50 protein-coding genes (1 of these 50 only partly in view) are annotated in these 56790 nt (G+C 66.0%); 29 read left to right on the forward strand and 21 right to left on the reverse strand.

The features are described 5' to 3' along the window. Positions 1 to 130: 130 nt before the first annotated feature. The gene (locus tag LZ199_RS44255) at positions 131 to 982 is read right to left on the reverse strand and encodes a hypothetical protein (RefSeq protein ID WP_253999872.1); all 852 of its coding nucleotides are present in this window, start codon (positions 980 to 982) and stop codon (positions 131 to 133) included. 563 nt (positions 983 to 1545) lie between these two features. On the opposite strand from LZ199_RS44255, the gene LZ199_RS44260 reads away from it, so the two are divergent. From LZ199_RS44260 to LZ199_RS44280, 6 genes are all read left to right on the forward strand, one after another. Then, complete coding sequence (locus tag LZ199_RS44260) at positions 1546 to 2352, forward strand: hypothetical protein (protein ID WP_253999873.1); 807 nt, start codon at positions 1546 to 1548, stop codon at positions 2350 to 2352. A gap of 143 nt (positions 2353 to 2495) precedes the next feature. After that, the gene (locus tag LZ199_RS44265) at positions 2496 to 3323 is read left to right on the forward strand and encodes a trypsin-like serine protease (RefSeq protein ID WP_253999874.1); all 828 of its coding nucleotides are present in this window, start codon (positions 2496 to 2498) and stop codon (positions 3321 to 3323) included. Between the two features lie 217 nt (positions 3324 to 3540). Continuing rightward, positions 3541 to 3864 (forward strand): 4-fold beta flower protein, encoded by a 324-nt coding sequence (locus LZ199_RS47080; protein WP_407667347.1) that lies wholly within the window; start codon positions 3541 to 3543, stop codon positions 3862 to 3864. 94 nt (positions 3865 to 3958) lie between these two features. Next, on the forward strand, positions 3959 to 4780 hold the full coding sequence (locus LZ199_RS44270; RefSeq protein ID WP_253999875.1) for a hypothetical protein: 822 nt from the start codon (positions 3959 to 3961) through the stop codon (positions 4778 to 4780). Between the two features lie 172 nt (positions 4781 to 4952). Beyond that, positions 4953 to 5951 (forward strand): DUF4365 domain-containing protein, encoded by a 999-nt coding sequence (locus tag LZ199_RS44275; RefSeq protein ID WP_253999876.1) that lies wholly within the window; start codon positions 4953 to 4955, stop codon positions 5949 to 5951. A gap of 326 nt (positions 5952 to 6277) precedes the next feature. Then, positions 6278 to 7438, forward strand: coding sequence for a hypothetical protein (locus LZ199_RS44280; protein WP_253999877.1), 1161 nt, complete (start codon positions 6278 to 6280; stop codon positions 7436 to 7438). Positions 7439 to 7501: 63 nt separating this feature from the next. Here LZ199_RS44280 and LZ199_RS44285 read toward each other — a convergent pair whose 3' ends face one another. Continuing rightward, complete coding sequence (locus LZ199_RS44285) at positions 7502 to 8179, reverse strand: hypothetical protein (protein WP_253999878.1); 678 nt, start codon at positions 8177 to 8179, stop codon at positions 7502 to 7504. Positions 8180 to 8294: 115 nt separating this feature from the next. Between LZ199_RS44285 and LZ199_RS44290 the strand changes: the two genes are divergently transcribed. Continuing rightward, positions 8295 to 8909, forward strand: a complete 615-nt coding sequence (locus tag LZ199_RS44290) for an RDD family protein (RefSeq protein ID WP_253999879.1) — start codon at positions 8295 to 8297, stop codon at positions 8907 to 8909. 52 nt (positions 8910 to 8961) lie between these two features. Further along, on the forward strand, positions 8962 to 10836 hold the full coding sequence (locus LZ199_RS44295; protein ID WP_253999921.1) for a HEAT repeat domain-containing protein: 1875 nt from the start codon (positions 8962 to 8964) through the stop codon (positions 10834 to 10836). Positions 10837 to 10888: 52 nt separating this feature from the next. On the opposite strand, the gene LZ199_RS44300 is transcribed toward LZ199_RS44295, so the two are convergent. From LZ199_RS44300 to LZ199_RS44345, 10 genes are all read right to left on the reverse strand, one after another. Next, positions 10889 to 11824 (reverse strand): hypothetical protein, encoded by a 936-nt coding sequence (locus LZ199_RS44300; RefSeq protein ID WP_253999880.1) that lies wholly within the window; start codon positions 11822 to 11824, stop codon positions 10889 to 10891. Positions 11825 to 12239: 415 nt separating this feature from the next. Further along, positions 12240 to 13118, reverse strand: a complete 879-nt coding sequence (locus LZ199_RS44305) for a hypothetical protein (protein WP_253999881.1) — start codon at positions 13116 to 13118, stop codon at positions 12240 to 12242. Positions 13119 to 13399: 281 nt separating this feature from the next. Further along, positions 13400 to 14200, reverse strand: a complete 801-nt coding sequence (locus LZ199_RS44310) for a hypothetical protein (protein WP_253999882.1) — start codon at positions 14198 to 14200, stop codon at positions 13400 to 13402. Then, complete coding sequence (locus LZ199_RS44315) at positions 14197 to 15507, reverse strand: DUF4150 domain-containing protein (RefSeq protein ID WP_253999883.1); 1311 nt, start codon at positions 15505 to 15507, stop codon at positions 14197 to 14199. Before LZ199_RS44315 ends, LZ199_RS44310 begins: the two co-directional genes overlap by 4 nt. Next, complete coding sequence (locus LZ199_RS44320; protein WP_253999884.1) at positions 15504 to 16556, reverse strand: 3-oxoacyl-ACP synthase; 1053 nt, start codon at positions 16554 to 16556, stop codon at positions 15504 to 15506. The genes LZ199_RS44315 and LZ199_RS44320 overlap by 4 nt, the downstream gene beginning before the upstream one ends. Further along, the gene (locus LZ199_RS44325; RefSeq protein WP_253999885.1) at positions 16553 to 17575 is read right to left on the reverse strand and encodes a DUF2169 family type VI secretion system accessory protein; all 1023 of its coding nucleotides are present in this window, start codon (positions 17573 to 17575) and stop codon (positions 16553 to 16555) included. The genes LZ199_RS44320 and LZ199_RS44325 overlap by 4 nt, the downstream gene beginning before the upstream one ends. A 7-nt stretch (positions 17576 to 17582) precedes the next feature. Beyond that, a complete protein-coding gene (locus LZ199_RS44330) occupies positions 17583 to 18872 on the reverse strand; it encodes a TIGR02270 family protein (RefSeq protein WP_253999886.1) in 1290 nt (429 codons plus the stop codon). Positions 18873 to 19888: 1016 nt separating this feature from the next. Continuing rightward, positions 19889 to 20506, reverse strand: a complete 618-nt coding sequence (locus LZ199_RS44335; RefSeq protein WP_253999887.1) for a DUF2924 domain-containing protein — start codon at positions 20504 to 20506, stop codon at positions 19889 to 19891. A 113-nt stretch (positions 20507 to 20619) separates the two neighbouring features. Further along, positions 20620 to 20844 (reverse strand): DUF6900 domain-containing protein, encoded by a 225-nt coding sequence (locus LZ199_RS44340; RefSeq protein ID WP_253999888.1) that lies wholly within the window; start codon positions 20842 to 20844, stop codon positions 20620 to 20622. A gap of 70 nt (positions 20845 to 20914) precedes the next feature. Beyond that, a complete protein-coding gene (locus tag LZ199_RS44345; protein WP_253999889.1) occupies positions 20915 to 21211 on the reverse strand; it encodes a hypothetical protein in 297 nt (98 codons plus the stop codon). A 350-nt stretch (positions 21212 to 21561) separates the two neighbouring features. On the opposite strand from LZ199_RS44345, the gene LZ199_RS44350 reads away from it, so the two are divergent. After that, on the forward strand, positions 21562 to 21849 hold the full coding sequence (locus LZ199_RS44350) for a hypothetical protein (RefSeq protein ID WP_253999890.1): 288 nt from the start codon (positions 21562 to 21564) through the stop codon (positions 21847 to 21849). On the opposite strand, the gene LZ199_RS44355 is transcribed toward LZ199_RS44350, so the two are convergent. The 5 genes from LZ199_RS44355 to LZ199_RS44375 form a co-directional block, all read right to left on the reverse strand. Then, positions 21798 to 22115, reverse strand: a complete 318-nt coding sequence (locus tag LZ199_RS44355; RefSeq protein ID WP_253999891.1) for a hypothetical protein — start codon at positions 22113 to 22115, stop codon at positions 21798 to 21800. The genes LZ199_RS44350 and LZ199_RS44355 overlap by 52 nt on opposite strands. 801 nt (positions 22116 to 22916) lie before the next feature. Then, complete coding sequence (locus tag LZ199_RS44360; protein ID WP_253999892.1) at positions 22917 to 23117, reverse strand: hypothetical protein; 201 nt, start codon at positions 23115 to 23117, stop codon at positions 22917 to 22919. Continuing rightward, positions 23114 to 23335, reverse strand: a complete 222-nt coding sequence (locus tag LZ199_RS44365) for a hypothetical protein (RefSeq protein WP_253999893.1) — start codon at positions 23333 to 23335, stop codon at positions 23114 to 23116. Before LZ199_RS44365 ends, LZ199_RS44360 begins: the two co-directional genes overlap by 4 nt. Positions 23336 to 23349: 14 nt before the next feature. Then, a complete protein-coding gene (locus LZ199_RS44370; RefSeq protein WP_253999894.1) occupies positions 23350 to 23619 on the reverse strand; it encodes a hypothetical protein in 270 nt (89 codons plus the stop codon). 12 nt (positions 23620 to 23631) lie between these two features. Beyond that, positions 23632 to 24009, reverse strand: a complete 378-nt coding sequence (locus tag LZ199_RS44375) for a hypothetical protein (RefSeq protein WP_253999895.1) — start codon at positions 24007 to 24009, stop codon at positions 23632 to 23634. 175 nt (positions 24010 to 24184) lie between these two features. Between LZ199_RS44375 and LZ199_RS44380 the strand changes: the two genes are divergently transcribed. From LZ199_RS44380 to LZ199_RS44420, 9 genes are all read left to right on the forward strand, one after another. Beyond that, on the forward strand, positions 24185 to 25693 hold the full coding sequence (locus LZ199_RS44380) for a sigma-54 interaction domain-containing protein (protein WP_253999896.1): 1509 nt from the start codon (positions 24185 to 24187) through the stop codon (positions 25691 to 25693). A gap of 97 nt (positions 25694 to 25790) precedes the next feature. Next, on the forward strand, positions 25791 to 26138 hold the full coding sequence (locus LZ199_RS44385; protein ID WP_253999897.1) for a DUF4258 domain-containing protein: 348 nt from the start codon (positions 25791 to 25793) through the stop codon (positions 26136 to 26138). A 30-nt stretch (positions 26139 to 26168) separates the two neighbouring features. After that, on the forward strand, positions 26169 to 26828 hold the full coding sequence (locus LZ199_RS44390) for a vWA domain-containing protein (protein WP_253999898.1): 660 nt from the start codon (positions 26169 to 26171) through the stop codon (positions 26826 to 26828). A 23-nt stretch (positions 26829 to 26851) separates the two neighbouring features. After that, positions 26852 to 27562 (forward strand): PP2C family serine/threonine-protein phosphatase, encoded by a 711-nt coding sequence (locus LZ199_RS44395; protein ID WP_256569867.1) that lies wholly within the window; start codon positions 26852 to 26854, stop codon positions 27560 to 27562. Then, positions 27559 to 29028, forward strand: coding sequence for a protein kinase family protein (locus tag LZ199_RS44400; protein WP_253999900.1), 1470 nt, complete (start codon positions 27559 to 27561; stop codon positions 29026 to 29028). Before LZ199_RS44395 ends, LZ199_RS44400 begins: the two co-directional genes overlap by 4 nt. Continuing rightward, entirely contained in the window at positions 29025 to 32324 is a 3300-nt protein-coding gene (locus LZ199_RS46875) for a DEAD/DEAH box helicase (RefSeq protein WP_253999901.1), read from the forward strand. Before LZ199_RS44400 ends, LZ199_RS46875 begins: the two co-directional genes overlap by 4 nt. Then, positions 32308 to 34497 (forward strand): hypothetical protein, encoded by a 2190-nt coding sequence (locus tag LZ199_RS44410; RefSeq protein ID WP_253999902.1) that lies wholly within the window; start codon positions 32308 to 32310, stop codon positions 34495 to 34497. Before LZ199_RS46875 ends, LZ199_RS44410 begins: the two co-directional genes overlap by 17 nt. A gap of 18 nt (positions 34498 to 34515) precedes the next feature. Beyond that, complete coding sequence (locus tag LZ199_RS44415) at positions 34516 to 36948, forward strand: hypothetical protein (RefSeq protein WP_253999903.1); 2433 nt, start codon at positions 34516 to 34518, stop codon at positions 36946 to 36948. Then, positions 36945 to 40982, forward strand: a complete 4038-nt coding sequence (locus LZ199_RS44420; RefSeq protein WP_253999904.1) for a cold shock domain-containing protein — start codon at positions 36945 to 36947, stop codon at positions 40980 to 40982. Before LZ199_RS44415 ends, LZ199_RS44420 begins: the two co-directional genes overlap by 4 nt. 60 nt (positions 40983 to 41042) lie before the next feature. Here LZ199_RS44420 and LZ199_RS44425 read toward each other — a convergent pair whose 3' ends face one another. Next, on the reverse strand, positions 41043 to 41354 hold the full coding sequence (locus tag LZ199_RS44425) for a hypothetical protein (protein WP_253999905.1): 312 nt from the start codon (positions 41352 to 41354) through the stop codon (positions 41043 to 41045). 206 nt (positions 41355 to 41560) lie between these two features. Between LZ199_RS44425 and LZ199_RS44430 the strand changes: the two genes are divergently transcribed. From LZ199_RS44430 to LZ199_RS44465, 8 genes are all read left to right on the forward strand, one after another. Next, positions 41561 to 42175 (forward strand): tyrosine-type recombinase/integrase, encoded by a 615-nt coding sequence (locus LZ199_RS44430; RefSeq protein WP_253999906.1) that lies wholly within the window; start codon positions 41561 to 41563, stop codon positions 42173 to 42175. Between the two features lie 2770 nt (positions 42176 to 44945). Further along, positions 44946 to 45719 carry a hypothetical protein gene (locus LZ199_RS44435; RefSeq protein WP_253999907.1) on the forward strand — a complete coding sequence of 258 codons (774 nt, stop codon included), beginning with the start codon at positions 44946 to 44948 and terminating at the stop codon, positions 45717 to 45719. A 266-nt stretch (positions 45720 to 45985) separates the two neighbouring features. After that, the gene (locus tag LZ199_RS44440) at positions 45986 to 48940 is read left to right on the forward strand and encodes a CHC2 zinc finger domain-containing protein (RefSeq protein ID WP_253999908.1); all 2955 of its coding nucleotides are present in this window, start codon (positions 45986 to 45988) and stop codon (positions 48938 to 48940) included. Positions 48941 to 49174: 234 nt separating this feature from the next. Further along, positions 49175 to 49759: a DUF2924 domain-containing protein gene (locus LZ199_RS44445; protein ID WP_253999909.1), complete on the forward strand. Its 585-nt coding sequence runs from the start codon at positions 49175 to 49177 to the stop codon at positions 49757 to 49759. Next, on the forward strand, positions 49756 to 49959 hold the full coding sequence (locus LZ199_RS44450) for a hypothetical protein (RefSeq protein WP_253999910.1): 204 nt from the start codon (positions 49756 to 49758) through the stop codon (positions 49957 to 49959). The genes LZ199_RS44445 and LZ199_RS44450 overlap by 4 nt, the downstream gene beginning before the upstream one ends. Beyond that, positions 49956 to 51503: a recombinase family protein gene (locus LZ199_RS44455; protein WP_253999911.1), complete on the forward strand. Its 1548-nt coding sequence runs from the start codon at positions 49956 to 49958 to the stop codon at positions 51501 to 51503. Before LZ199_RS44450 ends, LZ199_RS44455 begins: the two co-directional genes overlap by 4 nt. Further along, positions 51500 to 51922: a hypothetical protein gene (locus LZ199_RS44460; protein WP_253999912.1), complete on the forward strand. Its 423-nt coding sequence runs from the start codon at positions 51500 to 51502 to the stop codon at positions 51920 to 51922. Before LZ199_RS44455 ends, LZ199_RS44460 begins: the two co-directional genes overlap by 4 nt. A gap of 112 nt (positions 51923 to 52034) precedes the next feature. Then, the gene (locus tag LZ199_RS44465; protein WP_253999913.1) at positions 52035 to 52577 is read left to right on the forward strand and encodes a PspA; all 543 of its coding nucleotides are present in this window, start codon (positions 52035 to 52037) and stop codon (positions 52575 to 52577) included. Between the two features lie 81 nt (positions 52578 to 52658). Here LZ199_RS44465 and LZ199_RS44470 read toward each other — a convergent pair whose 3' ends face one another. After that, positions 52659 to 53039: a DUSAM domain-containing protein gene (locus tag LZ199_RS44470; RefSeq protein ID WP_253999914.1), complete on the reverse strand. Its 381-nt coding sequence runs from the start codon at positions 53037 to 53039 to the stop codon at positions 52659 to 52661. A 257-nt stretch (positions 53040 to 53296) separates the two neighbouring features. On the opposite strand from LZ199_RS44470, the gene LZ199_RS44475 reads away from it, so the two are divergent. Beyond that, positions 53297 to 54469, forward strand: a complete 1173-nt coding sequence (locus LZ199_RS44475; RefSeq protein WP_253999915.1) for a serine/threonine-protein kinase — start codon at positions 53297 to 53299, stop codon at positions 54467 to 54469. 7 nt (positions 54470 to 54476) lie between these two features. After that, positions 54477 to 54860 carry a hypothetical protein gene (locus LZ199_RS44480; protein WP_253999916.1) on the forward strand — a complete coding sequence of 128 codons (384 nt, stop codon included), beginning with the start codon at positions 54477 to 54479 and terminating at the stop codon, positions 54858 to 54860. Between the two features lie 202 nt (positions 54861 to 55062). Here the strand turns inward: LZ199_RS44480 and LZ199_RS44485 are convergent, their stop codons facing one another. After that, on the reverse strand, positions 55063 to 55410 hold the full coding sequence (locus LZ199_RS44485; protein WP_139919023.1) for a helix-turn-helix domain-containing protein: 348 nt from the start codon (positions 55408 to 55410) through the stop codon (positions 55063 to 55065). Between the two features lie 53 nt (positions 55411 to 55463). Beyond that, positions 55464 to 55838: a helix-turn-helix domain-containing protein gene (locus LZ199_RS44490; RefSeq protein WP_253999917.1), complete on the reverse strand. Its 375-nt coding sequence runs from the start codon at positions 55836 to 55838 to the stop codon at positions 55464 to 55466. A gap of 198 nt (positions 55839 to 56036) precedes the next feature. On the opposite strand from LZ199_RS44490, the gene LZ199_RS44495 reads away from it, so the two are divergent. Then, on the forward strand, positions 56037 to 56790 hold the 5' end (the start) of the coding sequence (locus LZ199_RS44495) for a serine/threonine protein kinase (RefSeq protein WP_253999918.1). It continues 1193 nt past the right edge of the window; 754 of the gene's 1947 nt are visible here — the first part of the coding sequence; the start codon lies at positions 56037 to 56039; its stop codon lies off the right edge, out of view.

Here is a 56790-nt window from a genome sequence, read left to right on the forward strand (position 1 = left end):
GATGCCCGCCGCTACCTCGACATGGCCCTGCTGACTTCAAACCCAGACACCGCTGAATGAATCCGCCAAGGAGCCTTCCTCCCTCGTTCCCCCTCCGAACCAACTACACACGATTCGGGACTTGACCGGCCTAACTTGGGTCGCTCCCGTACAGGTTCCCCTTGTGGAGTTCATCGACGAATCCCTGAATGAGCGCCTGGAACTCGGCAGGACTCTGCTTGGCGTGGGCTGCCCGGTCCGCATCGAATCCGTCCCAGAGGTTGTACCGGGACGCCTTTGCCACGATGAGGAAGGAACCCCCAAAGCATCGGTTGATTAGCCGTGCCCCGTCGGGAAGTTTCTGTGGTTCGCCTGCCTCGTCAACGCCGTAGTCGCCCTCATCCCAGTAGAAGCTTTCGACGTACTCACCAGGAGTCAGCTCGAGGACGACCTCGAACGCCTCGTCGGCCTCGTTGGGTCCGCTCTCGTAAACGCCCGACGGTGCGAGTTTGCCGGTCTGGAGCAAGAAATAGGCCCACTCACGCAAAGGGTCCCGCTCTGGCATGACGAACTGCAGAGAGTCGGGGCGGACGATGCGGGTGATGCCGTCGAAGCTGAGTTCAATGCAATCAGCTTCCTGGCTGTGGCTGGCGCCTTCTAAGTCGAGGCCTCCACGAGAGGGGAGGAAGACGTGGTTCAGAGGGGCCTTCTTCCCGATGCCTTCGAGGACGCCGACGATGTCTCTGACGTCCGTCCAGGTGATGCCGGCGCTCTTGCCGGAGAACCCCTCCGTCATGGCACGCCAAGCCGTCAGGCTCTCCTCGCGGAAGCTGCGACGGCGCTCTTGGTGGGCGAGTGGTGCTCCGCCATGGGGATGAGTGGCAGCTCCTGCCCCACGTGCCGCGTCTTCAGCTTCGAGGTTGCGCTTCGCTGTCATGAAACGCTCGCCCGTGCGCTCCATGCGCGCACGCACGCGGGCCTTGAACTTCTTCTCGTCGGTCATCGCAGACTCCACGCCAACGCGGTCTCATCCCCCACCTGAGCCTGTTGGCTAGGAATCGCGACAACCGCCCGAGGTCTGGTGGCCCCTTTGCCTCGCTCTCAGGTCCCGTGGGGGGAGACCAGTGCGGGTCAGGCGGTAGGCGACCGCCTTTCCGGTTCTCTATATCGCCGCGAATACCACTTCGCAATTCGGTCGTGGACGCCGTCCTAAACGGGCGGATTTCCTGGCCTCCACAAGGTGTGGGCCGCGCGCCTGTCGGGCTGTAGTCCGCAAGAGGAAATCGACGGCCACTCTGCAAGCGCGTTCCACCATCAGTAAGTTCGGGCGGGCGGCTTGCGAGCTGTGGAGGAACTGATGGGGTGGTATCCGTGGCCCATGCAGCCCATGAGCTATGTAGGAGATGATGCGGTGCATCCTTAAGCACACGCAGCCGGCTGGGTAAGCAAGGCCAGCCGCTGCGTTCGCGGGGACATAGGCCGGCCTGCTTTGGCATCCTGCACGTGGCAGGAACGTCCATCTGATAGGATCAACCCAGCTCCCCTGGTCCGAAGATGAGGTCGAGGATGACGACGAAGTCAGAAGAGGTGGTGTGCCTACCCACGCTCTATAGAGGCGACTCGCTGCCATCTCGGGTCACGCAAGATGCCAACGCAACGCATCGGGGTCGAACCTTTGCTGAATACTACGTTACAGAGGGACTCCTCTCCAAATCCACCGACCAGGGTCTCTCGCGCCACTTGAACTGGCCTCTGGAGAAGCTTGTGGCTGTCCACGTGGGCTACCGGAAAGATATTCAGGATGAGGAGTACGCGGCCTATCACAGCCCTTTGATATCGTTTTCTACCGATGCAAATGCGGCGTGGCATTTCCTTGACCGCACGGCGAAGAAGTCATTCGAGCCGTCCCCAATCGGAGCTGCCACGCACTTCATGTGGAAGCTCACGGATGTTCGAGTGCGGCCGATCTCTCCTGGGAGATACCGCTTCGAGTATCGAAAGAGCACGAAGAACGTAGATAGGTTCCGCGAGCAGTTCGTTGCAGCGGTCAACGAAGGTGACCTGTCCCAGCTTACTGCCGCCCTGGCCACTCAGATCGTCCACCAGCACATTCAGGCGGATACGGGGCTACACGTCGCAGACTTCATCGACGTCAACACGTTCCTCGCGACGGTCGACCCTGCTACGCACAATGTCGACGAGGAACTCCTCGCGCGAGCTCGAAAGTTCGGAGAGAAGTGGTCCGAGTGGCTTCTCTACCCAATGGAAGTCGAAGCGTCACTCGGTGGGTTGTCGGGCCGATTCAGCGTGAATGAGGCTCTCGACTTTCACCTGTTCGCTCGGAAAGTTCCGCCGCAGGTCGCGCCCCCGTGAAGCCCTCATAGTGCAGGGAGCGCGCTTCGCGCTTCGTGGGCCAAAGTAGGACGATGACCGTGCGCACCAGGCCCCCTTGCCGCGAAGCTCTGTCCGGGGGCCTCGGTGCGCTCCCAGGGGAGTGACTGAACTTAGGGAGTGACATGAAGAAGCTAGTGGGTGCTGACGAGCATCTTGAACTGTTGAGAAGCGTTGAGGGGGAACTCAAGCAGCTTGGGGACGACTACTCCGTTCCATTGGTTGCCCGACAGCCTGAAGGCTTCCCTCGGCCTGTTGGGACCGGCTGGTTCTTTCGATGCGAACTTGAGTGGTTCTTGGTTACGGCTGCGCACGTTGTGGAGGAGTTTTTCCCTGTAGGAGATAGGAAGAAAACGAAGCCCTCTGACTCCATGCTGTTGGTTCCGGGGGTTGATGCGGCGATGGTGCCTTTGGGTGGTAAATGGAGTTTGTCGGACGATTACGACGTGGCGATTCTCAGGCTGGAATCGCCGAGCGTCGTCAGGGATCGTTGGAAGCCAGTCACGATGGCCGACTTGGCGCCTGATGAGCCAGAGGACCAGTATCCTTGGTACCACGTGACTGGCTGGCCTACTGAGTACAGCAAGCGAGTGGAGGGTGGATTGGCCGGCGACAAGTTTCGCTTCAATGCTCAAGCTGAGCCGGTGCCGGCGGGTGATGAATTCGACAGAAAGATGCGAATTCGCTTTCCGCTCTATCGGAACGATTTTGGCACAATTGATGGAAATGAAGCCTCTCATCCGCAGTTGCGCGGAATCAGTGGGGCTCCTGTGTGGCGAATTTTTGAAGACGGCAACCGCTATCGCCCGCTGCTTGCTGGCGTGCAGGTGTCGTACTGGGACCGCCACACTGTTTGGTACATTGATGCAGTTCGGTGGGGCTGCGTGCGCATGTTGATCGAGCACTCGGTTCCGGGGCTCTTCAAGTCCGCAGAGAAACTCGTGTTGCGATAACGCTTCGGTGTCTTCTCGTGGCGTGCGCTTGGCGATCCGTCGCGCCTTGCTGTATCGCCTTGCCGCGCTTACGGCGAGGTGACCGTGTAATAGGCCGGTACCAGAGAGTTGAACGCGGCCACTCCGGTCCTTGGGCCCTCAGTATCCATTGGTGATTGATGGAAAGGAACGTCGGATGACCCCGCTCTTTTCGAAGAACAGCGAGCTTGTCGGTTGGATGAAGGATGGTGAGCATATTTTCGATACGGGTGTGCGATGGGTTGCCTTCATCAGAAATGGGCATGCTTGGTCCGCCCAGGGTGTTCGTTGGCTCGGTCCGGTCGACGGGAAGACCTGCCTTGACACATCTGGCCAGCCTGTTGTGTGGAGCCCAGGTCATCCAATCCGTGGACGGGTGACTCCTCCAACGCCTCCGACTCCACCCACGCCACCTACGCCGCCAACACCATCCACTCCTCCAACTCCGCCCACTCCTCCAACACCTCCGACTCCGGCAGGGGGGTGGTCTTGGCGAGCTTTCCAGGCATGGCTTGATGGCTGATTTTGTGTCCACCGCATTCACCGCCGACGCATACCTCCCTTGGGGGATTGCCCCGCCCACGCGTCCGACGCCTACTGCTGACGGAGGCGCCCCCATGCGGATGCGGTTGACGCGGGATGTGGAGCTGGAGGACGACGGCCAGCGGGAGCTGATGGTGGAGGTCTTCGTCCACGAGCGGCGGGGCGGCGTCGCTGAGCTCCAGCCCGCAGGCGCTGAGTGGCGCGTGCGGAGGCTGCGTGGGACGGCGGACCTCAACCGCCAGGGCAGGGGCACGGCCACGGTGCGGGTGGCGGCGCCGGGGCTTTACCGCGTGCGGGGCGTCGCGAGTGCCCGGCGTGCCCGGGTCGCCTACGTCGAGGTGACAGACTCGGGTGGCGCCCTCCACGCCACCGTCTTCGGGGTGGATGAGCAGGTGCCGCGCACGACAGGGCCTACGCTCCAGGTACTGGAAGAGCGATTCGGCATCACCTCGGCCCGGGCCGCACGCGCGTCCCAGCGGCGTGATGCAACTGACGCGCTTGCGGACCAGCTCGAGGCGGGCTGTGTCCACGTCATCCTGCCGCACGTGGTCCTCACAGTGGAGGGGCCGGGGGTGCCGCCCCTCCAGGCCGTCAGCGACAAGCAACTCGCCTACGCGCGCGCCGTCCGCGCGAGTGCCGTCCATGGCTTCCTCAGCGTGATGCTGGCGCGCGGCGCGAAGCTGCCACGTTCCAACGTTGAGGAGCAGATGCCGATGCTCGCCGGTTGGGTACAGAGCCACCTGCGTGCGGAGACGGAGAGCCGCTACTGGCTGGACGGCCAGGCGCGCGCGGCCCCAGACATCGGCGTGTTGGGCGAGGCCTTCCGCGCGGCACGAGCCGCGAAGGTGGAGATGCCCGCAGACCCGCTTCTCCACATTGACCTGGCGTGGCCGTGAGCCTGAAGATGATTTCGGACCTCCTGGCGGCGCGGAGGAGTGCGAAGCCCGCGCCCTGCTCATTCGCCTTGACGTACGCATGATGCAGCGACCGAATTTTGGGTAGGCACACCAGGTGGGGGCGCCAAGCTGTATAGAGGCCGAGTCGATTTACTCCCCTGCGAGGAACCGGATGAGCCTCCCGAAAGCAGGTAGCACCTACGCACAAGAGCGCCGCGGCGTGGTAGCGGTTCAGAGTTACGCCGCCAGTCGCGCACAGATTTTCCGCGAGACTCCGACGGGCGACGTTGGCATCGACGCCCAGTTGGAGTTCGTGAATCCTGATGGGCAGGTGACTGGGCAAACAATAGGATTGCAGATCAAATCGGGCCCGTCGTTTTTCGCTCACTCGACAAGGAACGGCTGGAAATTTTATCCGGAGGAAAAGCACCGAACCTACTGGGAGCGTTACCCACTGCCAGTCATCTTGGTGCTGCATGACCCCGAGGCGAAACGATCATACTGGGTGGACGTGCGGCAGGCGCTGCGGAGCCCTTCGACAGCTACACAAGCCTGGATCGAGATCCCGAGTACCAATCTTCTCGAAGAGACAGTGGTGACCCGACTGTTCGAGAACGCCGGCGTCCAGGATGAGGCATTCATCGAAGACCTCGACATGGTCATCGAAGCCATGTTGGAACGGCGAACGACCAATCCTGCGTTCGTGCTCTCATATCTAGACCTGTTCTGTGCTGGTCTCACGAACATCTGCAGGTCCATCTACTTCGGAACAGATGTAGCACTTGAAGTTGTTGAGTCGAATCTGAGCAACGCTGGATGGGAATTCGGCTTAGGCATGGGACAGCGTGAGCAAAACTTCCTATTCGGGTTCGTGCGCTTCTTGGTCGCGCAGCACTTGGCTGATGTGAATTTTGCCGATTGCCTGATCGATGTCATCGACCGCCATATGACACCCACGTTCATGGCGCCCCTGACGGGGCGAGGCCGAGCGGTCGTCAATGCGTTGCATGAGCGTGAAGCGGAACTCGTTCGCAAGGGACAGATGCCTGATGGCAGGGGCGAACTGATCGCGCAGGAAGCTTTTGTCACCATGGATAGGGGGAGCTACGGCTCCCGCCTAGACCGGCTCTTCCAATTCCAGGCCGTCTTCACCCCGAAGAAGGATCCGTGACGCTGCCAAGGGTCTTAATTCCCAGGTAGGTCGATGGCCGTGCGCGCCCGCTCACTCGCCTTTGACGTACGCATGACGCAGCGACCGAGTTTTAGGGTAGGCACGGGTCTCAAGTCGGAGATGCCTCGAGCCCTACAGGGAGAGGGAGAAACTCCGGAGTTATTCTCTTGAGCCCGGGTACACGACAGACCCATCAGGCCCCGTGTCCAACTCGACCTACGGTTCTCCCCCTTGTTCGTAGGGCGATGCTGCGGACAGGGGATGCAGGAGTCGCAAGCTTAGCTATTCGGTGTACGGTAGACCCAACTGCGTTGGGGGAGGATACGATGGGGACCCTTTCGTTTATGCCGTGGACGACGGTGTACGAACCCGTGAAGGTTGGCGCCTTCACCTTGCGGCCGGTGATTCTGGATAAGAGTGGGGCCTACGAGTGCAATCCAGCCGCAGCTTGGGTCGATCCGCCTGCGGACGTGCTGGATATCCTGAAGGTGTACCGGAATCGCCCGAACATGAGGGCCGACTCGGACCCTTCCACTGGCATCATTAGCAGTGCGACTGTGATTCAGTTTGGGGAGCGCCCAGTCACAGATGATCTTTCCGATGAGGATATTGAGAACCTCTTCTCGTTTCGCGAGGCATTCACTTTTTCCGGCTTGGCGGAACGTGAATTCTTTGCACATAACGGGTACTGCAACAAAGATTCGTTTACGATGATCGGCCAGCGTTTTTCGGCGGCCGCTAAGGGCGTGAGCCTCGTGTCGAGGCGTCTCGACGGGACCACGACGGCCTATTGGCCGCTTGAATACGTGGAGTTCCGTAAGGATGCGCACATTCCTGAGTTGCGTAGCTACCATACAGACGGGGGACTCGCTGGGCTACTGCTCGACCGAATGACGGACGACGAACCGCTTGCTCTAGCAGTTGCGCACTTCAACAGTGCCAACACAGATAGGTCGAATGAGAACGCGGCGAGTGATCTCATCTGGCTCGTCAGTGCTTACCAGCAGCTGCTTGGGTCTAATGGAAAGTGTGACGATCTCCGTTCCAAGCTTGCTGAACTCATGTTGTGTGTTCCTGTCTGTGAGGGTCGCCCTGCACGAGCCTCGCTTCTTGGGTGGCTCCAGCGTCAGAAACGCCAGCCATCGGCGAGAGAGGCCTGGATTCTTGACCTATGTACGTCCCGAGGGAATGTGGCTCACGGACATCGGCCGAGCGCTTTCAAGACTGCCGTCTGGTCGCTTCAGGAGCATCTGCTCTTGGGGTCGTATCTCTTCCCGCTGTTGGTGAAACTCAAGCTTTGTAAGGATGGGGCACGTTCGCTCCGCGACAATGAGCGGCGCGACCTAGCCTTGTTCGACGTGATGTGTACTAGCGAGAATCTTATGGGCAGCGTCGATAAGATGCGCGGTGTTCCGAGTGCCTATCGTTGGAATGAAGTCCGAAGGACAGCGTTGTTCCGGGTAGATACGAATTGGTCTTGCGGTTGAATGGTGCAGGTTTGGAGGTCGCTGTAATTTGGGGCATCTGGGCGGCTGGGCTGGTGAATTGCGTCACGGCCCATGGTAGTCCTCGATGAAGTCGGGATGGTACCACTCCTCGACAGGCATGAATTTGAACCCCTCTGCCTCCCAGCCTCGCAGTTGGTCCACCAGGGACGAGTGGAGGAGGATGGTGTAAAGGAGTTCGCCCAGTCGGAAGATGAGCCGTCTTTCCAGGGGAATGGCTGCGAGCGCATGCTCATCGAGCACAAGCTTGCCAATCGCCAACATCTCCCGAGGGGAGTAGAACAGGCCCTTCGCGCGCTTCTTGTCGACGCAATAGATCGAGCGACAGGTGTGGAGCCACCAGAACCTCTGGACTTCCCCGCTCTCGAAGGAGACGTCAGCCGGGAGAAGCTGAAGGTGGCTGATGGCAAGAGGCTCAAGGAGGGACTTGGCCTGGGCAGAGAGCAGGGGCTCACAGGAGCCTTCATAGGCAGGGAAGGGTTCTTTCGGGAGCACTCCCGTACGGGTGCGCAGGTTGATGGGGTTCGCCACGAAGACAGGGCGCTGTCGCCAGTTTACTCCTACGAGTTGCTTCTCGGGGGGCGGGCCTTCGCGCGTCATCCATTGGTTGAGCGAATCGCCCATGAGCATGAAGTAGTCGTTCTGCATATCGGCCTGTGGCTCGTCGAATCCATCGAGCTTGCGGTCGAGGCGAACGTCAAGCAATTCCGAGGTGCGGAGCATGACGTGATGGTCTAGTGGACTAGGCCTAATGGGTTGTGTTTGTCGGTGCAGGCGGGAGATTTTCCCTCAAGGAACTTGCCGCCTTGGGGCGGCCGTAGCTGTGCTGCGGCCCTTCATGTCCGACTTCCGCGAGGCTGTTGAATCGATTTTGGAAGCCCAGTGCTTCGAGCACCCAGGCTTCTCCGCCGCCATCGCCTGTGCTCGTTGCGGCACCTTCACGTGTGCCTTCTGTGCCTCGTCCGGGGCGGGCCTGTGCCTTCGGTGCCTTCATGCGGCTCCAGAGCTGGCGACGCGCAGGGCCCGGCTCGCGGCATGCCTTGTCGATAGTGCCGCGCTCCTGCTCCCGTGCCTACTCCTGGGCGCCCTCCGGTGTCTGGCCATTCCGGACGAGGCGGCGATGAATGCCCCAGTGGTCTACGCACCGGCACTCCTCGTGCTGTTCGTGCAGGCGAGCCTGATTCGGGGCACGGGGGCGAGCCTCGGCAAGAGGCTCCTGGGGATCCGCGTCGTCCGAAGAGATGGCCGTCCGGCGGAGGTGTGGCGGATCGCCCTGCTGAGGAACGTGCTCCCGCTGGCGCTCTGCGGCTACTTCGGCTGGCTCGGCCTCGTGGACGCGCTCTTCATCGTTGGAGAGGAGCGGCGATGCCTCCACGACTGGGTGGCCGGCACTCGCGTCGTGAAGGCACCTCGAGCGCAGCGCTCCTTCATCGCGCGGCTCGTGACTGGCTGAAGCACTGGGTTCGGAGTCCCTTCACAGCGAAGGGAGAATGAGAGGCGATGACATGGAGGGAGAGGTGCAGTCCGGGCGCCCCCGCTGGCTGGCTGGGCTCGTGTGCGCGGTGGTGGCGCTGTCGCTAGGGTGTCCCCGGCAGACGTGGCGGCGGGACGAAGTCATGACGTGGGAGGGCTGCTGTAAGGGGGCCGACGCGTGCCTTGCGCTCCTACAGGACGTCCATGGCCCAGACAGTGGGGAGCGATGGCTGCCGCCGGAGCAGCAGTGTGCTGCGTGGAAGCTGGGGCGAGAGGGGGAGGGCGTCGTCCCCCGGCTGATTCCGCTTCTTCGCCATGGGGATCGTCGGGTCCGCGGAGGTGCAGCACTTGCGCTGGCGTCGATGGAAGAGAAGGCCAGGCAGGCCGTGCCAGCGCTCCTCGATGCTTATGAACGCGAGCCCGGTGGAATGGCCCTGCACGCGCTCTCCTCACTCGATGACGCGCGAGCAGCTCCCGCCATCGTGCGACACCTCATGGAGTCTCCCACGTCGACGCTGGAGCAACTCGGGCCGACATTGGTTCCGGTGCTGCTGGACGTGCTGGAGAACCCGGAATCGAGCTGGGAGGCGCTGGTGCGGGTGCGCTACGTGCTCGCCCGGCGCGCCTCCATGCTCACTGAGAATTTCGTCCCGCGCCTGCGGACGCTCCTCGCGCGGGAGTTGGAGGAGTCCACCCTCCGGCGCCCGCCTGGGACGTCCTGCCCGGCAGCACCAGCGCCAAGCTGCGAGGCCATCTTCGACGGGTGCACCCCGCGAGCGGCCTACGTGGCGTCGGTGTTGGCGGCCTACGAGCGCCAGGGGGCGAAGGCCGCGCCCGAGGTATCCCAGGGGCTACAACGGGCGGACGTGCGCCTCACACCCGTGGCGCTGCAGGCGCTGGTGGCCTTTGAGAGTCCTACTGCGGTGCCCGAGGTCCTCCAGCAACTGGCGGCGCCTGAATGCCGCGCCCGGGCCCTCACGAGCCTCGCATCCCTGGGGCCGGTGGCGCGGCCAGTCGCAACGGAGCCGCTGCTGCGCCTGCTGGCCACGGGGAAAGAGGGGTGGGAGCGCGCGCGGGCGGCGGAGGCCCTTGGGCGTGTGGGAGACGCAGCCGCCCTCAAGGCGCTGCGCCAGGCGGTGTATGAGCCACACAGCGAAGTTCAGGCTGCGGCGGTCCGGGCGTTGGGCAGCTATGCCTTCCGGGCCCATGCGGAAGAGTTGGAGCCGCTGTTCCAACAGGTGCTGACGACGCATGCTTCCCCCGTGGCGCGGAGCTACGCGAGGTGGGCCCTGCAGGCTCTCTCTGGGGAGGAGGTGCGGCCTGCGTCGCCTTCCGAGCCCGCCAGTGTCCTTCCAGGGCGCGGCCCGGATTGGCGGATGTGCCAGGGCCCCACGTCCATCCATTTGCACTGGGAGAAGCCGAAGGCGCCCTCACACGAGGGGCCATGTGTGGATGTCCCAGAAGCGGACTCAGCATCCGTCCTCGAGGCCATGGGGGAGGCCTGCCTCGTCGGACGGGATTCCGGGGAGTTTGGCGGCACGCTGGAAGTGCACGAGGCCGGGCGTGTGACGGTGCTGGAGGAGCCACATGCCAACCCCCTTCTGGCCGTGCGGGTGCACGGCACGCTCGTGGTGGTGGAGGGCCTCGCGCACCTGTTTGGCGGAGACGGGCGTCTGGTGCGTGTCGAGGCGTCCGAGGGGCGGTGGCGCGCCACGCCTTGGGTGGAACTCCCAGGCGCGCCGCTGGCACACGGCCTGGATAAGGAGGGGAACCTCATCGTGGGGACGACGGAGCAGCGACTCGATGAAATCTTCTGTGGCCGGGCGGGTGCGTCTGCGCCCGTCCACGTGCTGCGCGTCACGGGGGATGGGCGCCTAATTGCGGTGAGCCGGGTGGCCCGACCCTGAGCGCGCTTGATACTCTGAAGAACAGCTTGAGCGGAGTATGCCCCCTCAGCGGTCAGTCAACTCGGTTCAACTGTGCGGATTGGCTTGGCGGCGTGCCGGTTGTTGATGGCAATTCGCATAGGCGTGAGTCGAAGGAAATCTCGCCTGAGGCGTCCGTTGCTGCGACGCTAATACGGTTCTCTGTGAGAAATGCGACGAGCTCGCCGTTCTTGTGGTTTATGCACTGGCTGAAGCGGGAGTATTGGGACCAGACGATAAGTGGTTTCAGTAGCGGCTTTCGCCACGTGCCACCAGCAAAAATGCCTAGCCAGAGAACTGTCATTCCCAAGAAAGCCAGACCAAAGCCCCTGACGCCTACCGTCGAAGAGGACGGTGCGGTCCACTTGCTTCTCGAGCGAGCGAACAGAATACGGAAGGCGGTGCTGTTGCGAATCAAAAGAGCTGTAGTGAGAAGCCCAGAGCGCTCTAGTATGAGCAGCCAGATGGCCAATGCAATGGAAAGAATTCCTCCAAGGCCGAGGGTGGTGCCAACGAGAGTGAGCCAGACGCTTGGTAGCAGCGTCCCGGCCAATGCGCTTACGGCGTATGGAAGTGCCGATGGGTCGGTTCTGACAAGCTCGTTCACTTCGCTGCGGGCGAAGATAGTGGCGATTGCTCCTACGGCAAGTACCCCGATGCTCACTAGCGTTGGGCTGATAGACTTTGCAAGATTGCTTTTCAGGAGTGCGACTGTTTCCAGCGTTGCTGCGACTGCAAATAGGCAAGCTGAGAGATAGAGAATACCCATGGCGTATGTGGGAGCATTGCCTCCGCGCCAGGATGCAATCCATTGAATGGGGAAGTACGCGAAGAGGAGTGCGATTGCGGGATTTCGCCAGTTGCTGGCTGTGAGAGGATCCGGCTTTCGTCCACCAAGGAGCTTGAGGAACCTTTTGCGCCAAGGAAGCAGCTTGCGTACAGCCAGGGTGTTGATTTGGCGCTGCGTCATCCTGATTGCCTCCAAGGCATGAACCCCGTTCGTTCGAAGTACTAGGTGAGCATCGTCAGGAAGGAAAGCACATCCCGGAAAATGGTGCGGTCGACGCTCTCGATGTGTCTCGCTGGCGTGGCGCCGGGGACGCGGAAGTAGAACAGGCGCAGGCGTGCGTGGTTGCGGGGACGTACTCCGGGTTGCACTGGCGCGACCGTGCCGGGGGACGGGGGAAGGATGGGCAGATAGGTGATCATTGAGGTCCCAGGACGTTGGCGCTTCAATCTTGCCGTCTCCGCACGCGGATCTCGCTGGCCCAGCACTGGGCGGTGGCTGTGGCGCGCTCGTGGCCCCAAGAAGGGCCGCTCATCTTCGTACGCCAGGAGGCGGAACCCTCGGAGGGCTCGAGGCTCGTCGCCCGCCGCCCCCCCCCTCATTGACTGCGAGGCTGAGAGACTGGTGCCCCGTCCATCTCGGATGGACGCGTGCCCTTCCGTGCCACCGGTCCGCATCGCGTGAGGATGCGCTTCCACCCATTCCGCGCTGCCGCGGCTTCACGGACGAGTTCCACCATCTCGCTGACCGAGACACGCTCATCGGATGGGGCAGCGCAGGCCGCGTACTCCTCGGCGAGCGCTATGCGCGCCTGGCGGTTGCTGCCGGCATCGAGGACGCGGCTATATGCCTCGCAGGCGTATGCGAACGTCTCACGCTTCCGGAAGTCGATGTCGAGGAGCCACTCGCGTCGGCGCGTCTCGGGCAGTCCCACCGTGCGGCGCTTGCAGTTGTGGAAGACGTGGGCCGCCTCGTGCACGAGGTAGTCGGCGAAGGGGGACGCCTCGTCGAAATAGGCGAGGGAGACGTAGCACGTGGTGTGCTCGCTGAGGCCCAGGAGTTGGGGCGCCTCCGGCCCCAGCAACTCGGCACCGACGCTGAGGAGGTAGAGGTTGGCCAAGTCCCAGGCCGTGCTCAGCCAGGAGGACTCCAGCAGGACTTGGGCGATGTTGGCTGGCGTGAGGAAGACGACGGACTTCTCCAGGAGGGAGAGGACTGCGCCCTGCTCCGAGGCGGGGAAGAGGCCGCGCACCATCGGCTCCACCTTGCGGCGGGTGAGGCTGACGACGTCGAGGTCTTGCAACTGCTCGGAGAGGGACAGTCCCTCGGCGCGCCTCTGCACCTCGGCGACAAGTGCCTGGCGAAGCTCGTCGTGCGCCCGCCTCTCCCTTTCGAGGATGTCGCCCGGCCAAGCCCCGTTATGGGCGTCGTAATCGCCGGTGCGGAGGAAGCGCTCAACCTCGTCGGGAATTCCCATGGAGGGCCTACTCCAACCTGTCGCGACGCGGCCAGCAAGAGACTGTGTGGCTGAGGCAGAGAGGGGGCGAGGCCACCGAGGGATGGCACGTCTTCTACTCCTCGCGGCCCAAATGCAGGAGAAGTGCCTTTCTGCCTCATGGGGATGCACGAGGCACAGGGCAAGCGGGCCATGCCAGCCTGCATCTCCTTCGTCGTCAGGCCCCGTGTACAGCATCAGCATCTCCTCCACCAGCGAAGCGGCGTTGATGAACCCTCGCAGGCATGTGAACGGTGCCCTCATTAGCCACCGCTCAACTCCTCCCTGTGGTCCTGGATTACCTCGTTGAAAATCTCCTGTTGGACCTTGTCGCGTGCGCGCAATTCGACACGCGTGCTTGGAATGGATGTTGAGGGCGCACTGATAAGGGCGAGCACGCCGCGCTCTGGGTGCTCGAGAGGAATAGTCGCCGACGAGGCCCCGAGTTCGGTGTGCGAGAATCCCAAGCGTGTGAAGAACTCGTAGGTCTTGGCTGGAGCTTCGGGATTTGGCCCAAGTCTGTAGTACTGCGTTTGCTGCCGTGGAACGGCCTCCAAGCAGACTCTGGATACGATTATCGCTCGTAGCCAGTCGGAGAAGGACGGGAAGGGCTGTTCGCCTGCAACCTCGCCGCTCATTAGCTCCTCTTCATAAGCGCGGATGATTGCCGCGTCACGTCCGTCAGGTGTCGGATGGGAGAGGTCAAAGAAATTGTCCGGGTGGCGGCCGTTGTAGTCGTCCTCGCCAATGGCGAACTTGAGGTAGCGGCGAGAATCGGGCCGCTCTCGCTGATGGTCCTCGAGATCCTCGAGCAGCACCGAGATCGAGGTTGTGCCAAACGTCAGTCGCAATTCGCCGGTCGATGCGCCCATGGTCGCAAGGAAATCGTGATACACGCGAGGCAGCGAGCCGAGCCCTCCATGTGGCTTGGCAAGGGCATCAATCTGGTCGGCCGTGGCCGGTTCGAAGCCATGGGTGCTCCCGAGCTTCCATCGCTCCATGAACGCGAGCAAACCCGTCATCGACAAGGGAGGGGGAGATCTGAGAAGCTTTGACCAAGTCATTCGCAACTCTGCTTTTCGAGGTCGCACCGGGCCATGAACAGCGTGTCCTGACACGACTGGCAGGAAAGCACGGTGACCTCCGTCTTGCGTCGCATGTTGACGCGGTTCTCGACACGCGTGCCGCCCTTTCCATCCTCGATGTCGGCGGCGCTCGGAGGCGTCCAAGGCCCCTCTCCCTTGAATGGAGCGTAGTCGCTGGGGCCACGATAGGCCACGTCGAAGCTCAGCGCCTTCTTGTCACGAGAGAAAGAGAAGTAAATCTCGGTCATGGAGTGCGCGACATGACCGCTCTTGCCGATGAGTTTGGCGCCTGCGCAGGTTCCAGGGCGGTTATTGTATCCGCTTTCAAATCTGTCAGACCTCTCCTTTGTGCCTTCCCACTGTTTGGCCATTTTGTCGATGGCTTCGGTGTCTCCTGCGGCGCATCTTGGGTTGATGGTCATGAAGTCCTCCAGTGTGGCGGCCTTCTCAATGACCGTGCAACCGTGAGCCTCGGCGATGGCCTTGAACCCGGGAGGCACCTCGTTGCCCGATACTGCGGCGAATCTCTTCCCGGTGAGGCACACCATGACTCCGAACATGTACCCGCCAGACTTACTGCGACGATGATTCTCCAGCCCATCGCGTGTCCGCTCAAGTGCCTTGATATACGCCATCCGCTCATCCAAGGTCGTCTGTTTGGGCGGGGGAGATTGGCGCCCGAGGCGCTCAATTTCGGCGACCTTCATTGTGATTTCCTGGTTGACCTTGGCCCATTCGGTCTCGCGCGCCTTGAGGTCCTTGAGAATCTTGTTGGCGACGTCGAGGCTCCCTTCCGGACGCTCGAGCGCTGCGTGGCTGTCCGCATCCTTCTGGCAGATGATGCAAAGCCCCTCGAAGTCGTCCCCGTACGCGAATCCAGTCCCCCCACGCCCATTCGACATGAAGGTGGTGTTGAACGAGTTGCCGTTGTGGAGGGTGACGTCGAGGTAGCGCACGACGCCCTTCCCCTCGATTCTCACGTCCACACTGCCGGTGCCCCAGGCCATCTTCCCCTTGAACTTGGAGGAGATGAGGCCGCCCGCCGTGCCCGGCTCATCGCCCGAACTGATGCTCAACTCGGAGTCCGCCAACGCCACAGGGTGGCCATTGATGGTGACGCTCGTGCTTCCATGGGTGAGCATGGAGTCCTGAGCGGAGTTGACGAAGGGGGTGGGCACCGGCCCTCCCGGCGTCGGCACCTTGCAGACGTCGGGTGCGGCCGAGGTGTGCGTGTTGCCGCTCCCCTTGTGCAGGATGGAGCGGCCGTTGGCGAAGACCTTGCTCATGCTTCCTCCTTGGCGTTGCGAATCATATCCACGACGCATGCGCCAATGCGCCCACAGTCGGCACTGCCGTAGACGAGCGTCCTGTGTGCGTTGGGCTGACGCCAGCGCGCCCGGTGCAGGGCCATGCCCAGCATGACGGGGCCAGCGCCGGCCCCCGCATCCCCCAGTCCCTCTCCCGCGACATGTACGCGCAAGGGCTCGGGCATGAGGGAGGCGTTGCGCAGGTAGGCGCGGGAGAATTCAGTCCCCCAGAAGGAGTCTCCGGGCTGGCAGGCCAGGACTTCGTCCACGCGCCGCGCGCCCATTGCCGCGTCTCGCCGCAGGGCGTGGAGGGCTTCCGTCAACCCTTCTGCCAGGCTGGGGCCTCGCTGCGAGAAAGGCTGGGCTTCAACGGCGAGAGCCGTGCCCAGCAGCACACCCGTGGCCTCGAGCTTCAGCGACTTGGGGGCGCCCGGACGCGCCAGGGCGACGAAGCCCGCCGCCTCCCCTGGAATTCTCCCGTCTAGATTCTGGCGCCCCAGGTGCAGCCGTGCCCTTACCAGTGCCTCCAGTGACGCGCCGTCCGCCAGAGAGTCCACCGCGCCCACCAGCGCCAGGGCGCCGGCCCGGCCCGAGTGCAAATCCCTCTGGGCCGAGTCCAGGGCTTCGAAGAAGGCGGCCCGTCCGGACTCGTGCACCTTCACTACTTCCAGCCGTTCCTCTGTCTCGGCCAGCAGTGCCGCAATCAGCGCTTTCTGTTCCACCGGGGCCCCCAGCCCCGCCTCGGGAAACCCGAGGTACAGCGGCACTCGTCGCCCAGGCGGGAGGGACTCCAGCCGCGGCCACACTCCGGCGAGGGCCTGCCGTGCCAGGGCCGCCATGCGTTGGGTACGAGACAGGGAGGACTCGAGGAGACTCAGCCGCGAGGCCCTCACGGGCTCCGCCACCTCGTCCAGCACCTCCGTGCGGGTGAAGCGCACGAGGCGGGCGCGCAGCGACGCCAGCGTCATGTGCGTCGAGGTGCCAATGGGCGTGCACAGGCCCAGCCCCACCACCTGTGCTCCACTCATGGCGCGTCCTCCCCGGGCAAGAGCAGCCGCACGGTGCTCACCTTGTGCGTGGCCAACTGTCGGTGCGCCGGAAACGTCGCCCGCCAGGTGAGGACGAGTCGGCCCTCGTCCGGCTCCACCAGCACCGTGTCCAGCACCATGCGTCGCTTCTCCCGCCGTCCCCCGAAAGTGCAGCGGGCCAGCAGTCGGTACGTGGGAATGGTGAAGGCCAGTGGGCCGTCGGGAGAGAGGCCCTCCAGCACCACCGGCTCTCCGCCCCGCAGGTGAGTGGCGGCCCGCAGTCCGTCGGGCGCGGCGTGGAAGAAGCGCTCGTCGAAGTCCCGGGGCCAGAGGGGGGCGCGCTTCTCCACCCACGCCGCGTCGTACGTCCCCGCCCAGCCCTGGCGCGGTTGCCAGTGCCGCGCTACCGGGCCGAAGCCGCAGGGGGGTGGCCTGTCCGCCCAGCCACGCACGCGGGCCTCAGGGGCTTCAATGGACGGCAGGGGCTTGTCCAGCGCCTCCTTCGCGCTGGCGTAGAGGCCTCGGCCCACCGGGTTGCGCGCCTCGTGGCCCGAGGCCGTGGTGCCGCCAAAGGCATACTCGTAGCGCAGCGGCAGGGACGCGAAGGGCAGCGCGTCCGACGGGCTCAGTCCCATGAGGCTCCGGTACCAGACGCGCGTGCCAGTAATCGTGGCCCGCTTCTCCAGCGAGCCCACTCGCACCGCCACCTGCATCCGCGTCACCTTGTGGCCCCGAGGCGCCCAGGCCTGACCGTGCAGCAGCACGTCGGTACCGGGCCGCGTGTAGGCGGACTGCGACTCGTGGCGAAGGCTCGACGTTTCCGGCTCGCCCCAATACATGTCCGTGGTGGCAGGCTGCTGTTGCTCCTCGCACACCGCCAGCGGTGCGGCCGAGGCGCGCCCGGCCGGAGGCAGGACGAAGCTGCCGGCGACGACGAGGACGAGGCACTCGTCGGCCTCCTTCGTCAGTGACAAGAAGTCGGTGGCCGCGAAGGGCGTGAGGTTTTCGAGGGCGGGCATGGGGACGTCAGCGCAGGGTGGAGGCAAGGGGCGTGCTCTTCATTCGGGCGCAGGAGTCGCGGGCCCGCGCGATGGCCGTGCGTTGGCGGTGGGTGAAGGCCCGCGTGGGAATGACGTGCTGCCCGCCAGTCCGAATGGCCAGCTCTCGCGCCAGCACGTGCCGACGCCGCATGGGGCTGGACTCCAGGGCCTCCAGCAGCATCGGGCCGCTGAAGGGCTGGCCCAGGAGGTAGCGCTGGCCCTTCACGAAACGGCCGCGTGCCGTTTCCCACCACGTGCGCACGGAAGCCACTTCCGGCCAGGGAAGGTCATCCTCGGGATGGAGCGTGAGGTCCGCGTCCGGCTCATCCGATTCCCCTGGTGGCGGAGACGCACCTTCAGGCCTCTCTCCGGGAGGCAAGCAGTAGGGCCCCTCCAGGCGGAGGCCCGTCATGGCCGAGAAGGCTTCCCCGGCGAGCCGTGCCGCCGAGGCGTCCTCCATGAGCGCCAGGCAGGCCTCCATGGCTACCACCCGCCCGCTGAAGCCCAGTGCCCAGAGCGTCCGCGGCTGAAGCTCGGGTGTCTTCAGCCGCGTCACCAGCAGCGCCGCGTCCTCCTCGTCGCCGCCCATGGCCAGCAACTCCAGGGACTCCGGGGCATGTGCGCTCGGGCGCCGCACCGCCTCGCGGCACGCCTCCCAGGCCCTGCGCAGTCCTGAGGCCAGTCCCGCCTCCATGGCCGCCACGCGGATGCCGGGGTGCGCGGAGTCCAGTAGCGCGGACAGCCACCTTCGCGCGGACTCCTCCGGCAGCGGCTGGGCTCCATGCAGGGCCGCCATCCGCGCGCGTGGCTCGTCATGAAGAAAGAAGCGCTCCAACACCTCGACAGCGGCGTCTCTTCGGAAGGCCAGCACCCCCAAGGCGTGGGTCTGGAGGTCAGTGTCGCCCAGCTTCAGCAACGCGATGAGCGCCGGGCCCAACCCAGGCGCCTCACTGACTTCCAAGGCGCGGCTCATCGCGGTGCGTGTCTCGGTGTTGCCCTCGCGCAGACGCACCAACACCTCGTCCACCTTCCCGAGGGACAGCAGCGCATACGTAGCGGCGGAGATGCGTTCCTGCTCCTCCGAGTCGAAGGCGGGCCGCACCACGGGGTCGAGCGCGGCCTCTTCCCCCAGTCCTTCCAGGTGGGCCAGCAAGCGCTCCTCGCGCTTCACCATCCCCTCCAATGTGCAGTCAGGAGCCAGCAGCGCTCGCTCCCGCTGCGTCCACCGGAAGGCCGCCTCGTCGAGGTGCTCCTCCCACACATCCACCAACACCATGGTCTTCCCCTCCCTCTCGCGTCGTCGAACCGTAGCGCTATGGCCTGACATGGCTTGGCGTTGCCTGTCCCGTGGAGGGCTCGCCCCTGCGAGTCATTGCCGCCCCGGTGGGCGCGCCTTGTCGTGGGTTGTTGGCTGCGGCAACAAACTTCTCGGACAGCCAGTGATTGGGGCGACGAGTGAGGCACCTCGCAGCGCTTGTTTCTGTCCACTTCCGGGCAAATGCTGTTGGCCATGCCGTCCCGGCGAGGCAGGGCCGACGTCAGCGCCAGCCCTGTGGGGAGATTCAAGTCGCAGGCCAACGTCGGCGGGTGTGTCCAACGGAGCCTTCCCGTCCGAACGAACGCGCGCTTGTCGCGGTCGGGGGATAGCGTACGAAGAGTCAGCCCAGGGAGCGCGGGCCGAAGGTGTGGCTGCGCGGGTGTGGCACGCCCCCTGCTCCGCGCCGGCGCTATGGACATGAAGAGGCGGTGGGCGCTCTCGCAGCGATTGGGACGGGCGGAGATGGCACTTCAGGGGGCGCGCGCGATGATGGACGGGAGTCTCGAATCCCGGATGATGCTGGCCAAGCGAAGCAGGAGTATGGGGCGGCCGAGGCCGCCGTGCTGGTGGCACTGGGCGCCCGAGCGGCCCTCTCGCTCGTGGAGGAGTGCCATGGTTCAGGCGAGGGGCCTCCTCAGGTGGCGCACGTGCTTGATGGCTTCTCGGCTGGTGGACACGGCGCCACTTCACACGGTACCCATCGTGCCCATGACGGACGAGGAACTCACAGCCCTCGAAAGGCACTACCTGCGGCTGCGGAGCGACGACCCTGCGGAGCAGGGGACGCCGCTGCAGCGCGCGGCTCAAGATGCTCTTCGCCTCCTGGGGGAAGGCGACCTCGACTTCCGGCTGTAACTCGCAGCCGCTGCTGTGCAGCGCCAGCTTCACATCCACACGGGCGCCCGCGAGCGCCTTGCGAAGTGCCTCCGCCACGAGGGCTTCGATGGCCTGTTGCTTCGTCGCTATGGCGGGCCTCACCCCACTTTCGGCGCGAAGAGCGCGGCGGCCTCGGTGGCGCCCATGGCCGTGAGTTCTCGGTGGACCGCGCGTCGGAAGAACTCCGTCCGGCTCGGGATGCCCGCGTCGCGCCAGGTCTTGTCGAGGCCTTCCAGGGCCTCCGCATCGAAGGAGAGGGGCATGACGCGCTTGCCGTCCTCGCGCACCTTCGCCTCGCGCTCTGGACGGGGACCCACCGGCACGCGGCCGGCCTCCACCTCCCGAATCTTCCACTTGAGGTAGGGGATGTCGCTGCTGCCCGTCGGGCGCCCGACGACTTCGCGGTACTTCGCCTGCAACCCCTCCAGCGACATGTCGGCGAAGCGCCCGCGCCTGCCGGAATGTTGCGTGCCCTCGGCCGTGGGGGTGGCCTGTGCGGCAGGCGCCGGAGGAGGAGCGATGGGGGCGGTAACCGTCACTCGGCGGGTGGGGCTGCGCCGCTTCTGCGCGGCGAGGGCCTCCTCGATGCGACGGATGAGGTGCTTCTTGTTGGGGCTGCGGGTCTCCTCGCCCACCACTTCGTGGTACCGGGCGCGCAGCTCCGTCAGGTTCATGGACTCTAGCTTCTTCGTCTTCGGTGCGGTGTTACGGGGCATGGAGGTGCTTTCCTTCTCGGGCCGTGGGTACACGTCTGCCGTCCACGAGGGCGGCAGAGGGGCCCTCGTGCGGCGCTGCCCCGTTGGGCGGGGCGTCGGTGGTGGGTGGGGGACTACGTGCTGCGGGGGCTGTTGGCGGCACGCACGCCGGCTTGGTAGGCCGCTTCGAGGGCATCCCTCAGTTGCCACACCGCCACCTCGTGGATGTCGAGGCTGTCGCTGTTGCGTGTCTTCAGCGTTTCGATGTTCATCTCCTCGCGCACAATGCGCTCGAGGGTCTCTGCAGGCGCCTGGGCGGGCTTCGAGGCGTTGGCGGGGCGGGGCTTGCGGGGTGTCATTGTTTGTTCTTCCGTGCGCCTTGGGCGGCGCGCGTGAGGCATACGCGCTCTGCTTCTGGTGTATGACAAGTCATTGTGCGCTGGGCTTTTGCAGATTCGCGAAGCACTCCAGGTCGATGGGGCGCGCGTCGAAATGGACGAAGCTGCTGGAGCCGTCCGGGAGAATGGGGGCGATGTCGAGGCAGTCAACCTCCGTGACACCACCGAGGCGCTCCAACGTCTCGTTGAGCCGGACGTAGAAGCCGGCATCGTCGGGGTCCGCGTCCGGGCTGAGCCCGCCGTGTAGCACCGCGAAGATGCGGACCTGCTGTCCCTTGAGGCCGGGAATCTCGTCGCCGATATAGGTGGTGGAGCTGCCGATAACCATAGGTGTCTCCCTGGCGCGCAGTGGGGTGCGCGCGAAGACATACACGCTCTGTCTTCGAGACATAGCAAGTCGAGGAGAGAGGGATTCGGGCCGCCCGGGGCATGGTGGACGCGGGAGGGCTCTGCTTCGCTGGCAGCGTATGTCTATCGACTGGACTCCCAGGGCGCGTGGCTGCTCGTCGGGCGGCCCCTCGATTCGGAGGCCCCGCGGAAACCAGCGCTCGCGAGCCTCCTGCGACAGGGGACGCACCATCACCGTGCTGGCGCCGCCCCCTTGGGCTTGAGCGCGGTGTACAAGCGCCCGCGCTGGACGAGCTCCGCGTGTAGGTGGCCGACGAGGAGTTGGTGCAGGTGTCCGAAGCTGCCGGGCGCCGGTTGGTCCGGCTCGTCCTCATCCTCGCGGATGAGGAACTCGGTGGAGCGGCAGGTGGGGTAGGGCGGAAGCTGAATGAGGCTGTCGTCTACGTCCTCCCGGCGGGCGACGCCTACCTCCAGGGAGTCGAGGAAGAGGCGATTGCTACTGCCGCACCGGGCTCAGCGCTGAAGCACGTCCTCAGCGGTGACTTCGTGAATGGCCCTGGGAGTCCTCACGCGACAGCGGTGTACGAGCCGAACCAGTACGTCGCGGTGAGAGGTTGAAGGTTTTGGTGGCTGTAGAAGGCGATGCCGTCTCTGTCCGGAACCATGACGAAGGGGTTGCCGACGAAGCTGTCGCTGGGGGGCGTAGGGGGTGAGGGGATGGAGGAGGGCGCGCTGGGAAAGCGACTGCGGAACGTCACCGAGCCGCCTCCGGTGAGGTTGTTGTGGGCGACGGTGTCGCTGTTGCTGTACTGGAGGTCAAGCCGACCTACCTCGCGAACGTTGCCCGTCACCTCGAAGGCCGTGTTGTTAGCGGTGCTACTCATGGGGAGCCGCCAGGTGCGCGTCCAGTTGGTGAAGGTGAAGCCAGTGCTGGCGTCATGGAGGAACTCCGCCTCGTTGCGTGAGAGGCGAAAGCCGCCGGAGGCCGTCCCGCTGGTGTCCCGGGCCCAGGCACTTCCATTTCAGTCCCATGGAGGGTGAACCACACCGAGTCGTCGTCGGCGTGGAGGCGCAGGCGCGCGGCGGCGCCCCCCAGCGCCCAGGGCGTCGAGGAGGAGGACGCGGCCAGAGCGCAGCCTGGGCTGGAGGATGGCCATGTGCTGTCCCACCGCCGTCTCGTTGCCGCGGAAGTGCCCCCCGCTGTAGGCGAAGAGGACCCCGGTGAGGGCTGCCTCGATGGTACCTGCCGCGAGGAGGTCGCCCGTGTCCGCGACGGAGCCGGCGGAGGCTGCGTGGGCCTCCGTCCCCTGTGTGATGTGTCCGTTGAGGAAGCCCAGCAGCGCGGCCACTTGCTGCCGCAGGTTGCTGGCGGGGATTGCATGGGGCGTCCCGGCCAGCGCGTTTCCTCCGACGCGGGAAGCGCCGGGACTGCCGGCCGTTGTCTCTCCGAAGCCGGCGTTAAAAAGAGCGGGGTCGCGTTTTCGCGACCCCGCGTGAATGGCTCCGCATGGGGAACTGCCCGCTAACCCGTTCGTGGCGCTCTTGGCGAGACGGGTTCTCGCTGCTCGCACCGTCCCGGAAACGCGAACGCTTGCGAATCCAGATGGTTGAGCAACGCGAGCCGAGACGCTCTCACTGATGAGCACCGTCCCGCGAGGAACGCGGGCACCATTCGTCGCGTGCCCTCAGGCCCGCCCGCGCAGCATCGCGGTGGCGGCCTTCCCGACGACGACAAGCGTCCCGCCGCTCGCGACGATGAGACCCTCGGTTGCGATGGCGTAGGCCAGCGCACCTCCGGTCGCGACGACTGCGATGCCGCCAGCGATCCCCAGGGCAAGCTTCTCCCCATCGGACCGCCGCTCCCACCAGCGCGCGAGGCTGCTCATCGTGCGCCTCCCATGCCGGCCTTCTCACCAACGACGACCCCGACGGCGTCGTCACCGATGGACGCTCCAACCGCCGCACCGATGGGACTACCGAGGACCGAACCCACGACGCCACTGATGGAGGCGCCGACGCTCGCCGAAATGCCGCGACGACGGTGCTCCTCGGGAACCTGCTGCAGCGCCTCTTCCGCGTGTTTCGTCAACTCGTTCTTCTGCATGCGCCCGTTCTCCTTCATCCGAAGATCCACTTGGCGACGCGGTACGCGCCGTACCCGACGCCGGCAGCGACGGCCGCGCCCGCCACGACCGGACCGCCGACGGCGGCGATGCCCACTGACAGCGCGGGCCCGCCGAGGCCGACCGAGCCCGCGACCATCTGCGCCACCGCGTAGCCACCGAGGTTCGCAGCAGGGCCCGAAAGCGCCGCCGTCGCGCCAACGAGGCTCGCGCCCGTTCCGGCGCCAGCGACGACGCCAGTGATCTTTGCCTTGTGCTTGCTCATGGTGTCCTCCGCTCAGGCCGCAGCCCGCTCCTCGCCGAAGTACGCGTCCGCCGCCCAGCCGACCGCCTCCGTCAGTGCGGCCGCCGTCGACGCGTTGATGGCGTTGCCCCAACCCGGCACCCACCCGACGAGCCACTGGCTGATGCCGCGCCCGACGTGCGTCGCCGTGAACGTCAGGAGCAACTCGGCGGCGGCGGCCTTGGTGATCGCCGCCCCGTGCTCGCGGGCGACGGCGATGATCATTGTCGTCTGGATGCCCGCGAGGACCGGCGCGTCCGAGCCGGGGATCTGCGCGAGGCCAGCGCCGACGGCAGCAGCCGCAGTGGCGGCGGTGTGAACGATACCGTGGACCTTCTGGTTCGTCGTCAGGGCGGCGGATTTGGTCGGCATGGTGTGGTCTTCATCTCCTTGGGGACTGCAAGAGGCAGCGAGCGCGTACTCAGCAGGAGATGTGCCACCTTGTTCGAGGACTCGACCAAGTCGAGATCACGAAGGTTACGGAGCGCATCTCAGGCGCGGCGCAAGGTTCGTTGTGCATGTGCAAGAAGTCTTGTACCGTCGTGGCATGCTGCGAGTCCTCATCGCTTGGGTCGGCGTGTCCGACCTCCAGGGCCCTTCGAAGGAGGCGGCTAGCGACGTTGGCCCCGTCGCGCAGGCGCTCAAGGTGCGTGAGTTCGACCGGGTGGTCCTCCTCGAGAACTTCAGCAAGCCCGAGCACCAGAACATGCTCCCGCCGTACATCACGTGGCTCAAGGCGCGGACGAAGGCGGAGGTCGTCGAACGCCCCGAGGAACTCGCCGGCCCGACGGACTGGGGCGGCATCTACAAGGCCGCGCTCCGCGCCTGCCAAGCACAGGAGAAGGATGCGGCGCTGACCTTCCACCTGAGCCCCGGTTCGCCGCCCATGGCAGCCGTGTGGGTGCTTCTCGGTAAGACCGTGTTCTCTGCCGAACTGATCGAGTCGTCGCGCGAGCAGGGCGTGAAGACGGTCACGGTACCCTTCGACATCGCGGCGGAGTTCCTACCCGACCTGCTGCGTGAGTCCGACGAGCGCCTACGCAGCCAGAGCACGGCGGATTCTCCTGCAGCCCCAGAGTTCAAGGACATCATCCATCGAAGCAAGGTGATGGCGCGCCTCATCCAACGAGCGCGGCGGGTGGCGCTTCGGAACGTGCCCGTGCTTATCGAAGGTGAGTCCGGCACAGGGAAGGAGTTGTTCGCGAAGGCCATCCACCGGGCAAGCCCTCGGCGCGACAAACCGTTCATCGCAGTGAACTGCGGCGCTATCCCATCGACCCTGGTCGAGAGCGTGCTGTTCGGCCATGAGAAGGGGTCGTTCACGGGAGCCGATCGACTCCGCAGAGGCGTCTTCGAAGAGGCCCACGGCGGGACCCTGTTCCTCGATGAGCTCGGCGAGTTGCCGCTCGATGCCCAGGTGAAGTTGCTCCGCGTCCTCCAAGACTCAAGGGTCACGAGGGTCGGCGCAACATCCGAGATCGAAGTCGACGTTCGCGTTGTCTCGGCTACCAACCGCAACGTCATCGAAGAGGTCGAAGCCGGACGCTTTCGCGAGGATCTATTCTACCGCCTGGCCGTGGCCGTCTTGAAGCTTCCGCTGCTCCGTGAGCGGGCTGGCGATCTTGGGCTTCTGATCGACGAGCTGCTGAAAAAGGAGAATCTGGACGCGGAGAAAGTCGAGCCCGGATACGTCCACAAGAAAATTTCCACGGGCGCAAGGAATCTTCTCTTGATGCATCCCTGGCCTGGCAACGTTCGCGAGCTTCAGCTCGCCCTGAGGCGTGCTGTTATCTGGAGCGACGGAGTCACCATCTCGACTGAAGATGTCCGCGAATCCCTCCTCGCGGTGCCGCACGCTCAAGGGCGTGACGTGCTCGACCGGCCTCTCGGCGATGGCCTCAACCTACAAGAAATATTGAAGGAAGTGGCGAGGCACTACCTCGGTCGCGCGCTTGATGAAGCGGCTGGCAACAAGACGCGCGCCGCGGAGTTGGTCGGCGCCCCGAGCTACCAGACGCTCTCAAATTGGCTGAAGAAGTACGAGGTCGACGCGTGACCTTCTGCGCGTACCTTGAGCGCTGGCACGACGGCTGCTCATGCGGTCTTCGCCAACGGCAACCACGGGAGGTTGTCGTTGAACCCGGAGACCCAGCATGCCCGCCAACGACAACCGCTTCGAGACGTACCGCACCGAAGGCCGCTTCACCCTCACCAACCACGCCAAGGAGCGCATGGCGACGCGCGGGCTTCGCGCCGACGCCATCGACGCCACGCTGGCCTACGGGCGGGTCGTCTACGTCCGTGGCGCCGACATCTACGCGATCGGCCGGAGGGAGATCGCTCGCTACACGGAGGAAGGCATCGACCTCTCCGCATACAACGGGGTTCAGGTCGTCGTCACCGCCGACGGCGCCATTCTTACCGTGTACCGCAACCGCTCCTTCAACGGGCTCCGCGGCCGCCGCACGGACCGCCGCCGCCCCCTCGCCCTCGTGGCGTAGGCCGCACCACGAGACCAACCGGAGAAGAGCATGACCTCCCAGCTCAAAGAGTTCACCTCGTTGGCCGCGCGCCCGCTCCCCGTCATCCTCCTCGCCGACGTTAGCGGAAGCATGGCGACTGAGGGGAAGATCGACGCTCTCAACCAATCCGTCCGCGAGATGCTCGCTACGTTCGCGTCGACTGACGATCTTCGCGCCGAGATCCACGTCGCCATCATCACCTTCGGTGGCGAGGCGCGACTTCACACCCCGCTTCAGCCAGCGAGCGCGGTGACGTGGAGCGACATGGTGGCCGATGGCGGCACGCCGATGGGGCAGGCGATGACGCTGGCGGCTGACCTCGTCGACGACAACGCCAGGGTCCCCGGGCGCGCCTACCGCCCCACCATCGTCCTCATCTCCGATGGCCAGCCCACCGACTCTTGGCAGACAGGCCTCGACCGCATGACCAAGCAAGGGCGGGCGCAGAAGGCGGACCGCACGGCGCTGGCGATCGGCGGCGATGCCGACACCGACATGCTTCGACGCTTCCTGAACGACGAGAAGAAGCAGGTGTTCGTCGCGGCGGACGCGCGCCGCATCAAGGACTTCTTCCAGTTCATCACGATGTCCGTCGCGGCGCGTTCGCGGAGCGCGAACCCGAATGAAGTTCCGCAAATGCAGAACCCGTTCGATCTCGATAGCGTGTGAGGATCAAGGGAATGTGGAGCGCCATGGGGGCCAGCGTTCGAGGCCCAGAACATCTCAAGGACGGTCGGCCCAACCAGGATGCCTGGTTGAGTCGCCTCGCGCGCGGAGCCGCGCTTGCGGTCGTCTGCGATGGTCTGGGGAGCCGCCCGCACTCTGCGGTCGGCTCGCGAGCGGCATGCCGCGCCGTCGCCGACGCTGTTCGCCACTGGGCCGATGGCCGTGATGCCCCGCCCGAGCTCCTACTGCGGCTGATTCACGCGCTGTGGAACATGCGCGTGCACCAGACGGGCCGCGACGAGAGCGCGACGACTTGCCTGTTCGCGGTCGTGACGAAGGACGGCCGCCTGCTGCTTGCGCAACTCGGTGACGGCCTGGTGATGTTGAAGACGGCGAAGGGGACGATGACGCTCGAGCCCTCTTCCGAGCGCTTCGGAAACGCGACTACGGGCTTGGGCATCGCCTCGGATGTTCGCGAGTGGAGGCTCCACCTCGATCCGAACTTCACGGGGGCTGCGTCGATCCTGCTCGCCACGGACGGCGTGGCCGATGACCTTCTTCCGGAGAAGCGCGCGGACTTTCTGAACTTCCTCGTCACCCAGTACGGGCCCCGCCCAGCTACGGCGAGAGCCCGCGCCATCGCGAAGCAGCTTCGTGACTGGCCGACACCCCGACATCGCGACGACAAGACGGTGGCCGTGCTCTGGACCGACGCCACGACGGAGGCACCCCCATGAGCGACTTCCCCAGCGCCGTCGTTGATGACGACGGCAACGTCCACCACCTGCTGAAGCAGCCACTCGGACGAGGTGGACAAGGAGTCGTGCTCCGCACGCGTAGCCCACACATCGCTGTGAAGCTCATCGGCGCGATTGCCGACTCTCCACCCGCTCCAGAGACCCGCTCGGCGCAGAAGCTCTGGAACCAGCTCACGAAGGCACCAAGTATCGCGCTCGCTTCCGACGCACCGAAGCACGCGGCGCTGCGACGGCGGCTCGAAGATGTCCGCGCGCTTCCGCTGCCCCGACTTCATCTCGCGCAACCGCTGTCGATGCTGCGGGATCACGTCGGCTACACGATGCGCTTGCTTACCGGCATGGTGCCGATGCGAAGTCTCATCGCTGAGCCGGGAGCGTCGAAGCTCGGCGAGTTCTACCGGTCGTCCGGTGGCCTCGGACGGCGCCTCGAACTGCTCGCGAACACGGCGGGCTTGCTTGCGCGACTGCATGCGGTGCCGCTCGTCTACGCCGATGTCTCTCTGAACAACGTGTTCATCTCGGAGACGGCGGACGCGAGTGAGGTGTGGCTGATTGACCTCGACAACCTCGACTACCTCTCCGCCAATGCGCCCGGCATATTCACGCCGGGCTTCGGTTCGCCCGAAGTCGTGACGGGTCGCGCCGGGGTCTCGACCCTCTCTGACTCCTACTCCTTCGCCGTTCTTGCGTTCTGGGTCCTCACGCAGCAGCACCCGTTCCTTGGAGACTACGTCGAGCAGGGCAGCTGGGATGACGACGGCGACGAGGACCGTGAGCAGCTCGCGTTTCGCGGCGAGGTTCCGTGGGTTGAAGACACGAGGGACGGCTCCAACCGCACCAGCAAGGGGATTGCACGGCACCTCGTCCTCTCCAAGCCTGTTCGCGAGCTCTTTCAGAGGACCTTCGAAGCTGGTCGGACGGACCGCACAGCCCGACCGAGTATGTCCGAGTGGGCCGATGTCCTGCGGCGCGCGGCGGACCGGGTCGTCTCCTGCAAGGGCTGCGGCTCCACGTTCGACGTGACCGCGGGCAGTTGTCAATTCTGCACGGCGAGCCCGCGTGCGTCGTTCATCCACATGCAGGTGAACCGCTGGGACCCCGAAATCGACGACGCCGGCGCGTCTGCGGTGAGCACGCGCGCCGTCTGGCACAAGATGCTCGACGTCAGGAAGGACAGCCTCGTCCTCCGACACGTCGTCGAGCCGGTGCTCGCCGACGCCGAGGACGCACCAGTGCTCCGCGTTCGAGTCCTGAAGAGTGGCATCGCCCTCGAAGCCCTCTCGAACAACGAGGTCCACGTCGTCCTTGGAGGGCGCACGCAACGCCTGGCCGCCGAACTCAAGCTTCCGTTGCCCAAGGCCGGGAGCGAAGCGTTCCTGCACTTCGGCCCGCTGGACCGCCCGCACCGCATGGCGGTTCTTCGGCTCTACTCGGAGGGAGCGTGAAGCTCGATCAGGTTCCCTATGGCCAGACTGAGGTCCTTCGCCTCCGGTGGACGTCGTCGAGTGGGGCGCTGCCGAGCGCTGCCGTGCCCGGCACCGAGGGGCTGCTCCAGTTCTCCGAGCGCGAGGCGCAGGCAACGCTACGGGTTGGCCCGGACGTCTTGGGCATCCAGGGCGATGGTCGCAAGCATGAGATCGCACTCTCAGACCTCTGCACGCGGCACCTCCCCCGCATCGCATGGCTCGTGGACGCCGGTCCCCAGGTGCTCACGCTCCAAGTCCACACCTTTCTGCACGCCCTCGCGCTGCCGCCGATCGACCTCGGCGTCGATGAAAAAGTGCTCGAGGCGCTTGAGCGCATCGATCGCAGGCTCGCCGCTCCTGACCGCGCGCTCCAGTGGTTGGACGAGCAGTTCCTCCTTACTGGCGACAACGGCAGGCGAGGATTCGCGACCGCCGAGCTCAACGCCGGGGCGTTCGCACTGTTTGGCCGCACGGCGCGCGCCTTCATTCGAAGGGTAAAGCGACCGGACTCGACCGAGGGTCTGCTCGTTGACCTCGTGGCGCGCGGAAGAGGTCAAGGTGGAGAGCAACTCGCGCTGGTGTCGGGTGTCGTTCGGTTCGTCGACGCTACCGTCGCGGGCAAGCTCCGCGTCGACGCGGCAGCCCAGCTCTCGTCGCTTGTCACCTCCAGGTCGAGCTTCTTGGACCTGTGGAGTCGCTACGGCGCGATGGAGAACGAAGCGGCGCTGCGCAGGGCTCGAAGGGCTCGTTGGCTCAAGTACGACCATGTCGAGTCGCTCCCCGATGGCTGGTACCGCTTCTCCCTGGCGAGCGACTGCACCCTCGACGACGCAGAGCTGTTCAAGCGGACGCTCACCGAGGAGCAAGGACTCGGTATCGAGGCCGTCGGTGAGGTCCCCGAGGTGCTCACGCGCGAGATGTCGTGGGCCGAGTACGAGGCCCAGCCTCGCGCGAAGGATGCGCCGTCGCCCGCGACCTTCGATGGGCGAGTGGAACTCCATCGGCGAGACCGCACCGTCACGCTGGCCCAGCGACGAAACGACGAGGGTAACCCGCCGGACACGGGCGCGCTGATCGTCTCGCTTCACGGAGACAAGACGAGGCTCAAGCGCCGAGCAGAGGCCGAGAGCGCCATTCGTGAGGCGCGCTGCCCGATGCCCCAACTCGGGCTGCTGCTCGAAGAGCGCCCCGTGGAAACGCCTCGTCGCGGAACGATCGCTCCGGTGACGCCCAACGTGAGGCGAAAGGTGTTCGGCATGCGTAGCCCCACGCCAACGCAGGAGCGCGCACTTCACGTCGCGCTGAACACCCCAGACATCGCGCTCATCCAGGGCCCGCCGGGAACCGGGAAGACGACGGTCATCGTCGCCCTCGTAGAGCGTCTGCAAGAGGTCTGGGACACGCAAGACGGCGTACAGGGGCGCCTACTGCTGAGCGGCTTCCAGCACGACGCGGTCGAGAACGCGATCCAGCGGATGAACGTGAATGGGCTCCCGCCCATCAAGTTCGGCGGGCGGTCGAACAGCACTGCGGATGCCGACCGTGTCGACGCCACGATCGACCGGTGGTGCAGCGAGCGCAGCGCGGAGCTCCGCAAGAACCTTCCCCCCCGACCCGCGTCGGCCCAACAGAAGGAACTCTCCGAACTGGTGCATGGCTACCTATTGGCGCCTGGCACGCTGGAACACACCGCGTCCTTGCTCCACCGGGTCGCGAGCCGCGTCCAGGGGACGGTGCCCGCAGCGCTCGTCGACCGCGTTGTCGCGCTGGCTCGCGAGCTTTCCGAGCGGGCTCGTGCTGCACGTGGTGGTGACCCAGACCACGAGCGACTCGTGCGCTGCCTGCGCGCGCTGCGTTGCGACGCACGCTCCTTCGCGGATGATGGGGCGCGCAACGCGGATCGACTCGCGCGCGAACTCGCTCGTGCGGCGCGGCGAGACGAGCAGGCGAGAACACTGCTTGAGGCCACCGCGCGCTGGAGCGGTCACGGGCACCCGCCGTTCCTCGACGACCTCCGAGCACTTCGCAGACGGCTGTTGCTCGAACTGCTCCCTCCAGATCGCACCGAGGACACCATCCCGCGTGTACGGACCGACGTCCTCGACCTGCTGAGCGAGGTTCGCAACCACCTCGAGCAGCGCCAGAACACCTCGCGAGATGCGGCGGATGAGGCGACGTGGAGATTCCTTGCCACGCTCGAAGGAGACCCCGAAGCCGTCAAGCGCGCCGTCATCTCGTACACGTCGGTGTTCGCCGCCACCTGCCAGCAGTCGGCAAGGCAGGAACTCGCAGAGCTGAAGGGCTCGGAGGGCTACGACACCGTCGTCGTTGACGAGGCCGCGCGCGCGATGCCGCTCGATCTGTTCATCCCGATGGCTCGCGCAAAGCGGAGGATTGTGCTCGTGGGCGATCACCGCCAGCTCCCTCACATCCTCGACCAGGAGCTCGAGCGCGAACTCGAGGAGGCGCTGTCGACAGGCAAGAGTGAGGCGGAGCGCACGAGCGAGATGCTGAACGAGAGCCTGTTCGAGCGGCTCTTCAAAGACCTCAAGAAACGAGAGGACCGCGACGGTTTTCCCCGCGTCGTTACCCTCGACGAGCAGTACCGTATGAATCCGGTGCTCGGCCAGTTCGTCAGCGAGCAGTTCTACAAGCCGCACGGCGAGGCCTTCAGGTCGCCCCGTCCGGCATCGGACTTCGTTCACTCGCTGCCGGGCTATAACGGGCCGGCGTCGTGGCTCAGCGTGCCGCGCAAGCTTGGCGCGGAGCGAGAGGGACAAAGCAAGTCGCGTCCCGTCGAGGCGCAAGTACTCGTCGCAGAGCTGAAGCGGCTCATGGACTCAAGGGAGGGACGCGAGTTCACCTTTGGTGTGATCTCTTTCTACAGGCAGCAGGTCAAGACAATCGAGGACGCGCTCGTGGAAGCGGGCATCGTCGCTCGCACCGACGACGCCACGGAAATCGTCGAGCCCTACCGCGAACTGCTGCTCCCCAATGGACGCGCGGCTGAGCGTCTTCGCTTCGGCACCGTCGACGCTTTCCAGGGGATGGAGTTCGACGTCGTGTTCCTCTCGATGGTTCGCAGCAACACGCGCGGCGTCTTTGGCCATGTCACCTCGCCGAACCGCCTCTGCGTGGCGATGAGCCGCCAGAAGCGCTTGCTCATCGTGACGGGTGACGACGGGATGCTCCGCGCGCTCAACGCGCCGAAGGCGATCAATCCCTTGGTCGAGTTTCACAAGCTGAGCGAGGTGCGCGATGCCGCCAGTATTTGATCGCACGACGCCGGTCGTCGATTTCGGCGCGACTTCGTCACCATTCAAGAGGGAGACGCGGCGGTGGTTCCTGTGGCCCGCTTTCGCCTACAGGGTGCTCCTTCCGTCGCGGGGCAAGTCGCCGTTCAACGCATTTCAGGTGGCTGCGTTGGACATGTGTCGTGCGGGCGTCAGGGACGCCGAAGAGATCGCGCGGCGCCTCGCGCTCCCTTTGGATTTGGTCGGCTTCGTTGTGGAGCAACTTCTCGGCATGGGCATGCTCGATGAAGCGCGCGTACCGACGCGCCGAGCTCTGCACCTGATGAACGAGGACGAGGATTCCAGCGAGGTGGAAGACGCCGGCTATGTCTTCGTCGATGGGATCGACGGCAGACGCGTCTGGTCGCGCGTCCACCGAGGCAGCCTGCCGATCGTGGATGCCGAGTTCAAGCAATCGAAGGTCACATTCCAGCGAGGCACGCCGGGCAACCCCGAGACCGTGTTCGCGAACGTGATTTGGCCGGCGCCAGGCGCACGGTCTAGTTCGCCAAGCGCCTACGAGGCGCAGAAGGCTGCGCGACACCACGCTCGCCGCGTTCGTGCTTTCCGACGCGAGGTCTCGCGCTACGGAGATGCGGAGGACGTGCTCGATGGGCTCAAGTCTGGCGGGCTGCGTGTCGTTGAGGTCGAGCCGGAGCCGATCTTCGTCGCGTCGTACCTGTTTCTGCCGAAGGACGCTCGGCAGCGTTCGTGGCTCGTCACTGATCCCATCGGGCTTGGTGTCAGCGACATACTTCGCCCGGGCGTGACCAAGCTCGCCAAGGAAGGAAAGCACGGCCTCGTAGAGTTGCTGGAGAAGGTCGCCGGTCAGGCGTGGCACGTCGACGAGGGTGACCTCGCGCTGTACCTGGCCGAGGCGACGAAGGCCGCCAAGGAGCGCGTCGCGCGGCTTCTCGGCGACGCCGCGAAGTTGCTCCCTCCGGACGTGCTCACGCGGCTCGCGGATGCCGACGTACGACTGGATGGAGCACGGACCGCCAAACCGATCGAGGACTTCCTCGGGAACGCGTACGCGGCCCTTGAGAGCGTGTTCGGTTGGTTGGTGTCGCTGTACCCAGATCCGAGCCTATTCTCAGCGCTGGGGCACAACGCGTCTGAGAATGCACCGCTGCTTCGGCGGGTCGCGGAGCAGGTCGGGTTCAACGCCTCACAGCGTACGGTGCCGCTCCTGAGCGTCACCCGTGGAGTCGTGAAGGGGGCCATCTCCTTCGGCAACAAGACGCTCCCTGGCCGACTGACGGCGGCGCTGCTGGCGGCCCAGCGCAACGGCGACCACCCGCTCGCGACCCTTGGGGCTCGCGAACCTGACGCGCTCGAGTTCTTCGCGGAGATCGGTCGGCTCAGGATCGATGCTTCGCACGATACGGCCTCTGTCCCGAGCGCCGAGGTCGCGGCCGAGATGCGCGACCGCTTGTTCGCGATCCTCCGATCGCTCGTGGGGGCTGGTCCCGCAGACCTGGAGGTAGGATACGCCCAGCCCTCCTGGGGCGCCGACTTGCTCCTCCGCGTTCGAGCGAGGGCCGAGCAAGCTTCTGAGAAATACCCTGGGCTCGCCGAGCGCCCCAACATGCGCACGCGCGTCATTGAGATGCACCACGCTGCGCTGCTCGTGAAGCTCCTCGCGGGGGCGCCAGCCACCCCCGCGGAGACCTTGAACACGCGCGTTCGCGACGCGGTGGTCGCCACTACCATCGCGATGGAGGCGGCCTTTGCCGAACTCGAGCTCGAGGCTCCCACGCCAGCCTCTGTCGCGCAGGCAGTGTCGAATGACCGGGAGAAGAACGCGGCGCAGCTCGCCGCTGTCGCCTCCGCACTGGGCTTCACCGTCGATGCGTCGGGGCAGCTCCCGAAATCCCTCTCGCACGCGAAGGCGAACCGCATCCGCCGCGCAGCCCATGGCCAGGGGGAGACCCTGTCCGCGCGCGTCGCGGCGCAGTTGCTCGCAGCGCAGCAGCAGTCAGGCCATCCGCTCCGCGAGGTCGCTAATCGGATTCCAACCTTGCTCCTCGACGTGGGCCGACTCGTAGAGGCTCGCGGTCACGGAGATGAAGTCGTCGTCACCGCAGCCGAAGTCGCCGAGATCGAGAGCATGGTTGCCAACGACGTCCGGGCAATGCTCGAAGCAATTGATTAAGCAGAGACCGGAGAGACCATGAGCGGCCGAAACGAGGAAGTCACCACTGCCGACGCTAGCCCGACGAGCACGACGACCGCGTTCGTCGTGGACGCGGCGGAACTCCGCAAGCAACTAGACGCGCGTGAGCAGGCCCTGAACGCACGAGAGCGCACACTGAAAGAGCGCGAGCAGAAGGCGCAGAGCCAAGCCGATGCGCTCAAGGAACGCGACGCCGAGGTCGATGCTGCGAAGGCGAAGGTTCAGCGTGACCTCGCCGACGTCGCGAAGCGCCAGAAGCAAGTGGCGGAAACGGAGAGTTCGGTCGAGGCGCGCGCGCGTGACCTGGCTCTACGTGAGATCGAGGCGAGTGAGGGTTTCGCCGCCAAGAACCGTGAAGCACTCGCCGGGCTCACGAAGGCTCACTCGTCGGTGCGCGCGGAGGTGGAGCGCCTTCAGGCCGAGTTGGACGCCGCTCGATTGAAGGGCATAGAAGACCTCGAGAAGCGGCTCGCCGATGAGCGACGAACCCGCACCGCCGCTCTCGACGCAGAGATCGATGCGGACATGAAGCGCCACCAGGGGAAGCTCACGGCCGAAGGTGCCGCGCAGGACGCTGCGCTCGTAGTGCAGCGAGCGCGCTTCGCCAAGGAGCAGCAGAGCGCGCTGGAGGACATCGAGCGGGATCGGACGCGGCTCGAGGAGAAGGAGGCCGAGCTTCACCGTGGGCTCGGTGAGCTGCGGTGGAAGGAGGAGGAACTCGTGGGGCTCCGGGCTGGAATCGAGCGGTCCATCGAGGAGCGGGCCCGCGACCAGGTGGCGTCGTTGGAGCGCCAGTTGGACGCGCTGCGCGAGGACCATCGACGGGACCGCGACTTGGTCATCTCGCTCGAGTCTCAGTTGGCTTCGTCGCGCGACCTCTTGGCGCGGTTCGGCGACGACCCCGCCGAAATCGAGAAGCGCATCGCGCAGCAGGCGAAGAAGATCAGGGACCTTGAGAAGGAACTGCTCCGGCGGCCTAGCGCCAGCGACAAGGAACTCCTGGTCACCCTGCAGGAACAGGAGCGCGTCTGGACCTCTGAGCGAGACAGGCTGGTTCGTGAGGTCACGCAGCTCAAGGCCGAGCAGAGCCGCTGGCTGACCGGCGTTGCCGATCTCGAGCAGCAACGGGAACGTCGCGAGGTCGCGGAGCGCCGACTCGAAGTGCTCGCCGGCGAGATGGAGAAGTACAAGGCCGAGGTCGACAGGATGCGAGCTCTGTATGAGCGCCCCGAGGAGCGAGCCGCGCGCGTCGGAGCCATCGAGGAGCCGTGGCGCACGGACTTCAAGCGCGACGATGGGAGCACGCCGAAGGAGCTCGACTGGCTCAATGGGATCGTGGCCGCGTGTGAGAGCAGCGGCATGCGCTTTCCGAAGCGCTTGGTCCAAGCCTTCCACACCTCGCTGAAGGCTGCTGAGCTCTCGCCGCTCACCGTGCTCGCCGGCGTGAGCGGCACCGGCAAGTCGGAGCTCCCTCGCCTCTACTCGCGCTTCGGCGGGCTCGGCTTCCTCTCGCTGGCCGTCCAGCCGAACTGGGACAGCCCGCAGTCGCTATTGGGGTTCTTCAACTCGGTCGACAACCGCTTCAACGCTACGACGGTCCTGCGCGCGATGGTGCAGGCCCAGCACGCCCCGAACCACGAGACATACGAACACGGGCTCTCGGACCGGCTCCTGCTGGTCTTGCTCGACGAGATGAACCTCGCCCACGTCGAGCAGTACTTCAGCGACCTCCTCAGCCGCCTTGAGCAGCGTCGTGGAGAGAGCCGAGACGTCACGCTCGACATTGACCTCGGTGCCGGCATGCCGCCGTACCCGCTATGCCTTGGGCGGAACGTCCTCTGGGTGGGCACGATGAACGAGGATGAGACGACGAAGGCGCTCTCTGACAAGGTCATCGACCGCTCGAACCTGCTGTACTTCCCACGTCCTCGGACGCTTCACAGCCGTACGGAGGTCACCCTCGGCGCGGAGTCGCCGTTGCTCGCCGAGAGCGCGTGGCGCGAGTGGCTGCAGACTCGATCGCCGTTCACCTCGGACGAGGTCAAGCCGTTCAAAGAGGGACTCCAAGAGATCAACTCGCGGCTCGAATACGTGGGCCGCGCCCTTGGTCACCGCGTCTGGCAGTCGGTCGAGTACTACATGGCCAACCACCCCGACGTGATCGACGCCCGCACGCGCAATGATGAGGACGCGCTACATCGCACGTTGCGACGTGCCTACGAGGATCAACTCGTGCTCAAGGTGATGCCGAAGCTCCGGGGTATCGAGACGACTGGCGACTCGAAGCGCAACTGCATCGACCCCATCCGCAAGCAACTCGACAGCGCCGCCCTCGGGCTCGGGCTGTCCGAGGACTTCGACATCGCGTGCCGCGTTGGACATGGGGCGTTCGTCTGGAACAGCGCGAGGTACCTGGAGAACGCTGAATGAAGAAGGCCCGCGCGGCGCGCGACCGCGCTGCTCCAAAGCTGGCGGCGTTGCCGCCGCCGCTCCCGGAGTTCGACGAGTTGGACGCCATCGCGGCATCCGACATGCCGACGGTGGAGGCGGCTTGGTGGATTACCCATCAGCTCTCGGAGCACATCTTCTCGATGATCGCGCACGGCGACCCGCGCACCGGTGAGCCGCTCCCCAGGCCCCTGACGGAGATCCTGCGCGACGTGCGGGGCGCGACCGCAACGGGATGTCGGCCGTTCCCGCGCGATCGCCTTCTCGGCGCAGCCGAGTTCACCATCGACTCCCTCGAGCATCTACTCGACCGGCATCGGCATCGAATCGTCAGGGTTCACGAGCAGCTCCCGTTCCATCAGCTTCGTGAGGTCGACACCCGCTCGATGGCTTGGCTCGCTCGTCAACCCGGAAGGAACATCCGCGAGAAGCTCTCGGGCCGCACCCACGCGCTGGGCGTGAAGCGCGACGCATCCGCCGACACCACCGAGAATCGACTCCTCCGCTCCTTTGCGAAGCTCCTTGTCCATCGCGCGAGCACCCGGCTGGAGAACAAGAACGCCTACGACGGGACGGCGGAAGATGCTGATCGCGTCCGTCGACTGGAGGACTGCGTTCGCCTCTGTGACGAGCGAATGCGGCGGTCCGGCCTCGCCGACGTTCCGACGCTGACCCGCCTGCAGGCGAACAACGTCCTGCTGAGCGACCCGCACTACTCCCGCGTGTTTCGGGCATGGAAGTGGCTTCGCGACGATGAGGAGGCGCTGCGTGGCTCGTGGCAAGACACCCTCCATCGAACCCGCGTCCTCCTGTGCTGGATGGTCGCGGCGCAGTTCGTGACGCGTGAGCGGGTGGTGGTCACGGAGACGCTTGGACGTGTGCTCACGGGGCGCGGTGACGACCAACTCCTCGGCGTCGAGGTGCTCGGCGCCGAGGCCGTCGGTGCTGACTGGTTTCTGAACCCGCCGCTCCACTTCCTGGTGTTGCCCGCTGGGCACAACGATGCGGCGTTTCGCATCCGCATTTCCTTGGATGGCGAGTTCATCCTCGTGCACGTCGCCACCTTGGGCAGGCGCGGGCTCCTTGCGGAGGAGTCTGTGTCGGCGCTCGCATTCGAGGTGCGTCCCACGTCGGAGCGCCTTCAGCCCCAGCGTGGGATCGGAATCGCCGTGGACGGCCTTGAGAGTGCGCTTCGAGGTGCTGACCGTGCCTACGCTGACCTAGCTGGGCTGACCCCCCTCGCGACACAGATGGCTCGTCAGATCCTCCAGCGCTGCGACGTGAACCCGAACGTTGAGGGGCGCGAACCGACTGCTGTTGGCGTGGCGGACGGCGCACGGCTCGGCATCCAACTCGACACGGCCTCTCTGCATGTCAGCGCGCAGCAAGGACTGCCTCTCGTGTCGTCTCCGTGGGCGCTCGCCCTTGGTCTGCCAGGAAACGTAGGCGGCATCGACTGGCTTGATGGACGCGCCGACCGTGAGCTGGTCATCGGCGCTGCCGGTCGCTCGCTGTGGGCCCTCGGCGACGTTGTGGACGCGGACGAGCAGGCCGACGCAGGGATGCTCGCCTTGGCGGCGGATCGTGTGCTGGGGAACCTCGCGTCAGAACTCAAGGTGCCGGTCGATGCACGCGTTGCCTACGCGGTCCCCGATGCCGTCGACGAGTTCTCGCAGCGCAGCCTGCGGAGCGCGTTCGGCTCCTCGTTCCATCGCCCTGTTCCGGTGTGGAGGAGCGTCGCGGCCGCGATGTCCTGGGCCTCCGTGGCAGGCGATCACGGACCCCGACCGGGCGAGTTGGTCGTCGTTGTTGACACGGAATTCGGCGGCGTCTCGCTGACGGTGCTCATAGCGCGCTACGACGAGAAGCTCGCTCGGACGCATCAGTCGTCGCGAGGAATCTTCTGGGAGCGCAAGCCGCCGCTTCCGCCTGACGAGCAGTTGGAGACGCTCGGCTGGCCGCATGTGCTTCGTGCCTACGCGTGGATGTTGGTGAGACGGGAACTCGGCTTACGGGCGCCCGAACTCCAGGAGCGCGTCGTCGACGACATACTTCGCAGCGGAAAGATCGGTGCGCTCGTGGCGCGCGGTGGCTCGATCTTTGTCCAGGTACCATCGAGCCAGCCGGCGATGCCCGACGTCGTGGAGTTCTTCGAGGACCCCGCGTGGTTCGACGACGAAGTAGCTCGCTGGATCGAACGGCTCGATCGGAGCTTGAAGGACGCGCTCGCGACGCTCGGCAAGGTGCGGGTCGTGCTGGTCGGTGGTCCCTGTGCCTACCCGCGATTCCACTATACCGGGCGGCAGACCGGTCGTATCAAGCTGTTCAACGAAGACAAGGGCTTCGGGTTCGTCGTTCCCGACGAGGGCGGCGCGGATGTGTTCTTCCACATCAGCTCCATCCAGGTCCCCAAGCAGATCGCTCTGAGGCGGGACCTCACCGTCGAGTTCGACGTCGGCAAGAGCCGAAAGGGCCCCGAGGCACTGCGTGTCACCTTGGTCTCGCGTCTCACCGCGTGGCTGCGTCAACGGACCGTCGCCCTCCCGCAAGCGCTGGCCGAAGGCGCACGGGAGTGCTTGCTCCGGTTGGACACGGGTTCGCTCACGTGGCGCGAATGGCTGCCCGAGCTTTCGCTCGAGGTCGTGCGCGACGGTCACTTCGGCGAACTGCCGCTGCTTGCGCGCGGGACGTTCGTCGATCCGTTTCTTGGCGACGCCGTGCAGTTCACGGTGCCCGAGACCCTCACGTTGGGGCGCGGACACCGGTGGTTCTCCTTTCCGCTGCTCGTCGGTCGGCAGGGACGTCGTCCTGTCGCGTGGGAAGCGAGGCTCGACTCGCCGGCGTTCCCTCTCGAGCACGACGTCCGTGCGCGGCTGCGACTGTCCTACCGGTATGGTCTCGACAACAGCTACGAACTCGCCGTGGAGCCCGCGTCACCGGACGATGCTCCGTTCGCCAGGGTGGAAGCGAAGTGGATCAAGGGTGGCGAGGACGCCACGACGTCGCTGGCGCGGGAACCCTTGCCGCTCGAACGTAGGCCGTGGGAGCGCGCAGGCACAGAGTCGTTCCTTGATGCAGCGCGCGCTCTTCATCACCTCAATGACGAACGCAGCGCGAAGCGCCTCTTCGGGCTGACTCGCGCGTGCTGGTCGGAGGGGCGAAGCCTTGCAACAGCTCCGGCTGGCGTGCAGCGCATGTTCCCCGGTTTCCGCGCCCAGTTGCTGGACGCGCTTCCGCCGGAGCTGAGCGTTCATGACATGCCACGTCCGCTCGAAATACTCGCGCTTCTCCACGAGGACGCTCCTACCGAGGTCATTGGCTGGCTGCTCGAACTCGATGCCCTAGGTGGTAATGAGCGGGTGCCGGTGGACGGAGGTGCTCCGGTTCCCCTCTATCGGAAGACGGCGGGTATGCTCGCCATGCTTGTCGGGGATGGAGAGGGTGAGCGCGCGGCGCTGCTCCACCGATTGCTCGATCGCCTCCGGCGACATGGCCAGGGCGACACGTTCGACGCGCAGTTGGCCGGCATCACGATGAGGGCGCTGGGCAACGCTGCGTGGAGGCACCCGGGCTTCATCGGCTCTCTGGCCGCCGCTCCGGGCGGCGCCGCGCTCGTCATCGCTTCGTGTCGACGTTCGCTGCACGCTCTTCTTGGCCGGATTCCGGTCGACGTTTCGTCCGATGAGCATCGCCAAAAGGTCTCGCGACAGTACGGCACTCCGTTCCGGGATGCCTGCGAGTTGCTGCTCGCGCTCATGGCCGTCGCCCCCGCGGACCCCGTGGTTGCGCCGCTACGCACCGGCTCCCCAGCGGCCGACGGCTTCGCGAAGCTCGTTCGCCAGATAGACGCTCGGTTTGCATCTATCGGCGCTACGCCCTACTGGCGAGTGCGCCTCAACGTGAATGTGCCGCCAGAACTCCATCGAATGTCGCCCGTCGCCTTCGCTTTGAACATGTTCTTCGCCGAGGGCGCGGGCGCGAACTTGGTCTACGTCGCCGGCGCCGATCTCGACTGACCCATCTGGGCGCGCGCCAATAGCCGCTTGTCGACCAAAGCAGCCATTCGCTGCAACGCGTCACAGGCGAACGGCGAGGTCCCGGGCTGCGATCATCTCGTGCGCGAACTGCAGCGTCGAGCGCGGCTTCCTGGTCGGCGCGCACCGCGCCAGGAGCACCTTCCAGTCGCTCCTCGCGCTCGCCGCCCCCGCGACGAGGCTCGCCACCTCGGCCGGGTCCACACGCTCCTCCGAGATCCGCCGCTTCGAGCCGTACTCGGCCGCCAGCGCCCGGCGCTCGGCGGGGCTCTTCGTGCGCACGGCGATGCTGGCGTAGGCCTCGCACGAGTAACCGAATCTCAGGCCGGGGCGACCGGCGAAGACGATGTTCATCCACCCGTTGGTATCCGTCGCAGCGAGGCCGACTGCGCCATTCGCGATGTAGTGCTTCTTGGAGGCTTTGCCGTCGTACGCGTTCCGATCTTGGAAACGCCGAGGCCACGCGGGGCCCGGCTCATGAATGCGCAGCGGGGTTAATGACTTGTCTTGTAGGGGCGACAGAGCATGCATGGCCACGTCCGCTTCACGACGGAGTCGCCATGTCTGCCTATGCCGCTGTCGCCCGCCCACCTCGCACCCTCACGGAGAAGGAGGTGACGCTCCTGCTGCGCGCCACGGGGTTGCATAAGGAGGGATTCCGAGACCACTGCCTGTACAGCCTCGCGCTGGCCTCGGGCCTCCGTGAGCACGAACTGGTGGCCCTCAACATCGGCGACATCTTCAACGAGCGCGGACGCGCACGCCGGCACGTGCTGCTGCGCGTCTTCAAGGGCTGCCGCCGGCACCCGGCCCCCCAGGAGGTTGTCCTCTCGGACACGGTGCGCGCGAAGATGGAGAAGCTGCTGCGCGTGAAGCGCGCGCAGGGGCATGACGTGGGGCCCCTGGCGCCGCTCTTCCTGAGTCGCAAGGGCCTGCGCCTGTCCACGCGGCAGGTGCGCCACGGCTTCGCGGTGTGGCAGCAGCGCGCGGGCCTGGAGCGGCACCTGAACTTCCACGCCGTGCGTCACACCGCGTGCACCGGGGTGTACCGGAGGACGAAGGACATCCGCCTCACCCAGCGCTTCGCGCGCCAGCGCAGCATCGACTCCACCGTCATCTACACGCACCCCTCGGACGACGAACTGGTGCGCGTGACGCAGGACCTGCCCTGCTGATGGGGCGTGCCGCCTTCGCGCTGAGCGCCCGCGTGAACCCCTGGTTGGGCCGGGAGGCCACGCGGAGGCGGTGGGGGGCGGCTCTGCGCGGAGGCCGCAGGGGGCTGCACCAGGTACATCCTGCGAAAGTGAACAGCGTGAGGTGTTCACTTACCGAGTGGAAATGAACAGGGCGGGGTGTTCACTTTCTGGGAGGCGACTCTCTCAAAAAGCGCCCTAGGTACACACCCCGGCGAGGCCGTCTCCACGAAAAATCGCACCACCCCCCACCCTAGCGTCAGAGGTAGGCGGGGTAGGCGTGCTGGCGTCATCGGTAGGCATCGTTGCGCCCGGCCGGGGCAAGCAGTGCTGCTGGCTGGGGAGGGGCAGCGGCTCGTGGCGGGCAGCAGGTGGTGCCAACCTGGGGAAAGCGGCCATTGGCCTCGGCGCTATGGCCCTGCACGAGGCCTCGTAAACGCGCGAAACAGCGTGGGGGCAGTGACTCCGAATGGCCGCCTTTACCTGTTTCCGGCCATTCGGCTCGGCCCTGGTAACGGCACGCGCGCCCAGGTGCGCGCGGGGCGAAGGGCCGGTGCTTCGAGGGCGGTCGCGGGGAGTCGTGGGGCTCACGGAGAGCAAAAGCCCTGCGGCCCGAAGCGCTGGAGGACACGCGCGCACGAACGGGGCGCCACGCAGAGGAGGCGTTGGCGCGCGGGGCTGAATCGGGGGCGCGCGCTAGGGGCCAGGGGGCGGCAAGCGGACCCCAGCGGGGAGGGGGCAGGTGAGCCGGGGAAGTGAATGGCGCGATGGAGTCCGGCCCGCTGGACGGAGTGTGCTTCCGGGCGCGAGTTCAGGTTCGGACTCGGACCGCGGTGCTCGAGCACCTGGTGGCTTGGCGCCCCAACCCCGCGAAACTACGAGACCTGCGGCGCCAGGCGTGTGCTTCCGCGCGCCAGGTGAGCTCCACGGCGGAGCCTGGCCTGGTGGGGCTTGGTCCGGTGAAAGTGAACGGGCCTGAAAGTGAACAAGCTCGGGAATGAAGCCCGTTCACTTTCTTGGGATTCGCCCCAAGGGGGGGGCGTGGGGGGAAGAGAGCCTGCTGGAGGGGCATCGTCCCGAGCGCGGGAGTGTCGCTGGCCCTGGGCCCACCTGGACGAACAGCTTCGGGCTTCGCGCAGCCGCCGAGACAGCCGCGCCTTCGAACTGTCATGGGCCGCCCTCTCCTGTGGGGCACCTGCGCGAATCGAAGTCCCGCTCCGCTCAAGCAGCCCGGGTGCTCAGGAGCGTCAATGGGCCGCTTCGCCGAAGCCTGAACGGTTCTCGCCCTTGCCCCGCCTTCCTCGCGCAGGCGAAGGGCAACCGGGCGCAAGTGGCCAGTCCTGCGCGCTCAGGAGTCGCGATCCGTTTGGCCGACCCGGATGCGGTCCGTTGAGCCGGTCCCTGGCATCCAGCAACCAGGGCAGGGAAGCCAGAGGTACCGAGGTCTCCCTCCAGGCACCCTGTACCTCCAGTTGAAGCAGGGCCGGCACCCGACTTCAGCCGCCGGACTTCTCCAAAGTCCGGCAGAAGTCCGGCATGAAGTCCGGCAGCAATTTCCGTAACAACTTCATGGGGTTGAGCCACTCTGCCGGACTTGCCGGACTTCAAAGCCACTTTTACGTACGCGAGGGAAAATACTCTGGGAGGGAAGCGCGCAGAAAATATTTCCCCGTAGAGGGGCGGGACGGGGGAGGAAGTCCGGCAAGTCCGGCAGGATGGTTTAACCCCTCGTAGTTACAGCGATTTTGGGTGCCGGACTTCAGCGGGGGAAGTCCGGCATGAAGTCCGGCAGTCCAGCAGGAATGCGAGAGTCGGAGGGGAGAATGTAGGTGGTGAGGCGACTCACTCTCCTGTTCCCCGCCTTCATCGTCCTATTTGCCCTCGCGTCGTGCTGGGGCCGCCGGCTGCGCGTCACCGGTGAGCACCACCCCGTGCGTCCTGCTGGGGTTGCCCTGGTTCGAGCGAGAGCGGCTTCTGGGGAAGGCGGCTGTCCAGGCCCTTCGGCGCGAAGGTTGCCTCGCCCACGCACTCCTCATTCGTTCCGAGCAGTCGTAAGGCCAGCCCCTCGTGGAGTGCTCGTGGCCTCTTGCCTTGGAGCGCAGCGTGGGCGTCCGAATGGAGGAGGTGGGAACTCCGCCTGTGTTCAAGTGATGCCGAGCACGCTTGTAGATGGACGGGTGAGCCGGCTGGATGATGGACGCCGGAATCCCGAGTCGGTTCAAGGCCCTACGGCCGCCTGGCGGCGGTGCCCTCCGGGCAGCCTTGAGCCGCCTCGTGCTCCGGCTCAAGCTGCAACCGTCGATTCCCCAAGGGGAATCGCCTCAAGAAGAGGCCATCATCGGCGGTGACACCCGGCCGAGCACGTTCGTGATGGACTCCCGTGGTTTCGCGCGCTTGCTGGAAGTGCCCATCAACGAGCCGGTCCGTGGAACGCCGTGGAACCATCAACAAGCGTGCTCGGCAACATCAAGGCAGGGGCATGAGGCCCGCCCAGCAGAGGCCATCGCCGCCCTCATGAAGGAGCGCCCCTCCATGCGGGATGGCCCGCCGCGGCCTCCTCATGGTGCTGCCGGACGCAGGGCAAGCCACCAGGACTCCAGCAAAACCTGAGTACCTGGAGAGTCGGAGGCCCCGGTGGAAATTCGGGCGCGTCAGCATGTCCCCGATTGCGGGCCCCGAGCCTTTGTCCCTGCAGGGACGGAGCGGCTTCTCAGCAGCAGCGGCCACAACCTCCTCCGGCCCCGAGGCACACATGCGTGACGAGAGCGACTCCCCCAGGCCAGTTACCCAGACGCCCAGCCCTGCCCCAGCCCAGTCCTTGAGGGAGGACTGCCGCACGCAGGAGTTGGCGAAGCAGCCCAAGGAGGCCGGGGACGCCTGGCTGAAGCTGGAGAATGACGGAGACAGCGCCGTCGTCGTCTTCCTCGGGGAGCCGCACCCGCGCGACGTGGCTTTCATTGACAACAAGTTCGTCCCCTTCACCCGGAGGCTGAAGGTGGAGGGACACAAGCCCGTGCTGCGATTCACCCACAACGTCGCCCTCTTCGAGACGCGCGAGGTGAAGGTGCTGGAGTACGGGATTGCCTTCTTCAAGGAAGTCCTGCGCATGCGGCACACGTTTGGGCTTGAGACGTGGGCCGTTGAAGTCCAGCGTCACGGGGCCGCGAAGGACTGGTGGCAGACGCGCTACTCCCTGCAGCCCGAGCGCCGCCTGTCCCCGGAGCAGCAGCAGGCCTTCCAGGGGCTGCCGCTTCACGACTTGGCGAGGCTCCGGGTGGACGCGTCGACGCAAGCCGAAGCGGCGCGCCGCGGCGACGCGGGCGCAAGGCCACCCAACGCGCGCCTCGTGCAGTACCTCTCTGACGTACTGAAAACCATGCCGCGCAAGAGGGTGGAGCGCCTCCTCCACCACCACCTCGGAATGCAGCAGGTTGGGGACGTGTCAGCCATGCGCGGCGAGGAGTGGCAAACCTTCGTCGAAGCGGTTGCCGTCGAGTACCGGGCGTTTTGGGAACGAAACTGCTGAGCGCCAGCCCGAGGTGAATTGAGCCTCCAAGCGAGGGCGTGCTGCGAGGCAGCACGTCTACACGTCCCCGGAAAGCAACCCATGCAGGACTCCTTCTCCGCGAGCCGCGGGGACGAGGGGCGCGTTGCCTCTCATGTCCTCGGCCTCCCAACAGTCATTGCGCAGCTGCGGCCCGGCGCCAAGTTGGAGGGGCCGGCACGTCAGCCCGTTGTTCGTCGAGGGCCGTACCCCGTGGCGACGAGGCGCAGCCCCCAGGTTCGGGCCCCATGAGCTTTCGCGCCTTCGTGGAACAGGTGCGGAGCCGCACGGACATCGCCGACCTTGTCGGCGCCTATGTCGAGCTGCGCTCTTCAGGTAGCACCCTCAAGGGACTCTCACCCTTTCACCCCGAGAAGACGCCCTCCTTCGTCGTGTGGCCCACCACGCAGACGTGGCACGACTTCTCCAACGGAGGCCGCCTGGGGGGAGACGTCTTCACCTTCGTCCAGGAGAGGGAGAAGGTTGACTTCAAGGAGGCGGTATTCCGACTGGCAGGGCGCGCCGGTATTTCCCTGCCCGCGCCCCATGACGAGTCCCACGCGCGTGAGCTCGAGGCGCTGGTGGAGCGCCGCGACGTCGAGCGACTCCTCACGGCCGCCGCCGACTACTACCACCGCCACCTGCCCGCGAACATTCGCGAGGAGTCCTTCAAACAGCACTACGGCTTCACCGACGAGGTGGTGAACAGCTTCAAGCTGGGGTGGGCAGACGGCGGCCTCTTCGCGCACCTGAGAGAGGGTATGGGCGCGAGCCGCGAGGCGGCCCTCAAGACGGGACTCTTCGTCCAACTGCCGGGCGGCCACGTCGAGGACTTCTTCCGGGAGCGCCTCGTCTTCCCATATTGGAAGGATGGCCGCGTCGTCTACTTCATCGCCCGCGCGACGCAATATACGGGCGACGAAGAGTGGGAGAAGGCGAAGTACAAGAAGCTCCTCACCCATTCGGAGCGGCACCCCTACGTCTCACCCACCGTCCGCAACGACTACTTCTACAACGAGGACGCGGCACGCAAGGCCGACACGCTGCTGATTACGGAAGGCGTCACCGACTGCATCAGCGCCATGCAGGCGGGCATTCCTTGCCTCTCTCCCGCCACGACGCGCTTTCGCAAGCAGGACATTCCTCGGCTGCTGAAGCTCACGCGCGACGCGAGGCGCGTCGTCATTTGCAATGACGCCGAGGCCAGCGGCGCCGGAGAGGCGGGCGCGCGGGAGACTGCCGCAGCCCTCTGGGCCGAGGGCCGAGAGGCGTGCGTCGCCCTGCTTCCACGTCCGCAGGGCACCGAGAAGGTGGACGTCAACGCGCTTGTCGCGTCGCAGGGCGCCGCGACGCTTCACGAAGTCCTCGGACGCGCGAGGGCATACCCGGAGTACCTGCTGGATGGCATTCCAGAGAGTGCGCCCAAGGCAGACTTGGACAAGGCGCTGGCGCCCCTCCTGGCCTCATTGCAGCAATGCACGGCAGTCCGAGCCGACGTGGTGTTGGACGCCATTTCGGCGAAGTTTGGCCTCCGGAGGCGGGCACTCAACGCCAACCTCAAGGGGGTGGTGGCGGAGAAGGAGGCGGCGGCCACGGCGCAGCGCCGTGCGTCCGCCGCGCGCCCGGAAATCAACGTGGGCAACCACCAACTCTGGGCCATTGTCACCGAGGCGCGCCAAGCGGTGGTGCAGGCGAATGAGCGTCGCATGCGGGCTGCCAGCACGCAGGGCTTCGCCAATGAGGCGGCGCCACTCTTTGTGCGAGGCAACGCCCTCGTGCAACTCGCGCAGCCCGAGAAGGAGGCGCCCATTCTCTCGGAGATGACGGAGGCCGCCGTCTACGGAGTCCTCCTCCGGGAGGCGACGTGGGTAACGGAAGTCGAGGGCAGACCGCACTCCGTCTTCCCGCCGAAGGACGTCGCGCGGGACTTCCTCGCGTACCCGCCCCCGGGCCTTCCCCCAGTGGAGGCCGTCATTACCACGCCGGTATTCGGCCAGGACGGGAAGCTCCTCCTGACGCCCGGGCTGCACCCGGAGGACAGACTCTGGCTGGAGCCCACTCCCGCGCTTCACCTCGGCGCCGTGTCCGAGCGGCCGACACCCGAGGAGGTTGCAGCCGCACGGGCCCTCTTCTTTGACGACGTCTTCGTGGACTTCCCATTTGCCCACCTCAGCGACAAGGCGCATGCCCTCGCCGCCGTCCTCCTCCCCTTCGTCCGGCGGATGATTGAGGGCTGCACCCCCCTCCACGTCGTGGAGGCGCCCGCTGTCGGCTCCGGCAAGGGCCTCTTGTGCGACCTCGTCTCGTGGGTGGCGACGGGCAGGGCGTTCGCCATTGGCACCTTGCCTGAGAATGAAGAGGAGATTCGAAAGACGCTCACCGCCGAACTCGCCCTGGCGCGCCCCCTCATCCTCCTCGACAACGCCAATGAGAAGGCGACGCTCTCCTCCGCGGCCCTCGCCGCCATGCTGACGAGTACCTCCTGGACGGACCGCCTCCTGGGCAAGACGCAGAAGCTGACGCTGCCCAATACCGCCATGTGGATGCTCACCGGCAACAACCCGAAGCTTTCAAAGGACATTGCCCGTCGCTCCGTGCGCATCCGCATCGACCCCAAGCTGGACAGGGCCTGGACGCGAAGTCGCTTCAAGCATGACCCGATTATCCTCTGGGTGAAGGAGCACCGGAGCGAGTTGGTGCGTGCGGCCCTGACGCTCGTGCAGGCGTGGATTGCCGCGGGGAGGCCCCTGGGGCGCGAGCGGCTGGGTTCCTTCGAGCACTGGGCGGCCGTCATGGGCGGCATTCTCAAGGTGGCTGGGGTGGAGGGCTTCCTCGGCAACCTCGACGAGCTTTATGCGAATGCGGACGTCGAAGGGGAGTCCTGGCGCGAATTCGTGCAGGCCTGGTGGGGCGCGCACGGCGCTGGGGAGGTGCTCGTCTCCAGTCTCAACGAGCTCTGCGAGAAGGACGAACTGATGCTGCAGGTGCGAGGCGAGGGCGGCTCCCGCTCGCAGCAGAGCCGGCTGGGCCGAGCGCTGCAAACGGCGAGGGACAGAGTCTTTGGGGACTTGCGGGTGGTGGTGCGGAACCAGGACCGCAAGAAGCGGACGATGTACGCACTCCAGAAGTTGGGAGGCGAGCCGGAGGTGAATGCAGACATGGCTGCCGCAGAGGTAGATGAGGTCGACCCATGGGCGGAGTAGTGACCCGGCGCGCCCCGCAGCAACGGTGCGAGGACGCAGTGGAGATTCTCTCGGAGGGCCTCTGGGAGTTGTTGCTTCGTCGCCATTCGCAGCATGCGCCGCACGTAATGAAGTTGCACCAAGAGGAGAGCGCGCATGGCTGAGCTGCGGACTCTCGACTTGTCTTCTTCTGGGGACAGAGCGTCCATGGCTTTCGCCCGAGGGCGTGCTGCCCCGGACGAAGGAGACACCACCATGGCGAAGAAGGGGATTTCGCGGGTCGCGCGTAAGGAACTGGCGGACGTGCCACAGCAACTGGCCGCGCTGGCCAGCATGTCCGTACCGGATTTGGCGGCGAAGTACCAGGAGCTGTACGGCGAGCCCACGCGCAGCCGCAACCGGGACTACCTGAAGAAGCGCCTGGCCTTCCGGATTCAGGAGCTGGCCGAAGGGGGGCTCTCCGCGCGCGCCGTGGCACGCATTGCGGAGCTGGGCGACAAGCTTCCCGAGCGCTGGCGGATGCGGCAGGTGGAGGAGACGAAGCCCTCCGCGCCGCCTCCTCCAGCCGCTCCGGGCGGGCGCGCAGCCGCTGCGGATGGGAGCGCACCGGCTGCCGACGGGCGCGACGCGCGCCTGCCGCCGCCGGGCACGGTGCTGACGCGCGTGTTCAAGGGGGCGCAGCACCGGGTGACGGTGCGCGAGGGCGGCATTGAATACGAAGGCCAGCTCCACCGCAGCCTCTCCTTCGTGGCCAAGCTGATTACGGGCACGGCCTGGAATGGCTACAGCTTCTTCGGCCTCAAGGACGGCGCCTCGAAGCAGAAGGCGGTGACGCGATGAGCGGCCCCTCCTTCTTCCAGACGCACATGGGGCAGCGCTTCTACGAGGGGACGATGCCGGCGCTCGTCCGTGAGTTGAAGCGCCTCAACGACAACATGGAGCGACTGGTGGCTGCGGCGGAGCGTTTCACTGGGCAACCGACAGCCTCGAGCGCGGAGCCCACGCGGCCGACGACGCCCGGGAATTCGGAGGGGGAATGAGGAAGAGCAAGCCAGCGCCCTCGGACGCGAAGCGCTGCGCCGTGTACACGCGCAAGTCCACGGCGGCGGGCCTGGAGATGGAGTTCAACTCGCTGGACGCCCAGCGCGAGTCTTGTGTCTCCTACGTGCAGCGTCAGCCCAACTGGGCGTTGGTGGACGAGTGCTACGACGATGGCGGCTTCACCGGCGCCAACATGGAGCGGCCCGCCTTCCAGCGGCTGATGCAGGACGTGGACGCAGGCCGGGTGGACGTGGTGGTGGTGTACAAGGTGGACCGCCTCTCCCGCAGCCTCCTCGACTTCGCGAAAGTCATGGAGCGCCTCAACACAGCGGGCGCTTCCTTCGTCTCGGTGACGCAGAACTTCAGCACGGCGGACGCCATGGGGCGGCTGACGCTGAACATGCTGATGTCCTTCGCCGAGTTCGAGAGGGAGATGATTTCGGAGAGGACGCGGGACAAAGTGGCCGCCGCGCGCCGTAAGGGACTGTGGACGGGGGGACGCGCTCCGCTGGGCTACGACGTGAAGGACAAGCGCCTCGTGGTGAATGAGTACGAGGCGACGGTGGTGCGGGAGGCCTTCGAGCTGTACCTCCAGCACCAGCAGGCCTCGACGGTGGCGCGCCTCCTCAACGAGGTGGGGCGCAAGACGAAGCGGCACGAGGCCCGGAGCGGTGCCACGCGCGCGGCTCGAAAATGGACGACGCAGGATGTGCTGCGCCTCTTGAGGAGTCCCCTGTACGCAGGCTTCGTGCCGTATGGCGACGAGATGCACCCGGGAGAGCACTCGCCCATCGTGGGCAGGGCCACCTTCCATCGGGTGCAGGACCTGCTGGAGGGCCCCGGCCTCCAGTACCACGGGCGCAACCCCGACTACGTGCTGCGAGGCCTGTTGCGCTGCGGCCTGTGTGGCGAAGCGATGACGCCCGGCAGCACGCGCAAGGGCACGCGCGAGTACCGCTACTACCGCTGCACCACGCGGGACAAGCAGGGGAAGCAGGGGTGCCGGGCTGCTCCCCTGCCGGCACCTGCCATGGAGGACTTCGTCGTCGCGCAACTGCGGGAAGTCTCCGTCGGCGAGGGCTTCGCGGCGCAGGTACACGCCCGGCTCACTGCGCGGCTGGAGGAGAAGCGCAAGGCCCTGCGTGTGGAGCGCACGCAGTTGCCGAGGGATTTGGCCAAGCGCGCCGGGGAGGCGAGGAAGTGGGTGGACTCCCTCGCCAAACTGGAGGGCCCCGCCCGGCGCCTCCTGGAGGAGAAGCTGACGGCCGCGGAAGAGGAGGTCGCCGGCATGAAGAAGCGGCTGGCGGAGGTGGAGCGCGCCCTGGACACCACCGAGGGGGAGAAGTTGGAGGCGGCGTGGGTGGCCCAGGCGCTGGCGGACTTCGACGCGGTGTGGGACGCCCTGACGGCGACCAACCGGGGGCGCCTGCTGCGGGCCCTCGTCGGCCGGGTGGTGGTGAACGAGGCGACGGGCCAGGTCGACGTTTACCTGTCCCATGCCGGTGAGGCCGCAGCGCCCGGGCGCGAGGAGGCAGCAGCGTGAGCGCGAGCCCCGAATCCCAGCCAGCGGAGGCCGGCCTCGTCAGCGCGCACTTCCACCGCGTGCGTCGCTCGAAGGTGCGCTTCCGAGAGGGGGCGCCACCCCCGCCGCGAGAGGTGGTGCGCCGGCCAGCGCACGTCGCGCGAATGCTGGCCCTGGCGCACCATGTGGAGTCCGCCATTGGGCGGGGACTTGTGGCGAGCGCGGCGGACGTCGCAGGCCAGTTGGGCTTTACCCGGGCGCGCGTGACGCACCTGTTGGACTTGCGGTTGCTGGCGCCCGACATCCAGGAGGAGGTGTTGTTCCTCGAGGCCGTGGATGGGGCGGAGCCCCTCAGCGAGCGAGTCCTCCGGGCCGTTGCACACGCGGGGACGTGGGAGGCGCAGCGCGAGCGCTGGCGCGAGGTGAGGGCTTCATTCTGAGACGGGAGTCCGAATGCCTGGACTCCCTGGTGTAGCGTGAGTGCAAGAGGCTGTTTGTGGTGTTGAAGAATATGCGGGCCGGGTGGTCCGCGAGGAAAGAGAGCGAGAGCACATGCAGAACGACATGAAGAGCACCATTCAGGCTGCGGTGGCGGAAGAGGTGGGGAAGGCGATGGCCCGGCAGTTGGACCTGCTGGAGCAGATTGCTCAGTTCCTGGGCATTGAGCCTGGCTCGAATCCCGCGTCGTCCGCGCCGAAGCGCACCCCCGTGCCTCCTCCCGCGTCGAAGCGCCCGCCCGCGCCCGCCACCGGGCCCGCGCCGAAGCGCCCATCCTCGGTGCCCGTGCGGAAGTGGGTGAAGCCGAAGCCGGAGGCCGCGCCCAAGCCCACGAGGACGAAGGCCGCGCCCCAGAATCGCCGAGGGCGCCCGCGTGCGGCGGGACGTACAGCGGCGGTCGCCACGCCCAACTCCAGTCCCAGCCCCGCGACGTCTGTCACATACGCGGAGGGGCAGGAGGTGCGCTACAAGCAGGGGCGGGGCACCTTCTCGGCGAAGGTGACGGCCGTCGACGCGAAGGCGAAGACGGTGACGGTGGAGCGCGTCTCCGATAACAAGAAGGTGGTGCGCCCCTTCGACAAGGTGACGCCCGCCTGAGTCTGGGCCGCGAAGCGCCCTCTCCGGAGGGCGCTCCTGCGGCCAGTCGCTCGAGGGCGGCAAAGCGCGCCGCGCGCATCGTTACGGCGCGTCGGCCATGTCTTCGAACTGCCCCTCGGCGAGGGCGCGGTAGTGGGGCACGACTTCCACCTTGAGCACGTCCCGCATCTCCTGGCGGGCGCGGCCGAAGTCCCCCTTGTCTTTGTACTGGTACATCCGGTGTAGCGCATCCATGAGCCTGTGGGAGCCTTCTCGGATGCGCTGAGACTCCTCACGTAAGAGGCCCACCGCACCATCCTCCGTGGCGAGCGCGCTCTCGGCTTCACTGTCGCTGATGCCCACCTCGGAGGCCGTGCGCCTCAGCAGTGCCTTCGCCTCAGTTGTGAGGGCCAGGCGCGCTCCTGTGGTGGAGACACGACGTGCCAGCTCGCGAATCGGGCCCCAGTCAACGGTTTCACTCACGAGTCATTTTCCTTTGCGAGCCGTCCAAGCCTGCGTGCGAAGCCAGGGCTGGGGCCTCTTGCACCCAGGAGAGGGATAGGCGCTCATGGGGCCGCGACCTGTTCGCTGCGGGTGTCAGAGGGCTTCACAGGTAAGGAAGGTCATGTTAATTCGACGGTCTAGTCAACTAGACCTTGTTTGTTCCCGGAGAGGTGCCCGGTGACGGCGAGTCTCGTTGCCCGTGGGGCCGCACCCTTCACTCAGGAGGATTCACAGCCATGCCGAAGCGTCCGGAAGATGAAGTGACGACGGAAGAGTTACCGCTCAGAGTCCCCAACCTGCCTGCACCCAGCGCGCCGCGCTTCCTCTTCGAGGTGGAGGGCGTGCGTTACGAGGCGGTGCGGGAGTTGGAGGTGCGGCCGAGTGGCGAGCGACTGCTGAAGGCGGAGCGGCGCGTGGCGGATGGCGCGCTGTCCGGTCCGTGTCTGGTCCGCCGAATTGCCAGCCCATCCACGTACATGCAGCGCACGCGGATGATTGAAGAGGTGCAGTTGGCCTTTCGCCTCAACCACCCCAACATCGCTCAAGTCTTCCATATGCAGGTGGATGAGCTGGAGGACGCACCCTACGCCATCATGGAGTACGTGGGTGGGCCCTCGCTGGAGACGCTGGTGTGCGCGGCGTTGGTGAGTGGGAAGCCCCTCTCGGAGGGCTTCTGCTTGTACGTGGGCGCGGAGGTGGCGGACGCGCTGCACTATGCGCACACGCTGACGTCGGAGAAGGGAATGCACCTGGGTATTGTCCACCGCGACGTGAGCCCTCGGCACATTGCGCTGGGGCAGCATGGTGAGGTGAAGGTGCTGGACTTCGGAGCGGCGTACTCGCTGCTGGTGGGGCGGGAGGAGTCGCCAGAGAATCTGCTCCGAGGCGACGTTGCCTATGCCAGCCCCGAGTACCTGCGCAAGGAAGGGCTGACGCCGCGCTCCGACGTCTTCAGCCTGGGGGTGTTGCTGGTGGAGGCCTTGACGAACAAACACCTCTTCGAGGTGCATGACGCCCCGGTGTTGGCGGCGAAGGAGAGCCGGTTCCAGACGGAGATGCAGCCCTCTCTGCCCTTGGGGCAGATGCAGGCCCTCATGGAGTCCTTCGGGCCGGATGTCGTCGAGAAGGCGGTGGCCCACCTCAATGAGGACCTCAAGGCGGTGTTGCACACGGCCCTGCGCCTCAACCCCGAGGAGCGCTTCGCGACGGCGGCGGACATGAGGGATGCACTGCGTGGTGTCGCCCACGCCCAGCTCCACGAGCCCTATGGGAGAGCGGAGGCCGCCAAGGAGGTAGCCCGTGTCGTGTCCGAGGGAGGGGTGCTGCGTGACGAGGTGGAGTTCGGCGAGGCCGGCATCTACCCGGATGGGCTGGAGAAGCACGAGCTTGGGCTCCCAAAGAAAGGGTAGGCCGCCGATGCTCTGCTTTCGGGTGCTGCGCAATGGCCGGCACCTCACCACCGCGGGGGTACCGGACTTCGGCGTCCTCTCCACCATGCTGACGTGGGTGCGCCGCCCTCACGACGAATCCAACGCCTGCCCTGAGCTGACGCTCCATGTGGGGGGCTCCGTGGGCAGGGAGCACCGCGAGCACCTGACGTGGCGCAACGTCAACATCCGTGCGGGCGACGTCCTCACGGTGGAGGTGCGTGAGGACCTGGAGGCAGAGCCTCCGAGGGAGCGACGTGTCGACGAGGAGGCGGGGCTGGACGAGGTGGCCCGCCTTCAGCTCAAGAAGAAGAACCTTGAGGACTGGCTCGCCGAAGTGAATGAGGAGCTGCGGGGGCGCTGCGCGGCGTAGTGGGGGGGCCTCCGTCGTCGGGAGGCGCTCCGTCATCGCCGGGGGCCGCTCAGGCGGGTGGCGAGGGCTCCGAGGTATGGGGCTCTGCCCGCCAGGCCTGCTCTCTGCTCGGAGACGCCAGAGCGCCGGCCGCAAGCGGCCTGGCGCTGGGAAGAGGGCGGTGCGAGCCGTTTGGCGGCGCCCCTCCTCCGAGGGTGCTGCGTCAGCGGGCCAACTCGGTGGTGATGCGGACGAGGGCGTCCAGCTTCGCCGCATCGAGCTTCCGCGCGAGGAAGAGAAGGCGGCGCAAGGTGACGTCATCCTCCGGGCGAGTGGGAGCCCCTCTGTCTGGCGACTCGGTGAGGCCCATCATGTCCTCCGGAGAGACCATCAACTCGATGCACAACTTCTTCAGCGTCTCGACGCTGGGAATCATGTGCCCGCGTTCGATTCGGCTGTAGACGGCAGAGGCCATCCCCACGCGCTCCGCGACTTGGACCTGCGTCAGGCTCATTTGCTCCCGGGCGAGGCGGGCGATGGCGCCAAGGTGCGTTGCAAGCTGTTCGTTCATAGGGTGCAGGGGAGTATACCCGAACTGCTATTTGTCATGGGAACACCATTCCTTCAGCGCACGTCCGGCAGAAGTTGGATGAGGGCGAGCGCCTGGTGCGCGTCCAACTGGCGCACACGACGCAGCAGGGACTCCTTGGCGTCAGCGACGACGTCAGGCGGTAGCGAGGCGGGGTAGCCCAGTAACTCGTTGGGAGTGGTTCGGAGGGCGGGGCACAGACGGTACAGCGTCTGGACGCTGGGGAGCATTCGTCCACGCTCGAGCCGGTTGTAGACGACGGGGGAGATGTCGAGGAGTTGAGCCACGTCCACCTGCGTCAGGTTGGCGCGAAGGCGGGCTAATCGCGCGGTGTCGCCGATGATGTTGGACAGGGGTTTGGAAGGAGTCTCCGGAGGGACGCCGCCGCGGATGTCGGGGTGGATGTACATTTCAAACAAACTATACCTGATGGTATAGTTGATTCAACCTGGCGATAGCTTCGAGTTTCTTGGGTTGGTGGTCGGAGGTGGGAGAAGACTTCGCGCGATTTCCCTGGGCTTCTGGTAGCGTGGGCCCGCGCCGGGAGGGAACCGCATGCGCGTGGCCGCAGTCCTGCTGTCCTACAGAGTCGCCAGGAGGACGTCGCCGTGAGGGACAACGGCCCCCCGGCCGTGCTGTCCCCCGGGGACGTGGTGAAGGGCTACACGGTGGTGAGGCACCTGGACCAGGGTGGCTTCGGCACCGTGTACCTCGCGACGAACGACGGGCAGCCCTGCGCGCTGAAGCTGGTGGAGCGGCAGCGCGTGGAGGGGCGGGTGGAGAAGGAAGTCTCCATCCTCCTGCGCTTGACGCACCCAAACGTGGTGGGGCTTCGCGGCTTCAGCTACTGGCAGGCGGGGGAGCGCGACTACGCCCTCATCGCCATGGAGTACGTGGAGGGGCGGAAGCTGAGCGCGTGGGTGAAGGATGAGAACCCCTCGGCCCGACAGATTGCGAAGGTGACGCTCGACGTGGCGCGGGCGCTGGCGGCCTCTCACGCGGCGGGAGTGGTGCACCGAGACGTGAAGGACGCCAACGTCATGGTGCGCGACGCGGACGGCCTGGCGGTGCTGGTGGACTACGGAATTGGGGACTACGAGGGCGCCCCCCCCGGTGTCACCCAGTCCATGCTGCCGCCCGGGACGATGGAGTACCGGCCCCCCGAGGCTTGGCTATTCGTGGAGCAGCACGCGGGGCATAGAGGCGCCCGATACGTGTCCGTCCCCGCGGACGACGTGTGGGCCCTGGGCACTGTCCTCTACCGCCTCCTCACGGCGAGGCTGCCCTTCGACGCGGCGACGGACCCGGAGTACGTCCAGAGTGTCATTCGCAAGTCGCCGGTACCCCCTCACCTCGCCAACC

Origin of the sequence: Myxococcus qinghaiensis (genome assembly GCF_024198215.1) — a bacterium.
Lineage (GTDB): Bacteria > Myxococcota > Myxococcia > Myxococcales > Myxococcaceae > Myxococcus > Myxococcus qinghaiensis.

Coding starts and splice junctions, on each gene's coding strand:
- LZ199_RS44420 (WP_253999904.1), top strand. CDS start 36,945: ATGAAGAAGGCCCGCGCGGCGCGCGACCGCGCTGCTCCAAAGCTGGCG.
- LZ199_RS44270 (WP_253999875.1), top strand. CDS start 3,959: ATGCGGATGCGGTTGACGCGGGATGTGGAGCTGGAGGACGACGGCCAG.
- LZ199_RS44430 (WP_253999906.1), top strand. CDS start 41,561: ATGTCTGCCTATGCCGCTGTCGCCCGCCCACCTCGCACCCTCACGGAG.
- LZ199_RS44375 (WP_253999895.1), bottom strand. CDS start 24,009: ATGCCGACCAAATCCGCCGCCCTGACGACGAACCAGAAGGTCCACGGT.
- LZ199_RS44285 (WP_253999878.1), bottom strand. CDS start 8,179: ATGCTCCGCACCTCGGAATTGCTTGACGTTCGCCTCGACCGCAAGCTC.
- LZ199_RS44325 (WP_253999885.1), bottom strand. CDS start 17,575: ATGCCCGCCCTCGAAAACCTCACGCCCTTCGCGGCCACCGACTTCTTG.
- LZ199_RS44480 (WP_253999916.1), top strand. CDS start 54,477: ATGCTCTGCTTTCGGGTGCTGCGCAATGGCCGGCACCTCACCACCGCG.
- LZ199_RS44450 (WP_253999910.1), top strand. CDS start 49,756: ATGAGCGGCCCCTCCTTCTTCCAGACGCACATGGGGCAGCGCTTCTAC.
- LZ199_RS44360 (WP_253999892.1), bottom strand. CDS start 23,117: ATGAGCAGCCTCGCGCGCTGGTGGGAGCGGCGGTCCGATGGGGAGAAG.
- LZ199_RS44370 (WP_253999894.1), bottom strand. CDS start 23,619: ATGAGCAAGCACAAGGCAAAGATCACTGGCGTCGTCGCTGGCGCCGGA.
- LZ199_RS47080 (WP_407667347.1), top strand. CDS start 3,541: ATGAAGGATGGTGAGCATATTTTCGATACGGGTGTGCGATGGGTTGCC.
- LZ199_RS44380 (WP_253999896.1), top strand. CDS start 24,185: ATGCTGCGAGTCCTCATCGCTTGGGTCGGCGTGTCCGACCTCCAGGGC.
- LZ199_RS44355 (WP_253999891.1), bottom strand. CDS start 22,115: ATGAGTAGCACCGCTAACAACACGGCCTTCGAGGTGACGGGCAACGTT.
- LZ199_RS44260 (WP_253999873.1), top strand. CDS start 1,546: ATGACGACGAAGTCAGAAGAGGTGGTGTGCCTACCCACGCTCTATAGA.
- LZ199_RS44340 (WP_253999888.1), bottom strand. CDS start 20,844: ATGACACCCCGCAAGCCCCGCCCCGCCAACGCCTCGAAGCCCGCCCAG.
- LZ199_RS44485 (WP_139919023.1), bottom strand. CDS start 55,410: ATGAACGAACAGCTTGCAACGCACCTTGGCGCCATCGCCCGCCTCGCC.
- LZ199_RS44265 (WP_253999874.1), top strand. CDS start 2,496: ATGAAGAAGCTAGTGGGTGCTGACGAGCATCTTGAACTGTTGAGAAGC.
- LZ199_RS44365 (WP_253999893.1), bottom strand. CDS start 23,335: ATGCAGAAGAACGAGTTGACGAAACACGCGGAAGAGGCGCTGCAGCAG.
- LZ199_RS44345 (WP_253999889.1), bottom strand. CDS start 21,211: ATGGTTATCGGCAGCTCCACCACCTATATCGGCGACGAGATTCCCGGC.
- LZ199_RS44280 (WP_253999877.1), top strand. CDS start 6,278: ATGGGGACCCTTTCGTTTATGCCGTGGACGACGGTGTACGAACCCGTG.
- LZ199_RS44435 (WP_253999907.1), top strand. CDS start 44,946: ATGCGTGACGAGAGCGACTCCCCCAGGCCAGTTACCCAGACGCCCAGC.
- LZ199_RS44410 (WP_253999902.1), top strand. CDS start 32,308: ATGCCGCCAGTATTTGATCGCACGACGCCGGTCGTCGATTTCGGCGCG.
- LZ199_RS44295 (WP_253999921.1), top strand. CDS start 8,962: ATGGAGGGAGAGGTGCAGTCCGGGCGCCCCCGCTGGCTGGCTGGGCTC.
- LZ199_RS44255 (WP_253999872.1), bottom strand. CDS start 982: ATGACCGACGAGAAGAAGTTCAAGGCCCGCGTGCGTGCGCGCATGGAG.
- LZ199_RS44445 (WP_253999909.1), top strand. CDS start 49,175: ATGGCGAAGAAGGGGATTTCGCGGGTCGCGCGTAAGGAACTGGCGGAC.
- LZ199_RS44275 (WP_253999876.1), top strand. CDS start 4,953: ATGAGCCTCCCGAAAGCAGGTAGCACCTACGCACAAGAGCGCCGCGGC.
- LZ199_RS44320 (WP_253999884.1), bottom strand. CDS start 16,556: ATGAGTGGAGCACAGGTGGTGGGGCTGGGCCTGTGCACGCCCATTGGC.
- LZ199_RS44335 (WP_253999887.1), bottom strand. CDS start 20,506: ATGCCCCGTAACACCGCACCGAAGACGAAGAAGCTAGAGTCCATGAAC.
- LZ199_RS44390 (WP_253999898.1), top strand. CDS start 26,169: ATGACCTCCCAGCTCAAAGAGTTCACCTCGTTGGCCGCGCGCCCGCTC.
- LZ199_RS44415 (WP_253999903.1), top strand. CDS start 34,516: ATGAGCGGCCGAAACGAGGAAGTCACCACTGCCGACGCTAGCCCGACG.
- LZ199_RS44395 (WP_256569867.1), top strand. CDS start 26,852: ATGGGGGCCAGCGTTCGAGGCCCAGAACATCTCAAGGACGGTCGGCCC.
- LZ199_RS44330 (WP_253999886.1), bottom strand. CDS start 18,872: ATGGTGTTGGTGGATGTGTGGGAGGAGCACCTCGACGAGGCGGCCTTC.
- LZ199_RS44465 (WP_253999913.1), top strand. CDS start 52,035: ATGCAGAACGACATGAAGAGCACCATTCAGGCTGCGGTGGCGGAAGAG.
- LZ199_RS44400 (WP_253999900.1), top strand. CDS start 27,559: ATGAGCGACTTCCCCAGCGCCGTCGTTGATGACGACGGCAACGTCCAC.
- LZ199_RS44490 (WP_253999917.1), bottom strand. CDS start 55,838: ATGTACATCCACCCCGACATCCGCGGCGGCGTCCCTCCGGAGACTCCT.
- LZ199_RS44475 (WP_253999915.1), top strand. CDS start 53,297: ATGCCGAAGCGTCCGGAAGATGAAGTGACGACGGAAGAGTTACCGCTC.
- LZ199_RS44290 (WP_253999879.1), top strand. CDS start 8,295: ATGTCCGACTTCCGCGAGGCTGTTGAATCGATTTTGGAAGCCCAGTGC.
- LZ199_RS44425 (WP_253999905.1), bottom strand. CDS start 41,354: ATGAACATCGTCTTCGCCGGTCGCCCCGGCCTGAGATTCGGTTACTCG.
- LZ199_RS44305 (WP_253999881.1), bottom strand. CDS start 13,118: ATGGGAATTCCCGACGAGGTTGAGCGCTTCCTCCGCACCGGCGATTAC.
- LZ199_RS44300 (WP_253999880.1), bottom strand. CDS start 11,824: ATGACGCAGCGCCAAATCAACACCCTGGCTGTACGCAAGCTGCTTCCT.
- LZ199_RS44385 (WP_253999897.1), top strand. CDS start 25,791: ATGCCCGCCAACGACAACCGCTTCGAGACGTACCGCACCGAAGGCCGC.
- LZ199_RS44455 (WP_253999911.1), top strand. CDS start 49,956: ATGAGGAAGAGCAAGCCAGCGCCCTCGGACGCGAAGCGCTGCGCCGTG.
- LZ199_RS44440 (WP_253999908.1), top strand. CDS start 45,986: ATGAGCTTTCGCGCCTTCGTGGAACAGGTGCGGAGCCGCACGGACATC.
- LZ199_RS44310 (WP_253999882.1), bottom strand. CDS start 14,200: ATGACTTGGTCAAAGCTTCTCAGATCTCCCCCTCCCTTGTCGATGACG.
- LZ199_RS44315 (WP_253999883.1), bottom strand. CDS start 15,507: ATGAGCAAGGTCTTCGCCAACGGCCGCTCCATCCTGCACAAGGGGAGC.